At 71.4% G+C, this 55,776-nt stretch carries 54 protein-coding genes, 1 pseudogene and 2 riboswitches (1 of these 57 only partly in view); of the genes and pseudogenes, 25 read left to right on the top strand and 30 right to left on the bottom strand.

Annotated features, from left to right (window positions below):
- The 3 genes from ACFWB8_RS09570 to ACFWB8_RS09560 all read right to left on the bottom strand — a co-directional run.
- On the bottom strand, positions 1-364 hold the 5' portion of the coding sequence (locus ACFWB8_RS09570) for a hypothetical protein (RefSeq protein WP_385223924.1). The gene continues 218 nt to the left of window position 1, outside the view; 364 of the gene's 582 nt are visible here — the first part of the coding sequence; it begins with the start codon at positions 362-364; the stop codon falls past the left edge of the window.
- Between the two features lie 23 nt (positions 365-387).
- Entirely contained in the window at positions 388-732 is a 345-nt protein-coding gene (locus ACFWB8_RS09565; RefSeq protein WP_385223922.1) for a DUF1330 domain-containing protein, read from the bottom strand.
- A 93-nt stretch (positions 733-825) separates the two neighbouring features.
- Positions 826-1,803, bottom strand: coding sequence for a GlxA family transcriptional regulator (locus tag ACFWB8_RS09560; RefSeq protein WP_385223920.1), 978 nt, complete (start codon positions 1,801-1,803; stop codon positions 826-828).
- A 103-nt stretch (positions 1,804-1,906) separates the two neighbouring features.
- On the opposite strand from ACFWB8_RS09560, the gene ACFWB8_RS09555 reads away from it, so the two are divergent.
- The gene (locus ACFWB8_RS09555) at positions 1,907-2,848 is read left to right on the top strand and encodes an NADP-dependent oxidoreductase (RefSeq protein WP_385223918.1); all 942 of its coding nucleotides are present in this window, start codon (positions 1,907-1,909) and stop codon (positions 2,846-2,848) included.
- On the opposite strand, the gene mnmA is transcribed toward ACFWB8_RS09555, so the two are convergent.
- The gene (mnmA, locus tag ACFWB8_RS09550) at positions 2,845-3,981 is read right to left on the bottom strand and encodes a tRNA 2-thiouridine(34) synthase MnmA (protein ID WP_385223916.1); all 1,137 of its coding nucleotides are present in this window, start codon (positions 3,979-3,981) and stop codon (positions 2,845-2,847) included. The genes ACFWB8_RS09555 and mnmA overlap by 4 nt on opposite strands.
- Before the next feature lie 68 nt (positions 3,982-4,049).
- Here mnmA and ACFWB8_RS09545 point away from each other — a divergent pair, with 68 nt between their 5' ends.
- Positions 4,050-4,703, top strand: a complete 654-nt coding sequence (locus tag ACFWB8_RS09545) for an N-acetylmuramoyl-L-alanine amidase (RefSeq protein ID WP_385223915.1) — start codon at positions 4,050-4,052, stop codon at positions 4,701-4,703.
- Here ACFWB8_RS09545 and ACFWB8_RS09540 read toward each other — a convergent pair.
- The 12 genes from ACFWB8_RS09540 to ACFWB8_RS09485 all read right to left on the bottom strand — a co-directional run bounded on the left by ACFWB8_RS09540 (position 4,700) and on the right by ACFWB8_RS09485 (position 18,187).
- Positions 4,700-6,157 carry a hypothetical protein gene (locus ACFWB8_RS09540; protein WP_385223914.1) on the bottom strand — a complete coding sequence of 486 codons (1,458 nt, stop codon included), beginning with the start codon at positions 6,155-6,157 and terminating at the stop codon, positions 4,700-4,702. The genes ACFWB8_RS09545 and ACFWB8_RS09540 overlap by 4 nt on opposite strands.
- A gap of 64 nt (positions 6,158-6,221) precedes the next feature.
- Entirely contained in the window at positions 6,222-7,385 is a 1,164-nt protein-coding gene (locus ACFWB8_RS09535) for a cysteine desulfurase family protein (protein WP_385223913.1), read from the bottom strand.
- A 121-nt stretch (positions 7,386-7,506) separates the two neighbouring features.
- Positions 7,507-8,367 carry a thioesterase family protein gene (locus ACFWB8_RS09530; protein WP_385223912.1) on the bottom strand — a complete coding sequence of 287 codons (861 nt, stop codon included), beginning with the start codon at positions 8,365-8,367 and terminating at the stop codon, positions 7,507-7,509.
- A 58-nt stretch (positions 8,368-8,425) separates the two neighbouring features.
- Positions 8,426-9,082 carry a trimeric intracellular cation channel family protein gene (locus tag ACFWB8_RS09525; RefSeq protein WP_385223911.1) on the bottom strand — a complete coding sequence of 219 codons (657 nt, stop codon included), beginning with the start codon at positions 9,080-9,082 and terminating at the stop codon, positions 8,426-8,428.
- Positions 9,083-9,305: 223 nt separating this feature from the next.
- Positions 9,306-10,400: an ABC transporter ATP-binding protein gene (locus ACFWB8_RS09520; protein WP_385223910.1), complete on the bottom strand. Its 1,095-nt coding sequence runs from the start codon at positions 10,398-10,400 to the stop codon at positions 9,306-9,308.
- A complete protein-coding gene (locus ACFWB8_RS09515) occupies positions 10,397-11,506 on the bottom strand; it encodes an ABC transporter ATP-binding protein (protein ID WP_385223909.1) in 1,110 nt (369 codons plus the stop codon). The genes ACFWB8_RS09520 and ACFWB8_RS09515 overlap by 4 nt, the downstream gene beginning before the upstream one ends.
- A complete protein-coding gene (locus ACFWB8_RS09510) occupies positions 11,503-12,501 on the bottom strand; it encodes an ABC transporter permease (RefSeq protein WP_385223908.1) in 999 nt (332 codons plus the stop codon). Before ACFWB8_RS09510 ends, ACFWB8_RS09515 begins: the two co-directional genes overlap by 4 nt.
- A gap of 131 nt (positions 12,502-12,632) precedes the next feature.
- On the bottom strand, positions 12,633-14,408 hold the full coding sequence (locus ACFWB8_RS09505; protein ID WP_385223907.1) for an ABC transporter substrate-binding protein: 1,776 nt from the start codon (positions 14,406-14,408) through the stop codon (positions 12,633-12,635).
- 74 nt (positions 14,409-14,482) lie between these two features.
- A complete protein-coding gene (locus ACFWB8_RS09500) occupies positions 14,483-15,478 on the bottom strand; it encodes an ABC transporter permease (protein ID WP_385223906.1) in 996 nt (331 codons plus the stop codon).
- Between the two features lie 413 nt (positions 15,479-15,891).
- Positions 15,892-16,632 carry an enhanced serine sensitivity protein SseB C-terminal domain-containing protein gene (locus ACFWB8_RS09495; RefSeq protein WP_385223905.1) on the bottom strand — a complete coding sequence of 247 codons (741 nt, stop codon included), beginning with the start codon at positions 16,630-16,632 and terminating at the stop codon, positions 15,892-15,894.
- A gap of 83 nt (positions 16,633-16,715) precedes the next feature.
- Positions 16,716-17,453, bottom strand: a complete 738-nt coding sequence (locus tag ACFWB8_RS09490) for an enhanced serine sensitivity protein SseB (protein WP_385223904.1) — start codon at positions 17,451-17,453, stop codon at positions 16,716-16,718.
- A gap of 107 nt (positions 17,454-17,560) precedes the next feature.
- Positions 17,561-18,187 carry an AAA family ATPase gene (locus tag ACFWB8_RS09485; RefSeq protein ID WP_385224020.1) on the bottom strand — a complete coding sequence of 209 codons (627 nt, stop codon included), beginning with the start codon at positions 18,185-18,187 and terminating at the stop codon, positions 17,561-17,563.
- 220 nt (positions 18,188-18,407) lie between these two features.
- Positions 18,408-18,511: riboswitch (glycine riboswitch) on the top strand.
- A 179-nt stretch (positions 18,512-18,690) separates the two neighbouring features.
- On the opposite strand from ACFWB8_RS09485, the gene gcvT reads away from it, so the two are divergent.
- The 5 genes from gcvT to ACFWB8_RS09460 all read left to right on the top strand — a co-directional run bounded on the left by gcvT (position 18,691) and on the right by ACFWB8_RS09460 (position 24,888).
- Positions 18,691-19,806: a glycine cleavage system aminomethyltransferase GcvT gene (gcvT, locus tag ACFWB8_RS09480; RefSeq protein WP_189972983.1), complete on the top strand. Its 1,116-nt coding sequence runs from the start codon at positions 18,691-18,693 to the stop codon at positions 19,804-19,806.
- A 100-nt stretch (positions 19,807-19,906) separates the two neighbouring features.
- Entirely contained in the window at positions 19,907-20,287 is a 381-nt protein-coding gene (gene gcvH / locus ACFWB8_RS09475) for a glycine cleavage system protein GcvH (RefSeq protein WP_385223903.1), read from the top strand.
- Between the two features lie 15 nt (positions 20,288-20,302).
- On the top strand, positions 20,303-21,559 hold the full coding sequence (gene glyA / locus ACFWB8_RS09470; protein WP_385223902.1) for a serine hydroxymethyltransferase: 1,257 nt from the start codon (positions 20,303-20,305) through the stop codon (positions 21,557-21,559).
- A gap of 165 nt (positions 21,560-21,724) precedes the next feature.
- Positions 21,725-23,371: an APC family permease gene (locus ACFWB8_RS09465; protein ID WP_385223901.1), complete on the top strand. Its 1,647-nt coding sequence runs from the start codon at positions 21,725-21,727 to the stop codon at positions 23,369-23,371.
- Positions 23,372-23,505: 134 nt separating this feature from the next.
- Positions 23,506-24,888, top strand: coding sequence for an L-serine ammonia-lyase (locus ACFWB8_RS09460; protein ID WP_385223900.1), 1,383 nt, complete (start codon positions 23,506-23,508; stop codon positions 24,886-24,888).
- 54 nt (positions 24,889-24,942) lie between these two features.
- Here the strand turns inward: ACFWB8_RS09460 and ACFWB8_RS09455 are convergent, their stop codons facing one another.
- Positions 24,943-25,566: a hypothetical protein gene (locus ACFWB8_RS09455; protein ID WP_385223899.1), complete on the bottom strand. Its 624-nt coding sequence runs from the start codon at positions 25,564-25,566 to the stop codon at positions 24,943-24,945.
- 251 nt (positions 25,567-25,817) lie between these two features.
- On the opposite strand from ACFWB8_RS09455, the gene ACFWB8_RS09450 reads away from it, so the two are divergent.
- Positions 25,818-26,225, top strand: a complete 408-nt coding sequence (locus ACFWB8_RS09450) for an SsgA family sporulation/cell division regulator (RefSeq protein WP_385223898.1) — start codon at positions 25,818-25,820, stop codon at positions 26,223-26,225.
- 396 nt (positions 26,226-26,621) lie between these two features.
- On the opposite strand, the gene ACFWB8_RS09445 is transcribed toward ACFWB8_RS09450, so the two are convergent.
- Positions 26,622-27,335 carry a flavodoxin family protein gene (locus ACFWB8_RS09445; RefSeq protein WP_385223897.1) on the bottom strand — a complete coding sequence of 238 codons (714 nt, stop codon included), beginning with the start codon at positions 27,333-27,335 and terminating at the stop codon, positions 26,622-26,624.
- Positions 27,336-27,400: 65 nt separating this feature from the next.
- Positions 27,401-27,647: riboswitch (cobalamin riboswitch) on the top strand.
- Between the two features lie 28 nt (positions 27,648-27,675).
- Between ACFWB8_RS09445 and ACFWB8_RS09440 the strand changes: the two genes are divergently transcribed.
- The 7 genes from ACFWB8_RS09440 (at position 27,676) to ACFWB8_RS09410 (ending at position 31,881) form a co-directional block, all read left to right on the top strand.
- Entirely contained in the window at positions 27,676-28,377 is a 702-nt protein-coding gene (locus tag ACFWB8_RS09440) for an energy-coupling factor ABC transporter permease (protein ID WP_385223896.1), read from the top strand.
- Positions 28,377-28,736: an energy-coupling factor ABC transporter substrate-binding protein gene (locus ACFWB8_RS09435; RefSeq protein ID WP_385223895.1), complete on the top strand. Its 360-nt coding sequence runs from the start codon at positions 28,377-28,379 to the stop codon at positions 28,734-28,736. Before ACFWB8_RS09440 ends, ACFWB8_RS09435 begins: the two co-directional genes overlap by 1 nt.
- 4 nt (positions 28,737-28,740) lie before the next feature.
- On the top strand, positions 28,741-29,490 hold the full coding sequence (gene cbiQ, locus ACFWB8_RS09430; RefSeq protein ID WP_385223894.1) for a cobalt ECF transporter T component CbiQ: 750 nt from the start codon (positions 28,741-28,743) through the stop codon (positions 29,488-29,490).
- Entirely contained in the window at positions 29,487-30,308 is an 822-nt protein-coding gene (locus ACFWB8_RS09425; RefSeq protein ID WP_385223893.1) for an ATP-binding cassette domain-containing protein, read from the top strand. Before cbiQ ends, ACFWB8_RS09425 begins: the two co-directional genes overlap by 4 nt.
- Positions 30,309-30,354: 46 nt before the next feature.
- Positions 30,355-30,915 carry a PadR family transcriptional regulator gene (locus ACFWB8_RS09420; protein ID WP_385223892.1) on the top strand — a complete coding sequence of 187 codons (561 nt, stop codon included), beginning with the start codon at positions 30,355-30,357 and terminating at the stop codon, positions 30,913-30,915.
- Positions 30,916-30,982: 67 nt separating this feature from the next.
- A complete protein-coding gene (locus tag ACFWB8_RS09415; protein ID WP_385223891.1) occupies positions 30,983-31,417 on the top strand; it encodes a MarR family winged helix-turn-helix transcriptional regulator in 435 nt (144 codons plus the stop codon).
- Complete coding sequence (locus ACFWB8_RS09410; protein WP_385223890.1) at positions 31,414-31,881, top strand: hypothetical protein; 468 nt, start codon at positions 31,414-31,416, stop codon at positions 31,879-31,881. The genes ACFWB8_RS09415 and ACFWB8_RS09410 overlap by 4 nt, the downstream gene beginning before the upstream one ends.
- Positions 31,882-31,922: 41 nt before the next feature.
- Here the strand turns inward: ACFWB8_RS09410 and ACFWB8_RS09405 are convergent, their stop codons facing one another.
- The gene (locus ACFWB8_RS09405) at positions 31,923-32,135 is read right to left on the bottom strand and encodes an EF-hand domain-containing protein (RefSeq protein WP_385223889.1); all 213 of its coding nucleotides are present in this window, start codon (positions 32,133-32,135) and stop codon (positions 31,923-31,925) included.
- A 253-nt stretch (positions 32,136-32,388) separates the two neighbouring features.
- On the opposite strand from ACFWB8_RS09405, the gene ACFWB8_RS09400 reads away from it, so the two are divergent.
- Together ACFWB8_RS09400 and ACFWB8_RS09395 are read left to right on the top strand one after the other, a co-directional pair.
- The gene (locus ACFWB8_RS09400) at positions 32,389-33,156 is read left to right on the top strand and encodes a tRNA-dependent cyclodipeptide synthase (protein ID WP_385223888.1); all 768 of its coding nucleotides are present in this window, start codon (positions 32,389-32,391) and stop codon (positions 33,154-33,156) included.
- Positions 33,137-34,375 carry a cytochrome P450 gene (locus ACFWB8_RS09395; protein WP_385223887.1) on the top strand — a complete coding sequence of 413 codons (1,239 nt, stop codon included), beginning with the start codon at positions 33,137-33,139 and terminating at the stop codon, positions 34,373-34,375. The genes ACFWB8_RS09400 and ACFWB8_RS09395 overlap by 20 nt, the downstream gene beginning before the upstream one ends.
- A 54-nt stretch (positions 34,376-34,429) precedes the next feature.
- Here ACFWB8_RS09395 and ACFWB8_RS09390 read toward each other — a convergent pair whose 3' ends face one another.
- From ACFWB8_RS09390 to ACFWB8_RS09360, 7 genes and pseudogenes are all read right to left on the bottom strand, one after another.
- Entirely contained in the window at positions 34,430-35,620 is a 1,191-nt protein-coding gene (locus ACFWB8_RS09390) for a YncE family protein (protein ID WP_385223886.1), read from the bottom strand.
- Positions 35,617-36,408: a polysaccharide deacetylase family protein gene (locus ACFWB8_RS09385; RefSeq protein ID WP_385224018.1), complete on the bottom strand. Its 792-nt coding sequence runs from the start codon at positions 36,406-36,408 to the stop codon at positions 35,617-35,619. The genes ACFWB8_RS09390 and ACFWB8_RS09385 overlap by 4 nt, the downstream gene beginning before the upstream one ends.
- Before the next feature lie 604 nt (positions 36,409-37,012).
- Positions 37,013-37,519, bottom strand: a complete 507-nt coding sequence (locus ACFWB8_RS09380; RefSeq protein ID WP_385223885.1) for an ATP-binding protein — start codon at positions 37,517-37,519, stop codon at positions 37,013-37,015.
- Positions 37,520-37,813: 294 nt separating this feature from the next.
- The gene (locus ACFWB8_RS09375; RefSeq protein ID WP_385223884.1) at positions 37,814-38,581 is read right to left on the bottom strand and encodes an enoyl-CoA hydratase/isomerase family protein; all 768 of its coding nucleotides are present in this window, start codon (positions 38,579-38,581) and stop codon (positions 37,814-37,816) included.
- Positions 38,582-38,679: 98 nt separating this feature from the next.
- Positions 38,680-39,921, bottom strand: a complete 1,242-nt coding sequence (locus tag ACFWB8_RS09370) for an Ig-like domain-containing protein (RefSeq protein WP_385223883.1) — start codon at positions 39,919-39,921, stop codon at positions 38,680-38,682.
- Positions 39,922-40,033: 112 nt separating this feature from the next.
- Positions 40,034-40,345, bottom strand: a pseudogene (locus ACFWB8_RS09365) (L,D-transpeptidase); the annotation flags it as partial.
- A 157-nt stretch (positions 40,346-40,502) separates the two neighbouring features.
- Positions 40,503-41,738 (bottom strand): Ig-like domain-containing protein, encoded by a 1,236-nt coding sequence (locus ACFWB8_RS09360; RefSeq protein ID WP_385224016.1) that lies wholly within the window; start codon positions 41,736-41,738, stop codon positions 40,503-40,505.
- Positions 41,739-41,917: 179 nt separating this feature from the next.
- Between ACFWB8_RS09360 and glgX the strand changes: the two genes are divergently transcribed.
- Positions 41,918-44,203 (top strand): glycogen debranching protein GlgX, encoded by a 2,286-nt coding sequence (gene glgX / locus ACFWB8_RS09355; protein ID WP_385223882.1) that lies wholly within the window; start codon positions 41,918-41,920, stop codon positions 44,201-44,203.
- 189 nt (positions 44,204-44,392) lie between these two features.
- Entirely contained in the window at positions 44,393-45,121 is a 729-nt protein-coding gene (locus ACFWB8_RS09350; protein ID WP_385223881.1) for a CDP-alcohol phosphatidyltransferase family protein, read from the top strand.
- Here ACFWB8_RS09350 and ACFWB8_RS09345 read toward each other — a convergent pair.
- Positions 45,102-45,584: an adenylyltransferase/cytidyltransferase family protein gene (locus ACFWB8_RS09345; protein ID WP_385223880.1), complete on the bottom strand. Its 483-nt coding sequence runs from the start codon at positions 45,582-45,584 to the stop codon at positions 45,102-45,104. The two genes, ACFWB8_RS09350 and ACFWB8_RS09345, sit on opposite strands and share 20 nt — an antisense overlap.
- Before the next feature lie 172 nt (positions 45,585-45,756).
- Here ACFWB8_RS09345 and ACFWB8_RS09340 point away from each other — a divergent pair, with 172 nt between their 5' ends.
- Genes ACFWB8_RS09340 through ACFWB8_RS09330 form a run of 3 tightly spaced genes read left to right on the top strand, consistent with a single transcriptional unit; the run spans position 45,757 to position 49,945 of the window.
- A complete protein-coding gene (locus tag ACFWB8_RS09340) occupies positions 45,757-46,962 on the top strand; it encodes a glycosyltransferase family 4 protein (protein ID WP_385224014.1) in 1,206 nt (401 codons plus the stop codon).
- A complete protein-coding gene (locus ACFWB8_RS09335; RefSeq protein ID WP_385223879.1) occupies positions 46,959-48,722 on the top strand; it encodes a lipopolysaccharide biosynthesis protein in 1,764 nt (587 codons plus the stop codon). Before ACFWB8_RS09340 ends, ACFWB8_RS09335 begins: the two co-directional genes overlap by 4 nt.
- Positions 48,719-49,945 carry a hypothetical protein gene (locus tag ACFWB8_RS09330; RefSeq protein ID WP_385223878.1) on the top strand — a complete coding sequence of 409 codons (1,227 nt, stop codon included), beginning with the start codon at positions 48,719-48,721 and terminating at the stop codon, positions 49,943-49,945. The genes ACFWB8_RS09335 and ACFWB8_RS09330 overlap by 4 nt, the downstream gene beginning before the upstream one ends.
- On the opposite strand, the gene ACFWB8_RS09325 is transcribed toward ACFWB8_RS09330, so the two are convergent.
- Entirely contained in the window at positions 49,931-50,575 is a 645-nt protein-coding gene (locus tag ACFWB8_RS09325) for a TetR/AcrR family transcriptional regulator (RefSeq protein ID WP_385223877.1), read from the bottom strand. The genes ACFWB8_RS09330 and ACFWB8_RS09325 overlap by 15 nt on opposite strands.
- Before the next feature lie 81 nt (positions 50,576-50,656).
- Here ACFWB8_RS09325 and ACFWB8_RS09320 point away from each other — a divergent pair, with 81 nt between their 5' ends.
- Complete coding sequence (locus ACFWB8_RS09320; protein ID WP_385223876.1) at positions 50,657-52,150, top strand: MDR family MFS transporter; 1,494 nt, start codon at positions 50,657-50,659, stop codon at positions 52,148-52,150.
- Here the strand turns inward: ACFWB8_RS09320 and ACFWB8_RS09315 are convergent.
- Positions 52,147-53,658 carry a hypothetical protein gene (locus ACFWB8_RS09315; RefSeq protein ID WP_385223875.1) on the bottom strand — a complete coding sequence of 504 codons (1,512 nt, stop codon included), beginning with the start codon at positions 53,656-53,658 and terminating at the stop codon, positions 52,147-52,149. The two genes, ACFWB8_RS09320 and ACFWB8_RS09315, sit on opposite strands and share 4 nt — an antisense overlap.
- A 108-nt stretch (positions 53,659-53,766) precedes the next feature.
- On the opposite strand from ACFWB8_RS09315, the gene ACFWB8_RS09310 reads away from it, so the two are divergent.
- Positions 53,767-54,306 carry a WcaF family extracellular polysaccharide biosynthesis acetyltransferase gene (locus ACFWB8_RS09310; protein WP_385223874.1) on the top strand — a complete coding sequence of 180 codons (540 nt, stop codon included), beginning with the start codon at positions 53,767-53,769 and terminating at the stop codon, positions 54,304-54,306.
- Complete coding sequence (locus tag ACFWB8_RS09305; RefSeq protein ID WP_385223873.1) at positions 54,303-55,430, top strand: glycosyltransferase; 1,128 nt, start codon at positions 54,303-54,305, stop codon at positions 55,428-55,430. The genes ACFWB8_RS09310 and ACFWB8_RS09305 overlap by 4 nt, the downstream gene beginning before the upstream one ends.
- 22 nt (positions 55,431-55,452) lie before the next feature.
- Here ACFWB8_RS09305 and ACFWB8_RS09300 read toward each other — a convergent pair whose 3' ends face one another.
- A complete protein-coding gene (locus ACFWB8_RS09300) occupies positions 55,453-55,668 on the bottom strand; it encodes a DUF6458 family protein (RefSeq protein WP_385223872.1) in 216 nt (71 codons plus the stop codon).
- Positions 55,669-55,776 lie beyond the last annotated feature (108 nt).

The following is a 55,776-nucleotide window of genomic DNA, read 5'->3' as shown; positions in this document are numbered from 1 at the left end:
CCTCCTCGACCGGATGGTCCGCGATGTCGGCGAGCACGAGGCAGCGGTCGGGCCCGACGGTGACCACGGCCACCATCGGGTCCGGGCCGTCGAACTCCTCGTCCCCCGGTTCCAGCGCCGGGCTGGGGTACACGGCGCCGCTCGCCTCCTCCGTGTCGAGGCCGAGGTGGCCGCGCAGGCCGCGCTGTCCGTCGTAGAGCCAGCGCACCTCCCAGCCGGCCCAGGCGTGCCCCAGAAGCTCCGGGGCGGCGGCCCTGGTCCGCGTCGAGGCGGTGAACCCTTCCCACGCGAAGACCAGCAGGAGCCGGTGCGCCGGGTCGACGAGGACACCCGCCTCGACCATGTCGTCGGGGCCGACGATCACGAAGGCGGCCCGGTTGCCCCCGGTCAGAGCCCCGTGGACTCGCGGAGGCGGGCGGCCGTCTTCGAGGCGTCGTAGTCCGGCGGGACCCCGTCGACGAGGATGACCTCGCCCGCGATGTGGTCCGTGCGCAGCGGGAGGATGGCCTGGTAGGCGGGCGAGTCGTACCAGGCGCGGGCCCGCTCGATGTCCGGGAAGCCGATCATGACGACCGTGCCGGGCCAGGGCCCCTCCTTGACCTCCACCTCGCGGCCGTGGACGAGGAAGCGGCCCTCGAAGGGGTCCATGGTGTCCTGGATCTCCTCGATGTAGCGGAGGATGTCCTCGTTCATCGTCTCGGGCCGGATGTGGGCGATGGCGTACGCGGTCATGGCCTGCTCCCTTGTCCTGTCAACCCGCCGGGTGGCTCCGGCTGTTGAATGGATACTCGCAACCGGCGGCCGGCAAGGCGATTACCCCCGGGGTCATGCCGGGTCGGGCGTGGTGTGCGGCTGGAAGGTGCGCCGGTAGGCGATCGGGGAGACGCCGAGGGCCGTCCGCATGTGCTGGCGCAGGGAGTTGGCGGAGCCGAAGCCCGCCCGGTGGGCGACCAGGTCGACGGGGAGGTCACTGGACTCCAGCAAGTGGCGCGCGATCTCCAGGCGTTGGACGGTGAGCCACTGCACCGGGGTCATGCCGACCTCGTCGCGGAAGCGCCGGGTGAAGGTGCGCAGGCTCATCCGGGCGTGGGCGGCCAGCTCGGCGAGCGTGACCGGCTCGGCGAGGCGCTCCAGGGCCCAGGCGCGGGTCGCGGTGGTGGTGGCGACGGTGGGTTCGGGGACGGGCCGGTCGATGTACTGGGCCTGCCCGCCGTCCCGCCACGGCGGTACGACGCACAGCCGCGCGGCGCGGTTGGCGACGGCGCTGCCGTGGTCCTGGCGGATCAGGTAGAGGCAGAGGTCGACGCCGGCCGCCACTCCCGCCGAGGTGAGGACGTCGCCGTCGTCGACGAAGAGCACCTCCTCGTCGAGGCGCACGAGCGGGAAGGCGCGCTGGAACTCCGGCGCGTGCAGCCAGTGCGTGGTCGCGGGCCGGCCGTCGAGCAGCCCGGCCGCGGCCAGGACGTAGGAACCGGTGCAGAGGGAGACCAGCCGGGTGCCGGGCCTGATCGCGGCGAGGGCGTCGGTCAGCTCCCGCGACAGGGGCGCGCCGTGCGCGAGCTCATCCATGGCGTGGGTGGGCGTGATGATCACGGTGTCGGCGGCGGCGAGCGCCTCCGGACCGGCGCCGACCCCGACGGTGAAGCCCGCGTCACTGGCCACGGGCTGCCCGTCGGCGGTGCAGACGGTCAGCTCGTAGAGCGGCGCGCCGTCGTCGTCGAAGGCGTTGCCGAAGACCCGGGAGGGGATTCCGAGCTCGAACGGGGGGACGCCTTCGAGGGCGAGTACGGCGATGCGATGCATGGCCAGATCCTGACACATGGTGGCCGTTCGGCCAACACCATGGCCGGGTGCCGGCGCCGAAGCTGGTGTCACAGCAGCAGCGGACACACCTGAGGAGAAACACATGCGCGCCGTCGTCGTCAGCCAGTGGGGCGGGCCCGAGGTACTGACCGAGACCGAGCTGGAGCGCCCGGAGCCCGGCATGGGCGAGATCCTGGTCCGGGTCCACGCAGCCGGGGTCAACCCCGTCGACTGGAAGACCCGGGCCTCCGGCGCCCTCATCCCCTGGGGCCCGGTCCCGGCCGTCGGCTGGGACGTGTCCGGCACGGTCGAGGCCGTCGGCCCCGGCGTGACGCTGTTCCAGCCGGGCGACGAGGTCTTCGGCATGCCGCGCTTCCCGGCCCAGGCCGGCGGCTACGCCCAGTACGTCACGGCCACCGCCCGGCACTTCGCCCGCAAGCCCGCCGGCCTCGACCACGTCCAGGCGGCCGCGCTCCCGCTCGCCGCGCTCACCGCGTGGCAGGCCCTGACCGACACCGCGGGCCTGCGGGCCGGGCAGCGCGTGCTCGTGCACGCGGCCGCCGGCGGCGTGGGCCACTTCGCCGTCCAGATCGCCAAGGCGCTCGGCGCGTACGTGATCGGGACCGCCAGCGCCGCCAAGCACGACGGGCTGCGCGCGCTCGGGGCGGACGAGCTGGTCGACTACCGGACCACGGAGTTCGAGGACGTGGTGTCCGAGGTCGACGTCGTGATCGACGCGATCGGCGGCGACTACGGGGCCCGCTCCCTGAAGGTGCTGCGTCCCGGCGGACACCTGATCACCCTGAACGGTCCCGACGACGTGCCGGCCGACGCCGACGGCTTCCGTACCGGCTGGACCCTCGTCGAGCCGGACTACGCGGGCCTGAAGGCCATCGCCGCCCTGGTGGCGGACGGGAAGCTCCGGCCGGTCATCGACACGGTGCTGCCGCTGGAACAGGCCGCGAAGGCCCACGAGCTCGGCGAGCAGGGCCGGACCACCGGCAAGATCGTCCTGACGGTCGCCCAGGCCCCGGCCCAGGCCTAGGCGGAGGCCGTGGCGGCGCGGGTGGTCGTGGCGATGGTGGCCGAGCCGACCACGCGCGTGCCGTCGTACAGCACGATCGCCTGGCCGGGGGCCACGCCGCGGACCGGCTCGGTGAAGGAGACGCGCAGCTCGCCGTCCACCATCTCGGCGAAGACCTCGCCCTCGCCGCCGTGGGCGCGCAGCTGCGCGGTGTACGTGCCCGGGGCGGCGGGCGTGGAGCCGCACCAGCGGGGGCGGATCGCGGTGAGGGCGGTGACGTCGAGGGCCTCGACGGGGCCGACGGTGACGGTGTTGTTCACCGGGGAGATGTCGAGGACGTAGCGCGGCTTGCCGTCGGCGGCCGGGTGGCCGATCCGCAGGCCCTTGCGCTGCCCGATGGTGAAGCCGAAGGCGCCCTCGTGGGTACCGACCTTCTCGCCCGTCGCCCCGTCGACGATGTCGCCCTCGGCCTTGCCCAGGCGGTTCGCGAGGAAGCCCTGGGTGTCGCCGTCGGCGATGAAGCAGATGTCGTGGCTGTCGGGCTTCTTCGCGACGGCCAGGCCCCGCTCCTCGGCCTCGGCGCGGATCTCGTCCTTGGTGGTGAGGGTGTCGCCGAGCGGGAAGAGCGCGTGCGCGAGCTGCTTCTCGTCGAGGACGCCGAGGACGTACGACTGGTCCTTGGCCATGTCGGAGGCGCGGTGCAGCTCGCGGGTGCCGTCCTCGTTCAGGACGACGGTGGCGTAGTGGCCGGTGCAGACGGCGTCGAAGCCGAGGGCGAGGGCCTTGTCGAGCAGCGCCGCGAACTTGATCTTCTCGTTGCAGCGCAGGCAGGGGTTCGGGGTGCGGCCGGCCTCGTACTCGGAGATGAAGTCCTCCACGACGTCCTCGCGGAAGCGCTCGGCGAGGTCCCAGACGTAGAAGGGGATGCCGATGACGTCCGCGGCGCGGCGGGCGTCGCGGGAGTCCTCGATGGTGCAGCAGCCGCGGGCGCCGGTCCGGAAGGACTGCGGGTTCGCGGAGAGCGCCAGGTGGACGCCGGTGACGTCGTGCCCGGCTTCGACCGCGCGGGCGGCGGCGACGGCGGAGTCCACACCGCCGGACATGGCGGCCAGGACGCGAAGGGGGCGGGCGGTGCGCGGCAGGTTCTCAGTCATAGCACCGTCCAGGGTACGGGGAACCGCGCGGTGTCACAGCGCGTTATCGCGTGCAGGGGGTGGTTCGCGTGGGGGACACGGGGAAAAAGGGCGCGTCGCACAGGACGCGCAGGGCGGTGCTGTTCGGGGGGCTCGGGGTCTTCGCGGCCGCGGCCGTCGCCGGGCGGGACGAGGTGGCGCGCGCCTGGTGGCTCGTGCCGGGGGTGTCCAAGCGGCGCGAGGACGGGGCGCTGGACCATGCGGGCGCGAGCTGGACGGCGGCCTCGCCGGCGAACTGGCGGCTGGCGGACCGGCCCGACGACTACCGGGTGGACCGGATAGTCGTCCATGTCACACAGGGCAGCTTCGCCACGTCGGTGGACGCGTTCAGGAATCCGTGGCACAAGGCCTCGGCGCACTACATAGTCCGCCAGGACGGCCACATCGAGCAGATGGTGCGCGAGCTGGACGTCGCCTTCCACTCGGGCAGCCGCTCCATGAACGAGCGCAGCGTCGGCATCGAGCACGAGGGGTTCGTCGACCGGCCGCAGGACTTCACGGACGCGCTGTACGAGGCTTCGGCGCGGCTGGCGGCCGACATCTGCCGGCGGTACGGCATACCGGCGGACCGAAAACACATCCTGGGCCACTCGGAGGTCCCGGGCGCCGACCACACGGACCCGGGCCGCCACTGGGACTGGGACCGGTACATCCGCCTGATCGGCGAGGCCTTGCCGTCCTAGTCTCCCGAGGCCGGTCGGTCCTGCGCGTTCAGCAACGTCGCGAAGGGCACGGTCACCGTCCCGGACGGGTAGCTCATGACCCCGTACCTCTCGCTGGGTTCCTCGTCGCCCGACAGTTCTCCCCGGGAATTGAGAGGCCCGATGTGTGCGCCGAAGTAGGAACCGTCTGCGTTCACCGCCCGATACGAGGTCACGTAGCGCGGCTTTCGCGTCACATTGATGAGGTTGTTGTTGTGGCGCAGTCTGGCGCGGTAAAAGATGTGGTCGTCACAGATTTCGGCGGCACAACCGAAATATTTCCGCTCCTCCTTGCTCCACGAGTAGTGGGGGGAGGAAAATGCGACCTCGTCGATCTTCCCGCGGTCCTTCCTCATGATCTGCAGTTCCGCCGCGGCTTGGATCACGTCGTACGGGGCGTCCTTGGGCAGCTCGACGATCCTTTCCTCCGTGATGACGTCGCCTTGGTCCAGCCAGGATCCCGGTGCGACGATGGAGCCCGTGTGAAGGACGGTGAAGCCTGTCGACCCCACGTGGAGTTCGGTGTCCTCGTCCCACTCCAGGTCTTCTTTCCAGTCCTTCAGCTTGGTGTCCCGCGCGGTGAACGTCGCCGACCGCCCATGCGTCCAGTGGGCGCTGGCGAGAACGTAGACGGGAACGGTCCCGGGGTTCTCGACGCGGATCGTCAGCGGCAGGTAGACGACGGGACGCTTGGGATCCGACCGCGGTTTCCCGAAGGTTGCCTTCACGATGAGGAGCGGCTGCTCGGCATAGGGCTGGTACACGGCCGAGTAGGCCAGATTGGATGCGGCCAGCAGAGCGCTCACCGTCACTCCGACGGCAAAGCCCTTGGGGTGGGGGATCTTCTCCCAGGCGTGGTGCCGGTAGAGGAGCCAGAGCGCCGCCATGGACCAGCACCAGAGCGGAACGAAAGCCTGCAGATAGTGCGTGGACTCCTGCTCCTGGAACCAGACCAGCAGGAACAGGCTGTTGGTGGCCAGCGCGACGAGGGCGCCCAGCACGACCAGTGAACCCGAGTACTTCACATGCCGCTTGCCCCAGAAGTCGATCGCCGCGGCCGCCGCCGCCACCTCCACCACGCCGGCCAGGATGAACAGGAACCCGCTGACGCGGCCCGCGAAGGTGAGCGCTCCGAAGGCGTCCGGCATGCCGACGACGGCGAGCAGGGCCGCGCAGCCGAGCAGCCCGGCCGTCATGAAGGCGACGGTCCCGTACCTGCGCCCCTTACGGTCGGGCCAGACCGAGCTGTCGCCCTCGCGCCAGCGGATGGCGGCCCGGTCCTCGATGTCCATGTCCTCCGGGAATCCGGCGCGGGACAGGATCCTTCGCAGCCCGCGCGGGGACCACGCGCGCCCCGCCGCCTCGCCGCCGATGTCGACCTGGCGCAGGCCCCGGCTGTCGGGCGGCTGTACCACCACCATCGGCCGTTTCGTCATGGGACCAGGCTCAGCCCCGGGCACGGGCCGCGCACCCGGGGTTACTCCACGGCCCGGCCCCCGACTAGCTGAGGCCTGCCGTGCGGGCGCGCTCGACGGCCGGGCCGATGGCGGCCGCCACGGCGGCGACGTCCTCCTTGGTGGACGTGTGGCCGAGCGAGAAGCGCAGGGTGCCGCGGGCCAGCTGCGGGTCGGTGCCGGTGGCGAGCAGGACGTGGCTGGGCTGGGCGACACCGGCCGTGCAGGCGGAGCCGGTGGAGCACTCGATGCCCTGGGCGTCGAGCAGGAGCAGCAGGGAGTCGCCCTCGCAGCCGGGGAAGCTGAAGTGGGCGTTGGCGGGGAGCCGGTCGACCGGGTCGCCGCCGAGGACCGCGTCCGGCACCTCGCGCAGGACGGCGGCGATCAGCTCGTCGCGCAGTGCGCCGACCTCCGCGGCGAAGCGCTCGCGGCGCTCGGCGGCGAGGACGGCGGCCACCGCGAAGGCGGCGATGGCCGGGACGTCGAGGGTCCCGGAGCGGACGTGCCGCTCCTGGCCGCCGCCGTGCAGGACGGGTACGGGGGTCTGGTCGCGGCCCAGGAGCAGCGCCCCGATGCCGTACGGGCCGCCGATCTTGTGGCCGCTGACGGCCATGGCGGCGAGGCCGCTGTCGCCGAAGCGGACGTCGAGCTGACCGAAGGCCTGGACGGCGTCGGAGTGCAGCGGGATCGCGAACTCGCGGGTGACTGCAGCGAGTTCGGCGACCGGCATGACGGTGCCGATCTCGTTGTTGGCCCACATGACGGTGGCCAGGGCCACGTCGTCGGGGTTGCGGGCGATGGCTTCGCGCAGGGCGTCGGGGTGCACGCGCCCGTGGCGGTCCACCGGCAGGTATTCGACCTGGGCGCCCTCGTGCTCGGCGAGCCAGTGCACCGCGTCGAGGACCGCGTGGTGCTCGACGGGGCTGGACAGGACGCGGGTCCGGGCGGGGTCCTGGTCGCGGCGGGCCCAGTAGAGGCCCTTGACGGCGAGGTTGTCGGCCTCCGTGCCGCCGGCGGTGAAGACCACCTCGCTGGGGCGGGCGCCGATCGCCTCGGCGAGGGCCTCGCGGGCCTCCTCCACGGTACGGCGGGCGCGGCGGCCGGCGGCGTGCAGGGAGGACGCGTTGCCCGTTGCGGCGAACTGCGCGGTCATCGCCGCAGCGGCCTCCGGAAGCATCGGAGTGGTGGCGGCGTGGTCGAGGTAGGCCATGATCCCCCGATTCTACGAGCCCTTGGCCGCGGCCCTTCCCCCGGCGCCGGTCACCACCGCCGAACCTGTGCGCCTCACTCGCCGGCGAGGCCGGATCTGGCCGGTGCCCACCGCTTCATTTTCAGGAAGCGGCGCGCGGGGCGCGGGCCAACTGGCGGGACTGGGCCACCAGGCGGTCCGTGGAGTCCCAGACCTCCGCGTCCTCCTCCAGGAAGCCGCCGGCCAGGTTGCGGGTCGTGATCGAGACCCGCAGCGGGCCCGGCGCCGGACGGTGGCGGATGTGCGTGGTGAGCTCCACCGTCGGGGTCCAGCCCAGCAGACCCAGGTCGAAGGCGGTCGGCGGCAGCGCGTCCACCGCGAGCAGCAGCGACAGCGGGTCCGCGTCGCGCCCGTCGGCGAGTTCGAACCAGGCCCGCATCTCGCCCTTGCCCGACGGCGCGCCCAGCGCCCAGCCCGCAGTCGCCGGGTCCAGCCGCAGCCGGAGCCGGTCCACGATCGCGGAGCTGCCGGGGATCGGGGCCGGGCCGGCCTCGGGGCCGAGGCAGTCCTCGTACGGGGGGATGGCCGGGGGCAGCGCCGTCGTGCGGACGTCGTCCGGCAGGGAGGCCAGGTCGCCGTAGGAGGCGAGGACGCGGATGCGCTCGACCTCGGCGCCGTTCTCGTCGTACTGGAACAGCGAGGCCTGGCCGGTGGAGAGGGTGCGGCCGACCCGTACGACCTGCGTGCGGATGACCGCGGGGCCGGGCGCGGAGGAGGTCAGGTAGTGCGCCGAGACCGTGAAGGGGTCCGGGTGCGGCAGGGCCGCGGACAGGGCGCGGCCGACCAGGGCCAGCAGGTAGCCGCCGTTGACGGCGGCGATGATCGTCCAGCCGGCGGAGAGTTCGGCGTCGTAGACCCCGGGCTCGCCCGCACGGGCGGTGACCGTGGTGTCGCGGTCGAACTCGCTGTCGCCGATGGATGACTGGGTCGCTGCGTGTGACATGGAACGAACGTACACCGAGGTAGTTACTAAGCGGTAGCTTTTCTTTGCTACGTCCTCGTTACGGCTCTTCGGCCACCGACGAACGGCGGTTCCAGGCCAGCGGCGCCCGCAAGTGGTAGCGCATGGCGAGGAGCCGCAGGACGAAGGTGGTCACGATCGCGAGGGTGGTCGTGACGGCGTTGAGGACGTCGAAGCCGATGAAGACGGCGACCAGCGAGGCCCCCACGATGGCGGGGACGGCGTACATCTCGCGGTCGCGCAGCAGCGAGGGGACCTCGTTGACGAGCACGTCGCGCAGTACGCCCCCGCCGACGGCCGTGGCCAGGCCCAGCGCGGCGGACGCGGTGAGGCCGAGGCCGTACTCGTACGCCTTGGTCGTGCCCGTCACGCAGAACAGGCCGAGGCCGGCGGCGTCGAAGACGTTGATGGCACGGTTGATCCGCTGGACCTCGGGGTGCAGGAAGAAGACGAGCGCGGCGGCGATCAGCGGGGTGACGAAGAAGCTGAGGTCGCCGAAGGCGGCCGGCGGCACCGCTCCGATGACGAGGTCGCGGAAGAGGCCGCCGCCGAGGGCGGTGACGAGGGCGAGAACGGCGATGCCGAAGACGTCGAAGTTCTTGCGGACGGCCAGCAGTGCGCCGGCGGTTGCGAAGACGAAGATGCCCGCGAGGTCCAGGGCGTGCTGGATGCCGGGCGGGAAGAGATCGTGGAGCACGGGGCCCATTGTGCCGGGTGCCTCGCGGCGGGCTGGTCCGGGACGCCGCTCGGCTCCGCCGGGGTTGGCCGTCAGCCGGCGCGGCTCCGTGACCTGGGGCTCCGCCCCAGACCCCGCGCCTCAAACGCCGGCGGGGCTGGGCTGTGGCCCGGCGGAGCCGGAGCAGCACGGGCTGGATTGCGGCCCGGCGGGGCTGGAGGTCCAGGCCCGCCGGGTTGCGTTGCTACTCCGCGATCGCGCTCGCCGCGCCCGGGAGGGGCGCGTCGCCCGGGGCCTGGTCCGGGGCGTTCTCCGGGTGGTGGCAGGCCACCTGGTGGCCGGTCTTCAGGGCGACCAGCGGCGGCTCCTGCGTGGTGCAGAGCTGCGTCGCCTTCCAGCACCGCGTGTGGAAGCGGCACCCGCTCGGCGGCGAGATCGGCGAGGGCACGTCGCCCTTGAGGAGGATGCGGCCGCTCTTCACGCCGCGCCTGCGCGGGTCCGGCACCGGCACGGCCGACATGAGGGCCGTCGTGTACGGGTGCATCGGCGCCTGGTACAGCGACTTGTTGTCGGCCAGCTCGACGATCTTGCCGAGGTACATCACCGCGATGCGGTCCGAGACGTGACGGATGACCGACAGGTCGTGCGCGATGATCACGTACGTGAGGCCGAGCTCCTCCTGTAGGTCGTCCAGCAGGTTGACCACCTGGGCCTGGATGGACACGTCCAGCGCCGACACCGGCTCGTCCGCGACGACCAGCTTCGGCTTGAGGGCCAGTGCCCGGGCGATGCCGATGCGCTGCCGCTGGCCGCCCGAGAACTCGTGCGGGTAGCGGTTGTAGTGCTCGGGGTTGAGGCCCACCAGCGACAGCAGCCGCTGGACCTCCGCCTTGATGCCGCCCTCGGGGGTGACCTTCTGGAGCTTGAACGGCGCGCCGACGATCGTGCCGACCGTGTGCCGCGGGTTCAGCGAGCCGTACGGGTCCTGGAAGATCATCTGCACGTCGCGGCGCAGCGGGCGCATGCCGGCCACACCCAGGTGCGTGATGTCCTTGCCCTCGAACTCGACCGTGCCGCCGGACGGTTCGAGGAGCCGGGTGATCAGCCGGCCCATGGTCGACTTGCCGCAGCCGGACTCGCCGACGATGCCGAGGGTCTCACCCCGCCGGACGTCGAAGTCGATGCCGTCGACGGCCTTGACCGCGCCCGCCTGGCGGCGCAGCAGCCCCTTGGTGATGGGGAAGTGCTTGGTCAGACCAGTGACCTTGAGCAGGGGCTCGGGAGAGTCCGAGGCCTGCTGGGGAAGGGTGACCGTCTCGGTCTTCTTGATCTCGGTCACAGCTTCGGCGCAATCTCTTCGGTCCAGATCCGGGTCCGCTCCTCCTGTGACATGTGACAGGCGGACCAGTGGCGGCTTTCGTCCTCCGTGAGTTCCGGCCGCACCGTGCGGGTGACGTTGCCCTTGGGTACGTCGGCGTACGGGCACCGGGGGTGGAAGGCGCAGCCGCTGGGGATGTTGATGAGGCTGGGCGGCGAGCCCTTGACCGGGATGAGGCGCTCGGTCTGGTCGCGGTCGATGCGCGGCATCGAGCCCAGCAGGCCCCAGGTGTAGGGGTGGCGGGGCTCGTAGAAGACCTTCTCGGCCGTGCCCCGCTCGACGCACCGGCCGCCGTACATGACCAGCAGTTCGTCGGCCATCTCGGCGACCACGCCGAGGTCGTGCGTGATCATGATGACCGCGGAGCCGAACTCCTGCTGGAGGTCCCGGATGAGGTCGAGGATCTGCGCCTGGACGGTGACGTCCAGTGCGGTCGTCGGCTCGTCCGCGATGAGCAGCTCGGGGTTGTTGACCAGGGCCATCGCGATCATCGCGCGCTGGCGCATACCGCCGGAGAACTCGTGCGGGTAGCTGTCGACGCGCTTGTGGGGCTCGGGGATGCCGACGCGGTCGAGGAGTTCGACGGCCCGCTTGAGGGCGGTCTTCTTGTCGACCTTGTTGTGGACCCGGTAGGCCTCGGAGATCTGCTTGCCGATGGTGAAGTACGGGTGCATCGCGGACAGCGGGTCCTGGAAGATCATCGCGATCTCCCGGCCGCGCAGCTTGCGCACCTCGTCCTCGGGCGAGGAGAGCAGTTCCTTGCCGTTCAGCCAGATCTCGCCGGAGATACGGGCCCGCTGGCGGCCGTACTGGCCGACCCGGTGCAGGCCCATGATGCCCAGCGAGGTGACCGACTTGCCGGAGCCGGACTCGCCGACGATGCCGAGCGTCTTGCCCTTCTCCAGGGTGAAGGAGAGTCCGTCGACGGACTTGACCAGGCCGTCCTCGGTCGGGAAGTGCACCTTGAGGTCGCGGACCTCCAGGAAGGAGGTGGCGGGGACGGAGCCGGTGACGGGCGCGTTGGGTGCCTGCGCCCCCGTCGTACCGCTCTTGGTCAGGTCGGTCATGACAGCCTCACTCGGGGGTCGATCACCGCGTACAGGAGGTCGACGACGAGGTTCGCGACGACGACGAAGAAGGCGGAGATCAGGGTGATGCCAAGGATGACCGGCAGGTCGTGCTCGCTGATGGCGCGGACAGCGCTGTAGCCGAGGCCGTGCAGCGAGAACGTGTACTCGGTCAGGACCGCACCGCCCATGAGGGCGCCGAGGTCCAGGCCCAGGACGGTCAGGATCGGCGTCATCGTGGAGCGCATGGCGTGCTTGCCGATGACGACGGGTTCCGTCAGACCCTTGGCGCGCGCGGTGCGGATGTAGTCCTCGTTGAGGACTTCGAGCATCGTCGCGCGGGTGAGCCGGGCGTACATCGCCGCGTACAGGAAGGCGAGCGAGACCCACGGCAGGATCATCCCGTTGAACCAGGTGCCCGGGTCGTCGGCGAAGGCCGCCTCCGGGCGTCCGAACCAGCCGAGCTGGTCCGAGAAGAGGGCGATGGCGAGCATGCCCGTGAAGTAGATGGGGAGGGAGACGCCGGCGAGGGCGACGCCCATGGCCGAGCGGTCCAGGACCGTACCGCGCTTGAGGGCGGAGATGACGCCGGTGGCGACACCGCCGATGACCCAGAGCACGACGGCGCCCGCGGCGAGCGAGAGGGTGACCGGCAGCCAGTCGAGCAGCAGCGGCCAGACCTCCTGCTCGGTCTTGAAGGAGTAGCCGAAGCAGGGCGCGGCGCATTGCGTGACGTCGGAGCCGTTGGCGTACGTGCGACCCGCCACCAGCCCGACGATGAACTTGCCGAACTGGACGAGGATCGGGTCGTCGAGACCCATCTTCTGCCGGATGCCCTCGATGGCGGCGGGGTCGGACTGCTTGCCGACGAAGTACAGCGCCGGATCCGTCCCGATCATCTTCGGGAAGAGGAAGAAGATTCCGAAGGTCACCAAGCAGATGACCAACAGCATGACGATGACGGCGAAGAACCGCCGGATGAGATATGCAAGCACTGCGCTCGGCCTGGCCGAGACCCGGGGGCGCCCTCTTCTGGAGAGCGCCCCCCGGCCGCGACCGCGGCCATCACCTGCCCTTCGTGCCTAGCGGGTGTGGCACTGGAACTCTGAACTGGACTGGCGGACGGTTACTTCGTGACGCCGAGGGAGGCGTAGTCGTACCGGCCGTTGTAGGCGTCGGAGGTGTAGGCGTTGGTCAGCCGGGTGCTGCGCCAGGTGATCGTCTTGTCGTAGACGAAGGGCAGGTAGACCGCGGCCTCGGAGACCTTCTGGTTCATCTGCTTGTAGATCTCGCCGGCCTTGGCCGGGTCCGTCTCCGCGATGGCCTTGTCGAACAGGCCGTTGATGACCGGGTCGTTCAGCTCGGAGAAGTTGTTGTTGCCGCTCTGGAGGATGAAGCGACCGTCGACCAGCGGCTGGGAGAAGCCCTGCCCGGTCGGGAAGTCGGCGCCCCAGCCCATGATGATGATGCCGTAGCCCTTGTCCTTGACGACCTTCGGCGAACCGATGATCCCGGAGGTCTGGGCGCCGTCGAACTGCTCGACCTGCGCGTCGATGCCGACCTGCTTCAGGGCGTTCTGCAGCGAGACGGCCGTGGCGACCTCGACCGGCTTGTTGTTGCGGACGGCGATGGTGGTCTTGAAGCCGCCCTCCTTGCCGCAGGCCTTCAGGGCGGCCTTGGCCTTCTCGACGTTCGGCTTGCCGTCGTTCGTCAGGACCTCGTACGGGTCGTACTTGCCGTCCGAGCCCTTGATGCCCAGCGGGAGCATGTTGGGGGCGATGTCGCCACCGGCCTGCGGGCCGCCGCGGGCGGTCTGCAGGGACTTGTGGTCGGCCGCGTAGATGACGGCCTTGCGGCACTCGATGTTGTCGAACGGCGCGACGGTCTGCGGGAAGACGGCGTACCGGATGAAGCCGGTCTGGCCGTTGTCCAGGTTGCTCTTGTGGTCCTTCAGCGCGGTGGCGCGGGCCGCCTGGCCGATGCCGGTCGCGTTGATGTCGACGTCGAACTCGCCGTTCATCAGGCGCTTGTCCATGTCGTCCGCGTTCGCCATGAACGTGACCGAGATGGTGTCCGGGAGCGCCTTGCGGATGGTGTCCGACTCGGGCTTCCAGTTCGCGTTGCGCGAGAGCTTCATGCTCTTGTTGGACTCGTACGAGTCGATCTTGTACGGGCCGTTGGAGAAGGGCTTCAGGCCGTACTTGGACGCCGTGTCCTTCTCCTGCTTGACCGGGCTCGCCGCCGGCATGGCCAGCATCTGCTCGAAGTCACCGTTGGGCGCCGGGAGCTTGAAGATGATGGTCTTCGCGTCCGGGGTCTCGATCGCCTTGAGGCCGAGCTTGTCCGGGGCGGTGTCCTTGTACGGACCCGGGTACTCGGTCTTCGGGTCGAGGACCTGCATCAGGTAGACCGGGCCACCGGAGATGACGTCCTGGGCCCAGGTGCGCTCGATGCCGTACTTCACGTCCTGGGCGGTGACGGGGGTGCCGTCCTCCCAGCTCACATTGTCCTTGAGGGTGTACTTGTACGTCTTGCCGCCGTCGCTGATCTCGGCCTTGGCGGTGGCGAGGTCGGGCTCCAGGTCGGCGCTCTGCTCACCCGGGGCAGCCTTGTAGCTGACCAGCTGACGCGTGTAGTAGCGGGCGAAGTCCCACATGAAGCCGTAGTAGCCGCGCTGCGGGTCCCACGAGTCGGCTTCCTGGGTACCGACGAACTTGAGCTCGCCGCCCTTCTTGTCCGACGCGTTGGCGATCTTGCCTATGCCGGCGTTGAAGCCACCGCCGGCGGCAGCGGGCTTGTCGTTCTTGTCGTCGCCGCCACAGGCGGTCGCGGTCAGCATGACCGCGAGCACGACGGCCGTGCCAGCGGCAAGCCTGCGCTTCGACGTGCGATGGGTAGTCACGATGCTCGCAACCCTCCGTTGTAGTTCCGGTGTACGTACGGCTCGAAGCCGGTTCCTGGTTTGCCCTGCGGTGGCTAGCGGGAGCCCTTCGGGTCGAGGGCGTCACGGACGCCGTCGCCGAAGAGGTTGAAGGCCAGCACGGTGATGAAGATCGCCACGCCGGGGAAGATCATGAAGAGCGGATCGTCCTCGTAGGTCCGCACAGCCGTTGAGAGGGTCTCTCCCCAGGACGGTGTGGGCGGCTTGACGCCGACACCGAGGAAGCTCAGCGCGGCCTCGGTGAGCACGTTGGTGGGGATCATCAGCGTCGTGTAGACGGTGATCGGGGCCACCAGGTTCGGAAGCAGTTCGCGGAAGAGGATGTACGTCCGGCCGGCGCCCAGGCTGCGCGCCGCCTCGACGTACTCGCGTTCGCGCAGCGACAGCGTCTGGCCCCGGACGATGCGGCCGATGTACGGCCAGCCGAAGAAGCCGATGACGAGCACCAGCACCGCGATGCGCAGTCCCGATCCCTCGAAGCCCCACAGCTTGCCGGGGACGACGGAGATCAGCGCGATGATGAAGAGCAACTGCGGGAAGGCGAGCAGCAGGTCCATGACGCGGCTGATCGCCGCGTCGACCCAGCCGCCGAAGTAGCCGGCGATGATGCCGAAGACGGTGCCCAGCGAGACCGCCACGAAGGCGGACAGGAAGGCCACCAGCAGCGAGATGCGGGCGCCGTAGACGATCCGGCTGAAGACGTCGCGGCCGTTGACCGGCTCGATGCCCAGCAGGAAGTCGCCGTTCATGCCGCCTCGGGGGCCTGCCGGCAGACCGAGCAGCGGGTCCAGCAGGTCCTCGTGCAGCTCCTCCGGCGGGTGGCCGAGGAGGTTGACGATCAACGGCGCGAAGATCGCGACGAGGATCAGCAGGAGCACGATGACGCCGCCGGCGAGTGCGACCTTGTCACGCTTGAGCCGGAGCCAGGCGATCTTCCACGGTGAGCGCCCCTCGATCGCCTTCTGCGGGAGGTCGGGGGCGGCCACGGCCGCGGGCTCGGCCGCGCTGGTGTCGTGCAGTGGTGCCGTCATCGTGGTGGGGACCCCTCTCGGCCGACGGTGGCCGGCCCATGCCCGCCGCTGTGGCGGCTTGGTTCTTTCGGCGTCGCTGATGGTGCGAATGGCACGAATTGCGCCTGAAGTGCACGTGAAGAGCCGGTGGTTGTGGGATTGACCGGCCTTCGGTGGGGGGAGTCTTCAACGGGCTCAGGAGCAGCCGCCAGACCTGCCGGGGATGTGATGCGCAACCGTGATCTGCGCCTGCACCTTCCGTTATCCGAACGGCCGGTTCTGGTCAGCGGTGAAAGAGGGACCGTACGGCGCGGAACGGACATCAGGCCCAAGTGCCATTTCCGGTCCGCTATTTGGGCGGAATCAACGGATAAGCCGAAGGCCGCACCGGAGGGGACCGGTACGGCCTTCGGACGTGATGTCTTGATATGCGGTCAGTACGGCGGGGCCTGGCCCTCGCGGTCGTAGAACGGCCGGGTCTGCGCGCGCAGCCACATCGCCACGGGGTCGTGCTCGTCCGCCAGCGCCACCGTGCACACCGGCACCCCCTCGGGCACCGCGCCGACCGACTGGCGCATCATCTCCCGTACGGACTCCAGCGCGGGCGCGGAGGCGTCGTACAGGTCGAGCCCCACCGCGAGGTACGGGGAGCCGAGCGCGGGCTGCACCCAGGCGCGCCGCAGCGAGCGCACGGCGGGCGTGCGGTGCGCGTGCTGGGTGAGCAGGCCGTAGAACTGCGGGAGCTCGATGGCGGGCTCGGACAGCCGCAGCGGTCCGGCCGGCATCCGGTCCAGGCCGGTCGCGATCCGGCGCAGGTCGGCCCACGGGATGCCGACGCCGCCGCCCTGGGCGTGCGGATTGAGCCACAGGCCCCAGCGGTCGGGGTAGAGGGCGCGGGCGATGTCCCGGCCGGTGACCACCTCGTAGCCGCGGTTCCAGCCGCTGGCGGCCAGCTCCTGTGGGGAGGTCACGCAGGGCGCGTAACCCAGGCCCTCGACCTCCATGCCCGCGTACTGGGCGTCCGGGGAACCCGGCTGCCCCTGCCAGAGCAGCATCCACAGCCTGCCCTCGGCGAGGGCGTGCAGCATTGACTCGTAGCTCTCATAGCGCCCGGGAGTCACCTGGCGCAGCATGTGCTCGACCTGCCCGGCCGCGGCCGTGCCTGACGCACTCACCCGGTACCCCTCTTCGTCCGCCCGTCGTCCACGCGTGCCCAGGCCACGCGTGCGGCCAGGAGATGTAACCAGCTTAATCGGGTCTACGGCAGGTAGAAGGGGCGTACGCGCGTAACGATGAAGTCGGTCACGGGGTCCTGGACCGCGTCCAGGAGGATCAACTGCACGGGCCAGGGCGCCGGAACCCGGGTCAGGGCCCGGCCCAGCGCCTCCATCGGGGCGTTTCGCATCTCGGGCTCCCATCCCACCAGCTGGACACCGATGTAGAGCTCGGGCGCGCCTCCCTCGACGCTGGCGAGGCAGCGGGACGCGGAGGCGACCACGCCGGTGGCGCGGAACTCCTCGGCGGCGGCGGCCAGGAAGTCGACCGGGTCTTCCTGCCAGTCGGGTTCGTAGAGCCGCACACGGCCGCCGGTGGCCGTGCCGTCGAGGGGGGTGCGGCCGGTGCGGCAGAGCTCCGCGACGGCGGGCGGGGGCAGGGGGACGCCGACCGCGCCCTCGGGGTTCACGGCGATGCCGAGCTGCGGGGGCAGGCCGCGGGCGAACTCGACGGCCGGGGCGACCGCGAAGGCCATGGCGGGGCCGGCGCAGGAGCGGAACTGAGCCTCGGAGCTGTAGACCGGGACGTACGCCGCGCCGGCGATCTCCATGGTGGGGAGGGTGAGGGCGGCGCGCTCGGGCCCGCCGCCGTCGGGCAGCGGGACCCATACGTGGCTGCGCCCCAGCACCTCCAGGATCCGCGCTCCGGCGTCGGCCTGCCCCAGCGCCGCGCCGAGCACGTGCTCCAGCTCATTTCCCGGCCAGCCGCCGCCGCTCTGCATGTGCGTGTGCCCTTCGGTTGGGTCCCGGTGTGTCGTCGCACCGAGGCTATCGGCCGCCGGGCCGGGCCCCACCGCGGGGCTCCGCCCCCAAGGCCCGCGGTGGGGGGTCAGGCGTCGGCGCGGGGGTGGAAGGCGATGCGGGTCACCGCGGCGGCCGAGCGGCGGTCCAGGAGGACCACCGAGGCGCAGCCGGGCGGGAGGTGGCCGGCCTCCGCGTCGCTCAGCAGCCGTGCCACCGCGCCGCGGTGGCGGGCGAAGGCGTACGCCGAGACGCCCCGGCCCCGCGCGGCCTGGCCGGACAGCGCCTCCTGCGCGGTGGTGTCCAGCAGCAGCAGGTGCAGCGCCCGGCCCCGGCGCCGCGCGGCCGCCGCGAGCAGGCCCCGTACCCAGCTCTGCGTACCGCAGTCGTGGACGACGACCGACGCACCGGAGCGCAGGGTCCGCCACAGGCCGCGGTAGTGGGCGACGCGGACCAGCGGCCGGTAGACGGCGTACGGCAGGGCCCCCGGCATCCGCCGCTCCCAGCGCTCGCGGGTGTCCTGGGAGTCGATCGCCCCGCCCTCGGCCGCCGCCCGCTTGATCAGCGTGCTCTTGCCGCCGCCCGGCAGCCCGGACACCACCACGATGTCCCCCTCGGCGAAGCCGAGCCGCTGCGGGCCGCGCACCCCCGGACCGCGCAGGTCCCGTACCGGCCCGCGGGCAGCCTCGCGCACGCGTCCCCGCTGCGCCGGCATCCCCGCCACGGACCCCGTCGCCGCCAGCGCTCCGAATCTCCGCACAGTGCTCGCCTCCCCCGAATCGGGCTCCCGGGAGCCCATGCCCACTGAGTGTAAAGAGACGGTAATCCGGCAGCCCCGGTTCCGGTCCGTACGCTCTTTCGACCCCCCACGCCCAATCCGCGCCGCACCGTGCAATGATGTGCGCCATCTGGACACCAACTGCATACCGGCCGCTTGAATCCGCGCGGGAGAGTCCCGGCACGCCGCAAGGCCGTGTCCGGGCGCCGAAGGAGCAAGTACCTCCCTTGAATCTCTCAGGCCCCGTACCGCGTGGATGAGGCAGATCTGAAAAGCGAGCCGCGCCACCCGTCTCCGTGACACCGGCGTGCGCTCCACCCAAGGTGCAAGTCGACGATCCCCCGGCATCCGGGGCCTCTCGGCGAACCTCTCAGGTTCCGATGACAGATGGGGAGGATCCTCCTCGTCATGTCATGCCCTGGGACCCGGGAGCCACACCCATGAGCACTGCCCCCCGCCTGACCGCCCTCGATGCGCTGCACCGTTCGCTCGGTGCGACCATGACCGACTTCGCGGGCTGGGACATGCCCCTTCGGTACGCGAGCGAGCGCGACGAGCACAACGCCGTCCGCACCAAGGCCGGCCTGTTCGACCTCTCCCACATGGGCGAGATCACCCTGACCGGCCCGGAGGCCGTCAAGGCCCTGGACCACGCGCTGGTCGGCAACATCTCCACCGTCGGCGTCGGCCGCGCCCGCTACACGCACATCTGCCAGGAGGACGGCGGGATCGTCGACGACCTGATCGTCTACCGCCTGGGCGAGACCGAGTACATGGTCGTCGCCAACGCCTCCAACGCCCAGGTCGTCCTCGACGCCCTCACCGAGCGCGCCGCCGGCTTCGACACCGAGGTCCGCGACGACCGCGACGCGTACGCCCTGCTCGCCGTCCAGGGCCCCGAGTCCCCCGGCATCCTGGCGTCCCTGACCGACGCCGACCTGGACGGGCTGAAGTACTACGCCGGCCTGCCCGGCACGGTGGCCGGGGTGCCCGCGCTGATCGCGCGTACGGGCTACACCGGCGAGGACGGCTTCGAGCTGTTCGTCTCCCCCGAGCACGCCGTGGAGCTGTGGCAGGCGCTGACCAAGGCCGGCGAGGGCGTCGGCCTGGTCCCGGCCGGCCTGTCCTGCCGCGACACCCTGCGCCTGGAAGCGGGCATGCCGCTGTACGGGCACGAGCTGACCACCTCCCTCACCCCGTTCGACGCGGGCCTGGGCCGGGTCGTGAAGTTCGAGAAGGAGGGCGACTTCGTGGGCCGCGCCGCCCTGGAGGCCGCCGCCGAGCGGGCCGCCACCAACCCGCCGCGCAAGCTGGTCGGTCTGATCGCCGAGGGCCGCCGCGTCCCGCGCGCCGGCTTCCCGGTCGTGGCCGACGGCCAGGTCATCGGCGAGGTCACCTCGGGCGCCCCGTCCCCGACGCTGGGCAAGCCGATCGCGATGGCGTATGTCGACGCGGCACACGCCGCGCCCGGCACCTCCGGCGTCGGCGTGGACATTCGCGGTACGCATGAGCCGTACGAGGTCGTGGCCCTGCCGTTCTACAAGCGGCAGAAGTAGCCCGTACGCGGCGCTGCCGCACGGGTACCCCGTACAGAGCCGTCTCAGTACCCAAGACCACCGTTCGTATCCACTCCCCCGCATCCAGGAGAATCAGGTCATGAGCAACCCCCAGCAGCTGCGTTACAGCAAGGAGCACGAGTGGCTGTCGGACGCCGAGGGCGGCGTCTCGACGGTCGGCATCACGGAGTTCGCGGCCAACGCGCTCGGTGACGTCGTCTACGCCCAGCTCCCCGAGGTCGGCGACACGGTGACCGCGGGCGAGACCTGCGGCGAGCTGGAGTCGACCAAGTCGGTCAGCGACCTGTACTCCCCCGTCACCGGTGAGGTCGTCGAGGCCAACCAGGACGTCGTGGACGACCCGTCGCTGGTGAACTCGGCGCCGTTCGAGGGCGGCTGGCTCTTCAAGGTGCGCGTCACGGAGGAGCCGGCCGACCTGCTCTCCGTCGACGAGTACGCCAAGCTCACCGCCGGTAACTGACCCCAGGGGACCCTGATGTCTGTACTGAACACCCCTCTCCACGAGCTCGACCCGGACGTCGCCGCCGCCGTCGACGCCGAGCTCGTGCGCCAGCAGTCGACCCTGGAAATGATCGCGTCGGAGAACTTCGCTCCGGTCGCCGTCATGGAGGCCCAGGGCTCGGTCCTGACCAACAAGTACGCCGAGGGCTACCCCGGTCGCCGCTACTACGGCGGCTGCGAGCACGTCGACGTGGTCGAGCAGATCGCGATCGACCGCATCAAGGCGCTGTTCGGCGCCGAGGCCGCGAACGTGCAGCCCCACTCGGGTGCGCAGGCGAACGCGGCCGCGATGTTCGCGCTGCTGAAGCCGGGCGACACGATCATGGGCCTGAGCCTGGCCCACGGCGGTCACCTGACCCACGGCATGAAGATCAACTTCTCCGGCAAGCTCTACAACGTGGTCCCGTACCACGTCGACGAGTCCGGCCAGGTGGACATGGCCGAGGTCGAGCGCCTCGCCAAGGAGTCCAAGCCGCAGCTGATCGTCGCCGGCTGGTCCGCCTACCCGCGCCAGCTGGACTTCGCCGCCTTCCGCCGCATCGCGGACGAGGTCGGCGCGTACCTGATGGTCGACATGGCGCACTTCGCGGGCCTGGTCGCCGCGGGCCTGCACCCGAACCCGGTGCCCCACGCCCACGTCGTGACCACCACCACGCACAAGACCCTCGGCGGTCCGCGCGGCGGTGTCATCCTGTCGACCCAGGAGCTGGCCAAGAAGATCAACTCCGCGGTCTTCCCGGGTCAGCAGGGCGGCCCGCTGGAGCACGTGATCGCCGCCAAGGCGGTCTCCTTCAAGGTCGCGGCCTCGGAGGAGTTCAAGGAGCGCCAGGTGCGCACCCTCGAAGGCGCGAAGATCATCGCCGAGCGCCTGGTGCAGCCGGACGTCACCGAGGTCGGCGTCTCCGTCCTCTCCGGCGGCACCGACGTTCACCTGGTCCTGGTCGACCTGCGCAACTCCGAGCTGGACGGCCAGCAGGCCGAGGACCGGCTCCACGAGATCGGCATCACGGTCAACCGGAACGCCATCCCGAACGACCCGCGGCCGCCGATGGTCACCTCGGGCCTGCGGATCGGTACGCCGGCCCTGGCCACGCGCGGTTTCGGCGCCGAGGACTTCACCGAGGTCGCGGAGATCATCGCGGCCGCGCTGAAGCCGGCGTACGACGGCGAGGACCTCAAGGCGCGCGTCTCCGCGCTCGCCGCGAAGTTCCCGCTGTACCCGACGCTCTAGGCGACGGCCTGGGAGGGCCCGGCCTTGTTCTGCACAGGGCCGGGCCCTTTTCATGACCAAAGCCCCGGGCGGATGCGGCCCATTGCCACTGAATTTACCAAGAAATGGCAAATAGGCTCCGCGTGAGAGCAGGACGGCATCCCCCGGCAGGACGGAAACGCACGCATGGACATGAGCGCAGCCAACAAGAAGGGCCTCGGTCTCTTCTCGTTGATGATGATCGGCGTAGGTTCGATCTTCGGGTCGGGATGGCTCTTCGGCGCCGGCACGGCCGCCCAGGTCGCCGGTCCCGCGGCGCTCGTGGCCTGGGTCATCGGCGCCGTGTTCATCGGCATGATCGCCATGTCCTACGCCGAGGTCGGCGCGGCCTACCCGATCCCCGGCGGCATGGCCCGGTACGGCAGCCTCTCGCACGGCCCGGTGCTCGGCTTCATCACCGGCTGGGCGGTGTGGATCGCGGTCGCCTCGCTGATCCCGATCGAGTCGATCGCCGCGACCCAGTACATGTCCTCGTGGAGCTTCGGCTGGGCCGAGGACCTGGTCGACGCCGGGTCCCACCAGCTGACCACCTTCGGCATGTTCGTGGCGCTGGCGCTCACCTTCCTGCTGTGGCTGTCCTGCTACTGGTCGGTCCAGCTCCTGGCGAAGATCAACGCCGCCCTGACCGTGGTCAAGTTCGCCATCCCGGTCCTCGCGGTCGTCGCGCTGATCGCCTCCGGCTTCCACACCGACAACTTCACGGCCCACGGCGGCTTCGCCCCGAACGGCTGGACCGCCGTCCTGACCGCCGTCACCACCTCGGGCGTGATCTTCGCCTTCAACGGCTTCCAGGCCGTCGTCAACCTCGGCGGCGCCGCCAAGAACCCGGGCCGGGCCATCCCGATCGCCCTGGTCGGCGCGCTCTGCCTGGGCCTGGTGATCTACCTCGCCCTGCAGACGGCCTTCCTGGGCGCCGTACCGCCGGAGCACCTGGCGCAGGCCGGCGGCTGGTCGGGCGTGAACTTCAACTCGCCCTTCGCCGAGCTCGCCAAGCTGCTGATGATCCACTGGGTGGTGGTGATGCTGCAGTTCGGCGCCTTCATCTCCCCCGCCGGCTCCAACATCGCCAACGTCGCCTCGGCCGCGTACATGGTCCGCAACATCGCCGAGACCGGCTTCTTCCCCAAGCGGCTCATGCGGACCCACCCCGTGTACGGGACCGCGCGCCCGGCGATGTGGACCAACCTCGGCTTCTCCGTCCTGCTGCTGGTCACCGTCGGCCACAGCTGGAAGACCCTGGCCCCGGTCATCTCGGCCGCCATGGTCATCTCGTACCTGATCGGCCCGATCGCGGTGGGCGTCTTCCGCCGCACCAAGCCCGGCCTGCCCCGCCCCTTCCGGCTGCCCGCCGCGAAGATCCTCTGCCCGCTGACCTTCGTCTTCGCCGCCTGCGCGCTGTACTGGTCGAAGTGGCCGAACACCGGCATCGTCACCGCGCTGACGCTGCTGGCCGCCCCGATCGCGGCGCTGGTGCTCCACCGCAAGGGGGAGCGCAACCTCGGCCGGCAGTTCGCCCCGGCCTGGTGGATCGTGTTCTTCCTCGGCGCCCTGTCCCTGCTCTCCTGGCTCGGCTCCGCCGACTTCGGCGGCCGCGGCACCATCCCGGGCGGCTACGACATCGCCCTGGTGGCCGTCATGTCCTTGGTCACGTACTTCTGGGCCGTCCGCGCCGGTGTACGGGCCCACCAGGCGGGCCTGCCGGGCCCGGATCCCGTGCTGGACGGCCCCGAGGCCGCCGGGGCCGTACCGGAGCGCGAGCTGACCCCCGCCTGAACGAAACCTTTCCACCCCGTCCGGCAGCCGAGCTGTTCACCTCACCGCGTTAAGCTCAGCTGCCGGACAAAATCCGACCAATCCGCCTCTCCTGCCCCCTCCCACCCCACGAGCAGACAAGGGAGTCCGCCACCGTGGCCATCTCCGTCTTCGACCTCTTCTCCATCGGCATCGGCCCCTCCTCCTCCCACACGGTCGGTCCGATGCGGGCGGCACGCATGTTCGTGACCCGCCTGAAGAAGGACGGTGTCCTCGCGCAGACCGCCTCGGTACGCGCGGAGCTCTTCGGCTCCCTCGGCGCGACCGGCCACGGCCACGGCACCCCCAAGGCGGTCCTGCTGGGCCTGGAGGGCCACTCCCCCCGCACCGTGAACGTGGAGACGGCCGACGCCGAGGTCGAGCGCATCCGCCAGAGCGGCCGCCTGCGGCTGCTCGGCGCCGAGATAGGCGACGTGCACGAGATCGCCTTCGACGAGCCGAACCAGCTGATCCTGCACCGCCGCCGGTCCCTGCCGTACCACGCGAACGGCATGACCCTCTTCGCGTACGACGAAACCGGCGCCCCGCTGCTGGAGAAGACGTACTACTCGGTGGGCGGCGGTTTCGTCGTGGACGAGGACGCGGTCGGCGAGGACCGGATCAAGCTCGACGACACGGTGCTGAAGTACCCCTTCCGCTCGGGCGACGAGATGCTGCGCCTGGCGAACGAGACCGGCCTGTCGATCTCCTCCCTGATGCTGGAGAACGAGAAGGCCTGGCGCACCGAGGAGGAGATCCGCGAGGGCCTCCTGGAGATCTGGCGCGTCATGCAGTCCTGCGTCTCGCGCGGCATGTCCCGCGAGGGCATCCTCCCGGGCGGCCTGCGGGTCAAGCGCCGGGCCGCCTCGACGGCGCGCCAGCTGCGCACCGAGGGCGACCCGATGATGCACCGCAGCGAGTGGACGACGATCTACGCGATGGCGGTCAACGAGGAGAACGCGGCGGGCGGCCGCGTCGTCACCGCGCCGACGAACGGCGCGGCGGGCGTCCTGCCGGCCGTCCTGCACTACTACGTGAACTTCGTGCCGGGCGCCGACGAGGACGGCGTGGTCCGCTTCCTCCTCGCGGCGGGTGCGATCGGCATGCTCTTCAAGGAGAACGCCTCGATCTCCGGCGCCGAGGTCGGCTGCCAGGGCGAGGTCGGCTCGGCCTGCTCCATGGCGGCCGGCGCCCTCGCCGAGGTCCTGGGCGGCACCCCGGAGCAGGTCGAGAACGCGGCCGAGATCGGCATGGAGCACAACCTCGGCCTGACCTGCGACCCGGTCGGCGGCCTGGTCCAGATCCCGTGCATCGAGCGCAACGGCATGGCGGCGGTCAAGGCCGTCACCGCGGCCAAGATGGCGATGCGCGGCGACGGCACCCACAAGGTCTCCCTCGACAAGGTCATCAAGACCATGAAGGAGACCGGCGCCGACATGAAGGTCAAGTACAAGGAGACCGCCCGCGGCGGCCTCGCGGTCAACGTCATCGAGTGCTGATCCGCCGCAACGACTGACGTGGGGGCCCGGCGCACGCGCCGGGCCCCCACGCGTTCAGCCGCGCGTGCGCAGGCTCTTCAGGCAGCCCTTGGCGAAGGCGTCCACCGCCGCGTCCAGGGCCTTCAGGCTCTCGGGGGTGGGAGGCGTCCGGGCGTCGGCGGTGACCGTCACGTCCAGTAGCAGGTTGCTGTCCCGGACGTGGAGCTCGCGGACCTGGTGCAGTTCGGCGGGCTTGTCGTAGCCGAAGCGGAACGCCTCCTTCCCGACTCCCTGCACGGGGACGAGGCCACTGTCCTTGACTTCCTTGGCCGTGTTCTCCCGGTCCCTGGCGTGGATGTCCCGGGCGAAGTCGACGCTCTCGGTGAAGGCGAAGTCCAGCTCGACCTTGGCGTTCCCGTAGACCGCCGGGCCCGTCTCGACGAGGGGCTGCACGCACGCGAAGCCGGGCGCGCCGCCACCGCTGCGCCCCGTGCGGTCGGCGACCTCCCGGCGGGCCCCGAGCGGGTCGGCCAGCTCGCCGTACGGCAGGGCGTTGCAGATCTCCTCCGTCGCGACCCAGGGGTAGCCCCCCTTGCCGTCCTGCGAGACCTGCCGGTCCCCGTCGCCACCGCAGCCGGCGGCCGCCGCCGCGAGTGCCAGGGCGGTCAGCGCCCGTCCTGACCATCGGTGTCGCCGCATCCGGTGCTCCCCTGTCGCGCGGTCGATTTCCACTCAACCACCTTGTCACGCAGGTCAGTTGCACGGGCCCATTCGCCGTTTCCGGGTCGGGTGCCGTGCCCCCGTCCGCCCCCGTGCGCCCCCGCCCCGCTGGCGGAAAAGGGTCCAGGGGCCCGGCCAGAGAGGACCTTCGGCACGGGGGTGGAGCCGCTGGGTGGGCTAACTTGCCCGAGTGGGTCGCAAATCCCCCACGCCGAGAGAGAGGCGGCCGCATGTCCAGCACCGAACACCGCGTCCTTGCGCTCCGGTTGGAGGCGGTGCCCGTCCCGGTCCCTCTGCGGGGCGTTTTCGTGTACCGCTCCGACCGCCCCTACGAGCTCGCCCTCGACTTCGAGGGCGCCGGGATGCACCTCGCGCGGTGGGTGTTCTCCCGGGAGCTGCTGCTCGACGGACAGGCCTGCGCCACCGGCGAGGGCGACATCCAGGTCTGGCCGCGCCGGGAGGGCACCGAGCCGCGGGTCTTCCTCGCCTTCAGCAACGGCGCGCAGAGCTGCCTGGTGTCCGCCCGGGCGAAGGACGTGCGGGAGCTGTGCCGGCGGATGACGGAGCTGGTGCCGCGCGGGCAGGAGCAGCGTCACTACGACCTCGACGCCGAGCTGAGCGCCCTGCTCCTGCGCTGAGGGGCGGCCCCGCCCACCAGGGCCCGAAGGTCCAGCAGATCCACCTGAGCAAGCTCAAGGGGATCGCCCTGACCGGCGACTACGAGGGGTAGTCACCTTCGGCGCCGCCTTCGACACCGCTCCCTCCCACACCACCTCGGTCCTGCACTCGCCCGAGCGGCTCGTCGTCGACTTCCCGCATCCCGCCAGGTGCTGACCGCCGGTGCCCGGGGCGTCGTACGCCCCGGGCGCCGGATCCGCCCTCAGCTCGCCGGGCGGCCGTGCTGGGCCGGACCGCCCTGGAGCGCTCGGCCACGGCCGCGGCGCTGCACCACCTGGGGGGGGAGGCCGACGCGCTGGGCCGCCGCTCGGGGCAGAGCCTGGTGCGGGCCCTTTTGCGGCGTCTCCGAGGGGGCTTCAGCGGTGCTCGGGGTTCGGGAAGTCGAAGCGGCAGCCCGCGTCCCACTCGGAGCGCTGGTTGCCGTGCGCGGGCATGCCGCCGGCGCGCTTGAGCAGGGCGGCGAGGTGCATCAGGTTCCAGGACATGAAGGCCGTGTTCCGGTTGGTGAAGTCGTTCTGCGGGCCGCCCGATCCGGGATCGAGGTACGAGGGTCCGGGCCCGGCCTCGCCGATCCAGCCGGCGTCGGCCTGCGGCGGGATCGCGTAGCCGAGGTGCTGGAGGCTGTAGAGGATGTTCATGGCGCAGTGCTTGACGCCGTCCTCGTTGCCGGTGATCAGCGCTCCGCCGACGCGCCCGTAGTAGGCGTACTGGCCGCGCTCGTTCAGGATCGAGGAGCAGGCGTAGAGGCGCTCGATGACCTGCTTCATCACGGAGCTGTTGTCGCCGAGCCAGATCGGGCCGCACAGCACGAGGATGTCGGCGTCCATGATCTGGCTGTAGAGCACGGGCCACTGGTCGCTCTCCCAGCCGTGCTCGGTCATGTCCGGCCAGACGCCGGTGGCGATGTCGTGGTCCACGGCGCGGATCAGCGAGGTCCGCACGCCGGCCGCGGCCATGACGGCGCGGCTCTTGTCGATGAGGCCCTCGGTGTTGCTGGTCTCGGGCGAGCGTTTGAGCGTGCAGTTCACGTAGACGGCGGTCAGGTCCGAGTAATCGAAGTCAGAAGCCACTCCCCCACCCTCCCGGCCGCCGTCCGGCCCGGCCACCGGACCGCGTCCGTCCGGATTGGGGCGGGTTGTTACTGGTCCGTCCGGGCGACTAGGGTCAGCGGGCCTTGGTGTTCGGGAAACCGGTGGGAAACCGGTGCGGCCCTCGCCACTGTGAACGGGAAGTCCGGCTCCATCTCCCCCAGATTCCGTCTGGGAGGTGCCCCCAGCGGGAAGCCACTGGGCTGCGCGGGAGGTTCCGCGCCGCCCGGGAAGGCGGAGACAGGGCATCAGCACCCGTGAGCCAGGAGACCGGCCGGGGCGCGTTGTCCATCCACGAGGTGCTGGAGAGGTCTCCCCACTCATGCATATAGCCGAGGGTTTTTTGCCCCCGTTGCACGCGGTCGCCTGGGGCGCCGCGTCCGCTCCCTTTGTCGTACACGGCGTCCGCGCCCTCACCCGCGAGGTGAAGGCCAATCCCGAGAGCACTCTGCTGCTCGGGGCGTCCGGAGCGTTTACCTTTGTCCTTTCCGCCCTGAAGATCCCTTCGGTGACGGGCAGTTGCTCGCACCCCACCGGCACCGGGCTGGGCGCGATCCTGTTCCGGCCGCCGATCATGGCGGTGCTCGGCACGATCACCCTGCTCTTCCAGGCCCTGCTGCTGGCCCACGGCGGCCTGACCACCCTCGGCGCCAACGTCTTCTCGATGGCCATCGCCGGCCCCTGGGCGGGCTACGGGGTCTACCGGCTGCTGCGCCGCTTCGACGTCCCGCTGATGGTGACCGTCTTCCTCGGCGCCTTCTTCGCCGACCTGGTCACCTACTGCGTCACTTCCGTCCAGCTGGCGCTGGCCTTCCCCGACGAGGCCACCGGATTCCTCGGCTCGCTCGAGAAGTTCAGCGAGATCTTCGCGCTCACGCAGATCCCCCTCGCGGTGAGCGAGGGGCTGCTGACCGTGCTCGTGATGCGGCTGCTGATCCAGTCGAGCGCGCCGGACCTGGTCCGGCTCGGCGTCGCGAAGCTCACCGGGACCAAGGGCGCCACGAAGCAGGAGGCGGGGCTGTGATGAGCCGGAACGCGAAGATCAACACCCTGCTGCTGTTCCTGGTCGCGGCGCTCGCCGTGCTCCCGCTCGCGCTGGGGCTGGGCGACGACAAGGAAGAGCCGTTCACGGGCGCCGACGCGCAGGCGGAGTCGGCGATCACCGAGCTGAAGCCGGACTACGAGCCGTGGTTCTCGCCCCTGTACGAGCCCCCGTCCGGGGAGGTGGAGTCCGCGCTGTTCGCCCTCCAGGCGGCGCTCGGCGCGGGGGTGCTCGCGTACTACTTCGGCGTCCGCAAGGGCCGCCGCCAGGGCGCGGCGCAGGCCGCCTCGACCTCGGCCACGGCCACGGTCGGCGCCTCGGCCGCCGCGCCGGAGGCGTAGCGCGGTGCTGCCGATCGACGTCGCGGCGCACGGCAGCCGCTGGCGCCACCGCCACCCGCTGGAGAAGGCCCTGTTGGGGGTCGGGCTGACCGTCACCGCGGTGTGCCTGCCGCCGTGGCCCGGCGGGCCCCTGGTCGCAGCCGCCGCCCTCGCGCTGCTCCTCGGCCCCGCCGGGGTGTCCCGGCGGCAGTTGTGGCGGGCCTTCCGGGCTCCGCTGGGCTTCTGCCTGACCGGCGCGCTGCCGCTGCTGTTCGCCGTCGGCGGTCCGGGCGGGTTCGTCTCGCTCGCCCCGGACGGCCCGCGCCATGCGACGGAACTCCTGCTGCGCACCTCGGCGGCCTCCCTCGGCCTGCTGCTGTTCGCCTTCACCACCCCCGTCTCGGACGTGCTGCCGAGGCTGGTGCGGGCGGGGGTGCCCGCCCCGGTGGTGGACGTCGCCCTGGTCATGTACCGGATCGGCTTCCTGCTGCTGGACTCGATGGCCCAGGTCCGCCAGGCCCAGGCGGCCCGCCTCGGGCACACCGGCCGGGCCGCGGTGTGGCGTTCCCTCGCGGGTCTCGCCGCGACCTCGTTCGTACGGGCCTTCGACCGCGCGGCGCGGCTCCAGGCGGGGCTGGCCGGGCGGGGCTACGACGGCGCGCTGCGGGTGCTCGTGCCGCAGGCCGCGCTGTCGTGGCGGTTCCTCGCGGCGACCGGCGCCCTGCTGAGCGCACTGATCACCCTGACTCTCCTGCTGAAGGGGCTTTACCTGTGAGGCCGTTGGTGGAACTGGTGGACGCGGGCTACGCGTACGAGGACGGTCCGGCCGTCCTGTCCGGCGTGGACTTCGGGATCACGCAGGGCCGGGCGCTGGTGCTGCTGGGCCGCAACGGCAGCGGGAAGACCACCCTGATGCGGCTGCTGAGCGGGGGCCTGCGGCCCGGCACGGGCGCGCTGCGGCTCGACGGCGCGGAGGTGAGCCACGACCGCAAGGGCCTGACGCGCCTGCGCACGGCGGTCCAGCTGGTGGTCCAGGACCCGGACGACCAGCTCTTCGCCGCCTCGGTGGAACAGGACGTGTCCTTCGGCCCGATGAACCTGGGCCTGGCGCCCGAGGAGGTACGGACCCGCGTGGACTCGGCGCTGGCCGCGCTGGACATCACGGCCCTGCGCGACCGCCCGACGCACCTGCTCTCGTACGGGCAGCGCAAGCGCGCGGCCATCGCGGGGGCGGTGGCGATGGCGCCGCGCGTGCTGATCCTGGACGAGCCGACGGCGGGCCTCGACCCGGACGGGCAGGAGCGGCTGCTGGACGCCCTGGCGGGCCTGCGCGAGCGGGGCACCACGGTGGTCATGGCCACGCACGACGTGGACCTGGCGGTCCGCTGGGCCGACGACGCGGCGGTCCTGACCCCGTCGGGCATCCGCCTCGGACCGGCCGGCACCCTCCTGTCGGACCCCGCCCTGCTGGCCTCGGCGGGCCTGCGCCGGGCTTGGTCCCCGACGGTGACGGCCTTCCTGCGCGCCCACGGCCTGCTGGGCCCGGATGCCCCCGGCCCCCGCATCCCGGAGGCGCTGGCCGCCTGGCGGTAAGCGACAGCGCCCGGGCTCCCGCGGGCCCCGAACCTAGGATGGCCGCATGTCGCTGCCGCACGCCATCCTCACCGCCCTGCTCGAGAAGCCCTCGTCCGGGCTGGAGCTGACCCGGCGGTTCGACAAGTCGATCGGCTACTTCTGGTCGGCCACGCATCAGCAGATCTACCGCGAACTCGGCCGGCTGGAGGAGGCCGGGCTGATCCGGGCGCTGCCCAGCGAGGCGCCCGTGCGCGGGCAGAAGAAGGAGTACGAGGTCCTGCCCGACGGCAGCGCCGAGCTGGCGCGGTGGGTCGGCGAGAGCCAGGACCCGAAGCCGATGCGCGACCCGCTGCTGCTGCGGATCCGCGCGGCGGGTGTGGTGGGCCCGCAGGGGCTGGGCGCGGAGCTGCGCCGGCACCTGGAGCTGCACCGGGGCCAGCTGGCGGAGTACGAGGCCATCGAGGCGAAGGACTTCCCCCCGCAGCGGGACGCCGTCGAGGACCGGCTGCGCCGGCTCGTGCTGCACGGCGGCATCGCCCTGGAGAGCTTCTGGCTGACCTGGCTGGAAGAGGCCCTCACCGAGCTCGAGGACATGGCGGCCCGGGACGGCGGCAGCGCGGTCTGAACCCCTGCGTGGCAGGCCCGGGGACCCGGCTTGCAGCAGGTCATACGAAATCGTATAGTCCAAAATCATGAAGTCCGACATCGCACCATCGGAGTGGTCGGCCCTGCTCGCGCTCCAGCGGGCCACCCACGCCACCCTGCACGTGCTCGCCGCGGAGCTCGCCGACCTGGATCTGACACCCTCCGAGATCAACGCGCTGGCCAATCTCGCCGACGGCCGGGGCCGGACCGTGTCCGAACTCGGCGCGGCCGCCGGTACCCGCCCCACCACGCTGACCAGCGTGCTGGACCGCCTGGAACGACGCGGCCACATCACCCGCGGCAGCCGCCCGGGAGACCGCCGCGCGGTGCTCATCGAACTCACCGCTTCCGGCGAGGTGGCCGCCGCCACGATCCGCCGGGCCATCGCCGACCTGGAGCGCCGCGCACTGCACGGCCTGCCGGCCGACACCATCGCCTGCCTGCGCGCCGCCCTGCAGGCCCTGACCGAGGTGCCCTCATGACCACCCAGCCCGCCGACTTCGACGCGCTGATGGCCGAAGCGACCGCGAGCACGGGGAAGTTCGGCCATCGGGAGCACGTACATCTGACGTGGCTGGCCGTGCGACGGTTCGGCACGCCTGCGGCGGTCGGTCTGGTCAGCGACGGCATCCAGCGCACCGCCCGCTACGCGGGCGCACCCCAGAAGTACCACGCGACCGTCAGCCGCGCCTGGGTGGAACTGGTGGGCCACCACGCGGCCGAACACGGCGACGACGACTTCACCGCGTTCGCCGGCCACCACCCCGGCCTGCTCGACAAGCGCCTTCTGACCCGCTTCTACCGTCCGGCGACGCTGGCCGGCTCACAGGCGAGGACCGGTTGGGTCGAGCCGGACCTGGTTGCGTTCCCATGGCAGGACACCGGTCGACGACGGTCGCCGGACCGGTCCCGGACCGCTCCGGCCGCCGGGTCACCCGGCGCCTGACGCGCCCCCGCTGCGGCAGGCGGGCGGGGGCGGTGCGAGGCCTACTTGTTCAGGGAGGCCCAGAACTCGTCGAAGCTGAGGAGCTTGTCGCCGTTGGAGTCCTTGGCGGCGATCACGGCGTCCGCGACCGCGCCGGTGACGTACGCGTCGCCCATCGCCTTCATGGCCGCGCTGTACTCGTCGGCCGTGACGAAGCCGTCGCCGTCCGCGTCGAACTTGCCGAACGTCGTCCGTGCGCTCTCGATGTCCGCCACTGGGTCCACCCCTTCTTGGTGCTTGTTGACCGGCTCAGGGTAGCGGCCTGCGGAGCCCGTCGTCCCCGCGGGTCCCGTTCGAGCGGCAGATAGATATTCCATTACCTTTCCGTAATGCGGAAGCGATAATTCCAGCCAACAAATCCGGCCCCCACTTGTCACGCTCCGGGGCCACGGCATAACGTACCGACATTGCCGCCACACCAGGAGCGCAGGGCTCCCAGGGACAAGCGGCAACAAGGGCGACACACAGGTGACGATCACAGCCGACGCATCATTCGAAGTCCTGCCCTTCACCCGCACCTGCCGCCATATCTGGGAAGACGGCGACCATGTGCTCATCGGAGTGAGTCCGGGAAACAGCTACTTCAGTTCCGAGCGCATCACCAGCCTCGCCCGATGGGCCACGACCCGTTTCGCGCAGGTCGACTTCGTCTACGCAGACCTCCACGTCGACCGGATGTTCGCCGCCTTCGGCTACACCCGGGAACACGCCGAGAAGCGCGCGACGAAGGAAATCAAGGCAGTCCGGCGGCGCATTCTCAAAGGCGTGGAGGAATCAGGGCCTCCGCCCGCCGAGATCCGAGTGAGGGCACTTTCGGAGTTCCAGACGAATCCCGTCTACCAACTACTGCACCGGCGCGTACTGCATTTCCTGGAGACCGACGACGAATTCCGCAAGGGCTGCGAGAAAATGGCCCTGCATTTTGTCGGCTCCAAGGTGCCGGAAGGTGAATCCATCACGGACAGCCAGTTGCAGGTCTGTTTCGATTACATGGCGGCCGAGCTGCCGTTCTTCGTGGACACCCCGAGCATTCTCGACGTGCCGTCCTCGGTGGTGGCCTACCACGTCAAGATGCCGATGACCGATGTCCTGTTCGCGCGAGGCGGGGGCCTGCGCGCGACCCGCAACCAGGCGTACGCCGTCGTACGGCCCGAACCGGCCGGGGCCACGGGCGCCGTACCCCACGCGAACCACGCGTCAACCGAAAGGAACGTCGATGAGCGTCGAGCAGCTTGAGGGCCGGGAGACCCGGGAGCAGCCGCTCCTCGACTTCCCGCTCTCGCGGCGCGGTGACGTCCTCCCGGAGGAGTGCACCTGGCTGCGCGAGAAGGCGCCCGTCGCGAAGGTCCGCACCCTCACCGGGGACCCGGCCTGGCTGGTGAGCAGCTACGCGCTGGCCAAGCAGGTGCTGGAGGACGAGCGCTTCAGCCTGAAGGACACGGCGAACGCCGGGGTCCCGCGCCAGTACGCGCTGACGATCCCGCCCGAGGTCGTCAACAACATGGGCAACATCAACAGCGCGGGCCTGCGCAACGCGGTGATGAAGGCGCTCAACCCGCGCCGGAAGGGGCTCCGGGACCGGCTGCGGGCCACGGCCGGCGAGCTGGTCGACCGGCTCGTCACCGAGGGAGGTCCGACTGACCTCCGGGCGGGGTTCGCCGACCCCTTCTCGGCGGCCATGCACTGTCAGGTGCTGGGGGTGCCGTTCGAGGACTGGCGGCGTCTGATGTCGGGGCTGGACGTCGCGTTCATGACCGCGCGCGAGCCGTTCGCCGACTCGGCGCTCAACTGGTACAAGGACGTCGGCTACTTCGCCGATCAGCTGAAGGCTCAGCTCGCGCTGCCTGCCGAGGAGCGTACGGGGCTCCTCGGCGAGTTCGCCGAGCTGAAGGAGGCGGATCCGGAGTCGGCGCACCTGACCGACGACATGTTCGCGACCGTCGCCGTCTCCCTCTTCGGCGCCGGCGCGGTGTCCACCTCCGCCTTCCTCACCCTGGCCGTCCTGGCGCTGCTCCAGAAGCCCGAGCTGATCGGGTATCTGCGCGAGCACCCGGAGCGCATGGGCAAGGCGGTCGACGAGCTGCTGCGCTGGAACCTGTCGGTGGGTGACGGCCTGCCGCGCATCGCGATGGCGGACGTCCAGGTCGGCGACGTGCTGGTGAAGGAGGGCGAGCTCGTCCTCGTCCTGCTGGAGGGGGCCAACTTCGACCCGGAGGCCTTCGAGCACCCGGACGAGCTGGACCTGGAGCGCGAGAGCCCCAACCCCAACCTGGCCTTCGGCGCCGGCCGGCACTTCTGCCCGGCCTCCGCACTGGGCCGGGCGCACGCCGAGATCGCCTTGGAGGTGCTGGTCGAGCGGCTGCCCGGGCTGCGGCTCGCGGTGCCCGCGGAGAACCTCGTATGGCGCACCGGCTTCATCAAGCGGCTGCCGGAGCGGCTCCCCGTCGCCTGGTGACCCCATGACGGTGCCCCGGGAGCTGTGCGAGCTCCCGGGGCACTTTCGCGTTCCCTACCGGAAGATGCCGGTGTGGCCCAGGGAGTAGCGGCCGGGCTGCGGGTACACGGCGAGGCCGTGCGGGCCGCCGCCGACCGGGATCTTGGCGATCTGCCTGCCGCTGGCCGTGTCGATCGCGTAGACCTCCGAGTTGTAGCGGCCCGACAGCCACAGCACCTTGCCGTCGGCGGAGACCCCGCCCATGTCGGGGCTGCCGCCGTCGGGCAGCTCCCACTTCTTCGTCAGCTTGTTCTGCTTGAAGTCGAAGACCGAGATGCTGCCCTCGCCGCGGTTGGATACGTACATCTCCCTGGAGTCGCGGCTGACGTACAGGCCGTGGCAGCCCTTTCCGGTGGGCAGCAGCTTGGGGGTGTCGAACTTGTCGCCGCTGAGCACCCACATGCCGTGCGCCATCATGTCCGCGACGTAGAAGGTCTTGCCGTCCGGGGAGACCTTGACGTCCTGTGGCATCGCGCCCTCGAACGGCAGTTTCTGCTGGCCGATGACCTCCATCTTCTCCGTGTCCACCTTGAGGAGTTCACCGGAGAACTCGCAGGAGACGATGAAGTACCGGCCGTCGGCGGAGAAGTCGGCGTGATTGACGCCGAAGCAGGTCACCGGGACGGTTTTCACGCGGTTCATCGTGTGCGGGTCGCGGAAAACGAGTTCCTTGTCCATCGACGCCATGACGATCGCGTACTTGCCGTTGGGGGTGAAGTAGAGGTTGTACGGGTCGTGCACCTCGACGGGATCGCCGGCCTCGCCGGTGGCGGGGTTGATCGGGGTCAGCGTGTGGCCCCGGTTGTTGTTGACCCAGAGGGTCTTCATGTCCCAGGACGGGACCACGTGCTGGGGCTGGACGCCGACGGGGATGGTGTCGATGACCTTGTACGTCGCCGGGTCGATGACGGACACCGTGTTGGAGTTGGTGTTCGGTACGTACACGCGGGACGGGAAGTCCTTGACCACCGGGGAGAGCTTGTTCGGCCGGTCGGCGGCGTACACGTCATTGGAGTCGAGGACCGGTGGCATCCCGGCGAGGCCGGGCGGCACGGCCGGAACGGCTTTGACGGGGGGCGCGACCGGCCCCTTCGTGCCCATGGCCTCGGCGGGTCCCTTGTCGGCTGCTCCGCAGCCGGCGAGGGCGGCGAAGACCAGACCGGCCAGCAGCGCGGTGGCCTTCCGGGGAAGGCGGATGGTCGTCATGGGGTCAGCAGCTCCGTGGTGGTCACCGCGCGCAGCTTGCGGCGCGCGAGTTCTTCGAGGAGGGGCGGCATCGCGTCGACCGTGTCCGCGTAGCCGAAGTGCAGGCTCACCACCGATCCGCCTTGGATCGTCCCGGTGACGTTGCGGATGACGGCCGCGGCGCCGGGCGAGGTGAAGTCGAGGGAGTCGACGTCGTACGAGAGGACGTGCGGGTAGCCCGCCCGCTGGGCGAGTTTGCGTACGAGCGGGCTCGCGTACTGGGTCTGGGAGGGGCGGAACCAGGTGCCGATGGACCCGGTGAGGCGCTTGAGGCGGTCGGCGCAGCCGGTGATCTCGGCGTACGCCCGGTCCTGCGCCATGTCGTTGATCGCGAGGTGGTGCTGGGTGTGGTTGCCGAGCTCGTGGCCGCCGTCCAGGACCCGCCGGGCCATGTCCGGGTGGGCGTCGAGCCAGGTGCCGATGGCCAGTACGGTGACCCGCGCGCCCGCCCGTTCCGCCTCGGCGAGCACGGCCTTGGCGATGGCGGGGTCGCCGTTGCCGTGGAAGGTCAGGGCGACCCGGGGGCGCTCGCGCGGCCCGTGCCCGATCTCGACGGGCTGCCCGGTGAACCTGCGCGGGCCGGCCGCCGCGGGGAGGGGCTTGGCCGGGGCGGCGGCTTTGGCGGGCGCCGTCGCGGCGGGAGCGGCCGGGGCGGTACGGCCGCCGCCCGTGCCGCAGGCGGCGGTGAGGGCACCGGCGGCGACCGCCGCGCCGGCACGGAGGGCGGTTCGGCGGTCCGGGTAGCAGATCACCTGCCCATTTAAGGGGTGGATGACCCTAGAGGTAATGATTGACCCAATTCAGGACCTCCGCCGAGGTGCACCCAGTCGGCGGTCCGTCCGCTATGTGATCAACGATTTACACAGAACAGTCCATACTTATTCATGGATTACGAGGTGCGTGGCCCAGCTCACCTTGGTTTTAGGTGGAAACTATTACTATATGCACACTTATGTCCAACTTAGGACTTTTGGCGTTTGGTCCCTCGTCTGCCATAGTCGGAATCACGGCTTCCCATTGACCCGAGCGAAGTCGCCACGCCGAGGATCACACCCCCTTCGATCCTCGGCGCACCCATGAAACCCCCGCAGCGCCTCACCACGGCGGCAGGGGGTTTCTGTGTGTGCGGGGCCCGGCTCGAAGGACTCGCGGCTCGTGGTGGACGACAAGGAGCAGGGGTGCGTCCCCGTTCTCCGTGGTGGAACTGGACGGCGGCACGCCGGTCGGCACCGCGGTCGGTTTGGGTGATGGGCGAGTTCCTCGACGAGGTGCTGCCCGGCCTCCTCGTCCAGGACTGGAAGCCGGACCCGAAGGGCTGGGCGCTGCGGCCGGAAAGGTCCGCCGGCCACGGGACTAGCGGTCGGCCACCCGCATCTCGAACCAGGTGATCTTGCCGCGCGGCAGCAGGTCGGCGCCCCAGCGGTCGGAAAGCTTGTCGACGAGGAAGAGCCCGCGGCCCGTGGTGTCCAGCTCGTGGACCGGCATCAGACAGGGCAGCCCGCGCGAGGGGTCGCGCACCTCGACGCGGATCCAGCCGCGCCGCCGGAGCATCCGTAAGCCGAAGGACCGCGCCCCGGTGTGCCGGACCGCGTTGCCGACGAGTTCCGAGACCAGCAGGACGGCGTGCTCGGCGGTCTGCGGCGAGAGGCCCCAGAGCCGGATCACCACGCCACGGGTGAGCCGCCGGGCGGTGCTCGCCGACTCGGGCATGGACGGCAGCGTCACTTCCGCCTCAACCGGATTGCCGTACAACTCCAGCGCCTTGAGGCCCTGTTCGTCCTCGATCGCCGCCGTGAGCCGTACCACGGAAGCGCTGCTGCTGCGCTGCCGCGACTGTTCCACACCCTCCAGGCCCGCCATGCACCCATCATGGACGGCCGATACGCCCACCCGGGCCGTTCCGCAGGAAAACACCCGCCGGAATGAACGATTCCGCGAGGGCGTCCTGTCATATGCAATCGGCAAGCGGAAGCCAGTGATACAACTCTGACCTGCAGTGACATTGTGCGTCACTTTAATCACGCTGAGTGGATCATCGTTTCTCCTTAAGGTGCTCTTAAGGCCTGGATAACCCACACAAAGGGGAGCGCCGCGAGTCGGCTTGCCGTGGACCCGAACACGACGGGGCCCCGAGCCGGGGCCCCGCGGGCCGCGTCAGAGGAACTTGGCCTTGCCCGGGCCCTCCTCGACGAAGCTGCGCATCCCGCGCTCCCGGTCCTCGGTGGCGAACAGACCGGCGAACCAGTTGCGTTCGATGGCGAGGCCGGTGTCGATGTCGGCCTCCAGGCCGGCGTCCACGCACTCCTTGGCCGCGCGCAGCGCGATGGCCGGGCCCTGCGCCAGCCTGGCGGCCCAGGCGTGCGCCTGCTCGTACACCTCGGCGGCGGGCACGATGCGGTCCACCAGGCCCAGGGCGAGGGCCTCTTCGGCCTTGACCATGCGGCCGGTGAAGATGAGGTCCTTGGCCTTGGACGGGCCGATCAGCCGGGACAGCCGCTGGGTGCCGCCCGCGCCCGGGATCAGGCCGAGCAGGATCTCGGGCTGGCCGAGCTTCGCGTTGTCGGCGGCGATCCGGTAGTCGGCGCACAGTGCGAGCTCGCAGCCGCCGCCCAGGGCGTAGCCGGTGACGGCGGCGACGACGGGCTTGGGGATCCGGGCGACGGCGGTGAAGGAGTCCTGCAGGGCGCGGGACCGGGCGATCATCGCCGCGTGGTCCATCGTCTGCATCTCCTTGATGTCCGCGCCGGCCGCGAACACCTTCTCGCCGCCGTAGATGACGACGGCCCGGACGTCGCCCCGGTCCGTCGCCTCCACGGCGAGCTCGCGCAACCGGTCCTGGGCCGCGATGTCCAGGGCGTTCATGGGCGGCCGGTCCAGGAGGATGGTGCCGACGCCTTCGGAGACTTCGAGAGAGATGGTCATACGGGCCAGGTTAATCGCGGTTAACGCCGAGTGGCCCGGTGCTGTGGGTCACAGCACCGGGCCACTCGGCCGGCGTAACGACTACCCGCGGGCGGGGGCTACTTGATCCACTCCGCCCAGTCCATGTTCCAGCCGTTGAGGCCGTTGTCCGGGGCGACCGTCTTGTCCTTGGAGTTCTTCACGATGACCACGTCGCCGATCAGCGAGCTGTCGAAGAACCAGGCGGCCGGCTCGTCGGGGTCGCCGGCGCCGCGCTCGTCGCGCAGGCCCACGCATCCATGGCTGACGTTCTCCGAACCGAAGGTGCCCGAGGAGGCCCAGTAGTTGCCGTGGACGAAGGTGCCCGAGTTCGTCAGCCGCATGGCGTGCGGGACGTCGGAGATGTCGTACTCGCCGCCGAAGCCGACGGTCGCGCCGTTCATCCGGGTCACCTTGTACTTCTCGCTGATGACCATCTGCCCGTTGTACGTGGTCGTCGAGGGCGCGCCCGCGGTGATCGGGACGTTCTTGACCACCTGGCCGTCGCGGACGACCTGCATCGTGTGGTCGGCCGCGTCGACCGTGGAGACCTGGGAGCGGCCGACGGTGAAGGTGACCGTACGGGTCTGCTTGCCGTAGACCCCCGGGCGGCCTTCGACTCCGTCGAGGGCGAGCTTCAGGGTGACCTTGGTGCCGGCGGCCCAGTACTTCTCCGGGCGGAAGTCGAGGCGGTCGTTGCCGAACCAGTGGCCCTCGACCGGCACGGACGGCTCGGCCGTCACCGTGATGGCCTTCTCGACGGCCTCGGGGTTGGTGATGCCGCGGGTGAAGTTGACCGAGACCGGCATGCCCACGCCGACGGTCGAGCCGTCCTCGGGCGTGTAGTGGCCGACGAAGGTGTTGGTGGGGGTCAGGGTGGTGAAGGTGGTGTCCTTGGCGGACTCGCGGCCCGCCTCGTCCTTGGCCACCGCGTGCACCTTGTACTCGGTGGCGGAGGCGAGGTTGCGGGCGGGCTCCCAGCTCGCGCCGTCGCCGGCGAGCTTGCCCTCCACCGCGTTGCCCTTGGTGTCGGCGACGGTCACCGTGGTGAGCTTGCCGCCCGTGCTGGATATCTTCAGGACGCCGTTGGTGGCGACCTCCTTGGCCCCGTCGTCCGGCTTGACGCTCACGACGGCCTTGGACGCCTCGGTACCGGTCTTGCCGCTCCCGCCGTCCCCGCCACCGCTCCCGCCCTTGCCGCCTCCATCGCCGCCGGCGCTGCACGCGCTGGTGAGCAGCAGCGCCGCACCCAGCAGGAGGGCCGGCAGGCCAACGCGGACGCGGCCGCGTATCGGCTGCAGGTTCACTCTTCTTCTCCCCATGTCCCCCGCGCGCGGGCAGTCGCGCGCTTGTCGACAGGTAATCACATGGGGGGATCACGAAGAGCCACGCTCGTGTCACCGTTCCGTCCCAAGTGCCGGGGCGGCGGACGGATCAGTCCTCGGTGCCGGGTTTGGTGCCCCAGACGTAGACGGCGTCGCCCTCGGTGAGCAGGTCCCACAGGCGCCCCGCGTCGGGGACCGAGAGGTTCACGCAGCCGGCGGAGCCGCCGTGGGCGTAGAGGTCGCCGGGGCGGCCGTGCAGGGCCTGGCCGCCGTCGAAGAACTGGGCGTACGGCATGGGGGCGTTGTCGTAGAGGGAGGACTTGTGGTCGATGCTGCGCCAGTAGACCTCGTGCCAGCCGGGGCGGGTCTCCTGGTCGTCGCGGCCGGTGCGGACGGGGACGGGCGGGAAGACCACGTTGCGGTCGCGCTGCCTGACATGACGCTCCGTCCGTTTCCCGCGCTGCTGGCCCGTACAGGCTGGGCGCGGGTCTCGGCGCGTCGGACGAAGGACACTCGCCCGGTACGGCATTGCGGTCCGACAATCACTCGATCGGTCCGCAGTCGGGGGCGGGACGCGGTCAGCCGAGGGCGGAGCCCGCGACCCAGGCCGGCCAGGACATGTTCCAGCCGCCCAGGCCGTTGTCCGGGGCCACCGTCTTGTCCTGCGAGTTCACGACCTCCACCACGTCGCCGACCAGCGTCCGGTCGAAGAACCATCCGGCGGGGGTGTCCGAGCCGCCGCCCTTGTTGTCGCGCAGGCCCACGCAGCCGTGGCTGGTGTTGGTGGAGCCGAAGGTGTCGGGGCTGGCCCAGTAGTTCCCGTGCAGGAAGGTGCCGGAGGCGGTGAGCCGCATGGCGTGCGGGACGTCGGGGATGTCGTACTCGCCCTTGCCGTCCTCGCTCGTGAAGCCGACGGTCGCCCCGTTCATCCGGGTGACGTCGAACATCTCCATCACCACCATCTTGCCGTTGTAGGTGGTGTTCTTGGGCGCCCCGGCGCTGATCGGCACGGTCGACAGCAGCTCGCCGTCGCGCCGGACCTCCATGGTGTGCGCGGCCGCGTCCACGGTGGAGACCTGCGAGCGGCCCACGGTGAAGCGGATGGTCTTGTCCTGGATGCCGTACGAGCCCGGCGCGCCCTCGATGTCGCGCAGGTTCATCTTCACCGTGATCTCGGTGCCCGCCTTCCAGTACGCCTTGGGCCGGAAGTCCAGGCGCTCGCGCCCGAACCAGTGCCCGGCCACCTCGACCGCGGGGTCGGAGGTGATGGTGATGGCCTTCTCCACGGCGGCGCGCTGCTCGATCGCCCGGTTGAACTTGAAGGAGATGATCATGCCGGTGCCGACGGTGGAGCGGTTCTCGGGCTTGAAGTAGCCGATGAACCGTTCCTCGGGCACGTAGGTGGTGAAGGTGGTGTGCCGGGCCTGGCGGCGGTCGTGCCCGTCGAGGGCGACCGCGTCCACGGTGTACTTGGCGGCGAGCGCGAGCCGGCCGTTCGCCGGGTCGGGGCTCCAGCTGAGGCCGTCGTCGGCGATGGAGCCGGCGACCTGCTCCTCCTGGGCGTCCTCCACCTTGGTGACGACGACCCGCTCCAGCCGGCCCTCGGGCACGCTGACCGTGAGCGGGCCGTCGGCGGGTACGCCTCTGGCGTTGTCGTCGGGGGTGATCCGGATGGCCTCGTCCGGCGACCGGGGTTTGCCGGGCAGCTGGATCTCCACCGGGGATCCGCCGTCCTTGGTGCATCCGGCCAGGCCGCCCAGCAGGGCCGCCCCTGCCGCCACGGCGGCCAAGCCCGCCCCTGCCCGCCTCGTCAGAAGAGTCACGACCCTCCAACGACCGGGCCCCTCCAGGGGAAACGTGAGCGCGGCCCGAGTTCCGGATAGCACAGTCCGGGCAGAACAGTGGGAAGGACCAGACGGGGGCGGGCCCAAGCCGGGACGCCGGGGCCGCACTCCCCAACCCTCGCCGGTACCGAGAGCCGTGGAGGCGGGCAGTGTCGAGCGCAGCCGAGCAAGAGGCGGTGGAAGCCGTCGCAGGTGAGGTACGGAGCGGCCGGGCCGCTCCCGTGCCGCACGTCAACGGGCAGTCGAAGGGCCAGGCGCCACGCGCGTCGGCGCGCCCGGGGCCACCGCTGTGGCCCGGGTCCTCGCATCCGCTGGGGGCCCGGTTCCATCAGGGCCCCGACGGGATCGCGGGCACCAACTTCGCGCTGTGGGCGCAGGGAGCGGAGGCGGTGGAGCTGTGCCTGTTCGATGAGGGCGGGGCCGAGACCCGCTGCGCGCTGACGGAGCTCACGCACGAGATCTGGCACGGTTTCGCGCCGGGCGTGCGCCCCGGGCAGCGCTACGGGTTCCGGGTGCACGGCCGCTGGGACCCCTGGACGGGCGCCCGGTACAACCCGGCGAAGCTGCTCCTGGACCCGTACGCGCGGGCCGTGGACGGGGACTTCACGCTGCCGCCCGAGGTCTACGGGCACGTGCGCGACTGGCCGCAGCAGTACATCGCGGACACCGTGCGCGACGACCGCGACTCGGCGCCGCACGTCCCCAAGGGGGTCGTGGTCCACGATGACGACGACTGGGCGGACGACGTCCGGCCGAAGACCCCGTGGGCCGATTCGGTCATCTACGAGTTGCACGTGCGCGGCTTCACGATGCGCCACCCGGGCGTCCCCGAGCACCTGCGCGGCACGTACGCGGGGCTGGCCCACCCGGCGGCGATCGAGCACCTGACCGGGCTGGGGGTGACGGCGGTGGAGCTGCTGCCGGTCCACCAGTTCGCCCACGAGGACCACCTGCTGCGCCGGGGGCTGCGCAACTACTGGGGGTACAACTCCGTCGGCTACTTCGCCCCGCACGCCGGGTACTCGTCGAGCGGTACGGCCGGACAGCAGGTCGGCGAGTTCAAGCGCATGGTGCGGGCCCTGCACGCGGCGGGCATCGAGGTCATCCTCGACGTGGTCTACAACCACACGGCGGAGGCCGGCGAGCTGGGTCCGACGCTGTCGCTGCGGGGGGTCGACAACCGGGCGTACTACCGCCTCCAGTCGGACCAGCGCCGGTACGCCGACTACACGGGCTGCGGGAACACCCTGCACGCCGGGCGGCCGCACGTGCTGCGGCTGATCACCGACTCGCTGCGGTACTGGGTCACGGAGATGGGGGTGGACGGCTTCCGCTTCGACCTGGCGGCGGCCCTGGCCCGCTCGATGCACGACGTGGACATGCTGTCGCCGTTCCTCGCGGTGATCGCACAGGATCCGGTGCTGCGCCGGGTGAAGCTGATCGCCGAGCCGTGGGACGTGGGCTCGGGGGGGTACCAGGTGGGCGCGTTCCCGCCCCTGTGGACGGAGTGGAACGACCGCTACCGCGATGCCGTACGGGACTTCTGGCGGGGCGCGCTGCCTGACGTACGGGACCTGGGGTACCGGCTCTCGGGGTCGAGCGACCTGTACGCGTGGGGCGGGCGCCGGCCGTACGCGTCGGTGAACTTCGTGACGGCCCACGACGGCTTCACCCTGCGCGACCTGGTGAGTTACGAGCGCAAGCACAACGAGGAGAACGGGGAGGCGGGGCGGGACGGCACCGATGACAACCGGTCGTGGAACTGTGGGGTGGAGGGCGAGCCGCCCGAGGGCACGGACCCGCGGACCGGTGCGCTGCGCCGCCGCCAGCTGCGCAACCTGCTCACCACGCTGCTGCTCTCCACCGGCGTGCCGATGCTTGTGGCGGGCGACGAGTTCGGGCGCACCCAGGGCGGGAACAACAACGCGTACTGCCAGGACAACGAGACGAGCTGGGTCGACTGGTCGCTGCTGGAGGACCCGCAGTGGCAGGGGCTGTTCGCGCTCGCCCGGCGGCTGATCTCACTGCGCCACACCCACCCGGTGCTGCGCCGGCGGGCGTTCTTCTCGGGCCGGGCCCAGGGCGCGGACGGGCTGCGGGACCTGGCCTGGTTCACCCCGGCCGGGGCGGAGATGACGGAGCGGGACTGGTACGCGCCGGCGGCCGCGCTGGGGCTGTACCTGTCGGGCCGCGACATCCCCGGGCGGGACGAGCGGGGGCGGCAGGTGACGGACGACAGCTTCCTGGCGCTGCTGCACGCCGGGGACCGGCCGGCGGCGTGGGTCCTGCCGGGGGCTCCGTGGGCGGCGTCGTACGAACTGGTCCTGGACACCTCTCTGGAGGACCAGGCCGCCGCCCCGGGCACCCGGCACCGCGGCGGCCAGACACTGACGGTCCCGGCCCGGGCGGTGCTGCTGCTGAAGGTGGTGAGCTGAGGGGGCCCGGCGCGCGGGGTTCGCCGGGTCCGCTGCTGGTCGCGGTCGTCTTGAGGGCCGCCGCGGGGCCGTCCGTACCGTTGCTTCCGGACGGCCGGGAACATCCGGCGCGGGAACCCGCGTGCGCCCTGCGATGATGTGGCCCTCGTACGCACGAACGCGTACACACATGTTCTAGGGAGCTTGTGGATGGCGAGTGTCGGGACCGCGCTGCGGGAATTGCGCGGGGCGCAGAAGTCGGCGAAGGGCGTGTCGCTCTATTCGCGCTTCGTCAACCGGCCCGCCGGGCGGTACCTGGCCGCCGGGTCTTACGCGCTCGGGCTCACCCCGAACCAGGTGACTCTGGTCAGCGCCGCCTTCAGCTTCGCCGCGGTGGCCGCGGTGGCGCTGGCCGCGCCGTCGTGGGGGCTGGGGGTGGCGGTCTGGGCCGCCCTGGCGGTCGGCTTCGCCTTCGACTCGGCCGACGGCCAGTTGGCCCGGCTGCGCGGGGGCGGCAGCGCGGCGGGCGAGTGGCTCGACCACGTCGTGGACTGCGCCAAGATCACCGCGCTGCACACCTGCGTGCTGATCGCCTTTTACCGCTTCCCCGAGGCTTACGGGATCGCAGCGGGCGGGGACGGCTGGCTGCTGGTGCCGCTGGGGTTCCAGTTCGCCTCGGTCGTCACCTTCTTCGGCGGGCTGCTGACCGAGAAGCTCAAGCCCAAGCCGGCCGCGGGGAGCCCCGCCGCCGCGCCCTCGACCCTGCGCGCGGTGGCGTTGCTGCCCGTCGACTACGGGGTGTTCTGCCTGGTGTTCCTGCTGCTCGGCGGCGGGGAGCTGTTCGCCTGGGCCTACGCCGGGCTGGGCGCGGTCGCCGCACTGTTCCTGCTGGCGTTCCTCGCGAAGTGGTTCCGGGAGCTCAGCGCCGTTCGGCGGTGAGGGGCTCCGCGACCGGCTCCGCGAGCGCGTCCAGCGCCCGGCGGAGCTGGGTGCTGGAGGTGTGCACGGTGTAGGGGAAGTAGACGACGTCGACGCCGTGCGCGGCGAAGTCCTTCTCCAGCCGGTCACCCTTGGGGGTGCCCCGCCAGTCGTCGCCCTTGAAGATGACGTCGAAGCGGACCTGCCGCCAGGTCTCCACCTTGTCCGGAACCGTCTCGACGAAGGCCGCGTCGACGTACTTGACGCTCCGGACGATCTCCAGGCGCTCCACGAGCGGGATCATCGGGCGGCGGCCCTTGGCGAGTTCCGCCATTTCGTCGGAGACGACGCCGGCGACCAGGTAGTCGCACTGACTACGGGCGTGCCGAAGGATGTTGAGATGTCCGATGTGGAAGAGGTCGTACGCGCCCGGCGCGTAGCCGACTCGGTACGGTCTGCGCGTGGGCACACCAAACTCGGACATTTCCTGCTCCGTCATCCGTTACCCCCCAGAAGCCACACCCCCCGGTGTGGCGGATTAGCAGACAATAGCGTGCACGTTCCCCATCACGCCGGTGAACGAATAGGGTGACGTGCGCATCATCCAGGGGAGAAGGGGACGTTCAGTGTCCAGATCCGGTCACCGGCGCCTGCTGCTGGTTTCCACCAATTACGCTCCCGAGCACGCGGGAATTGGGCCGTACGCCACCCAGATCGCGGAGCACTGGGCGGATCTCGGCCACGAGACACACGTCCTGACGGGCATGCCGCACTATCCGGCCTGGTCGCTCGAGCCGGAGTACAAGGGGGCGCTCCGGCGCACGGAGCAGCGCGCGGGGGTTACCGTGCACCGGCGCGCGCACACCGTGCCGCCGCGCCAGACCGCCGTCAAGCGGGCCCTGTTCGAAGGATCGATTCTGCTGCACGGCGCCGTGGCCCCGCCCCGGATGCCGAGGCCGGACGCGGTCCTGGCCCAGATGCCCAGCCTGGCCGGCGGCGTGCTCGCCGCACGGCTCGCGGCGAAGTGGAAAGTCCCGTATGTCCCGGTCGTCCAGGACCTGATGGGCGCCGCCGCCGCGCAGAGCGGCATCAGCGGCGGCGACAAGGCGGCCGCGGTCGCCGGGCGCGCGGAGGCGTACGCCCTCAAGCGGGCCACCCTCGTCGGCGTCATCCACGAGACCTTCGTGGACCGGGTCGTCGGCATGGGCGTGGACCCGCGCAAGATCCGCCTGGTGCCCAACTGGTCCCACGTGGCGGTGCCGACCAAGCCGCGCGGCGAGACCCGCCGGCACCTCGGCTGGGCGCGCGGCCAGACCGTGGTACTGCACTCCGGGAACATGGGGCTCAAGCAGGGCCTGGAGGTCCTCGTCGGGGCCGCCCGGCTGGATCCGGACGTCCGTTTCGTCCTCATGGGCGACGGCAGCCAGCGCACGGCCCTCGCCGACCTGGCGTCCGACGTACCGAACCTGGACATCATCCCCCCTGCCGCCGACGGCGAGTTCCCGGATATCCTCGCGGCGGCGGACGTGCTCGCGGTCACGCAGCACGCCGCCGTGATGGACATGAGCGTGCCGTCCAAGCTCACGTCCTACTTCCAGGCCGGCCGGCCCGTCGTCGCCTCCGTCGCGGCGCTGGGCGGCACCGCCCAGGAGGTGGAACGGTCGGGCGCCGGGGTGCTCGTCCCGCCGGAGGACCCCGAGGCGCTGCTGAAGGCCGTACGGGCCCTCGCCGAGGACCCCGCGGGCGCTGACGAACTGGGGGCGGCCGGACCGCGGCACGTCGCGGCCCACCTGAGCCGGGAAGCGGGCCTGGCCCGCATCGACGCACTGATAGACGAAGCACTTGGGGGTCCCCGGCCGTGATCGAGACGAACCGCCCAGCAGCGGCCCCGGCAGAGGACGAACCCGATCTCCTCAGGGACCAGTTCCGCCAGCTCCTGCGCTACCGCCGGCTGATCGGCGCGGGCGTCGGCATCGGCCTGCTGGGTGGCGTCTACCTCGGCGTCTCCACGGCGGACACCTACGTGGCGACCGCCGACATCGTGCTGCGCGCGCCCACCGACGACCCGTTCAACCCGAGCCTCGCCCCTGACAAGGCGATCAACATCGGCTCGGAGCGCCAGGTCGCGCTCTCCAGCTCCATAGCCAACGAGGCCGCGAAGAAGCTCGGCGTCTCGGCGAGCGGCTTCGCGGCCCTGCGCAGCGGCCTCCAGGTGACCAACCCGCCGCAGTCGATGGTCCTGCGCTTCACCTACACCTCCTCCTCCCCCAAGGAGGCCGCCCGGCGCGCCAACGCGATGACCGAGGCGTACCTGCTCAAGCGGCAGGAGGCCCTGGACCTCACCCGCGACAAGATGGTCAAGGGCTACAAGGACCAGCGCGACCCGGTCTCCAAGCAGCTCGACGAGCTCGTCAAGGAGATCGCGCGGATGCCGGCCGGCGCCCCGCGCGACGCCGCCACCTCCACCAAGACCGACCTGCAGAGCGAGGTCGGCCGCTACAACGGCAACATCACCAAGCTCGAGGCCCTGGACATGACCCCCGGCCGGGTCACCAGCGCGGCCACCCCGCCCTCCCACCCGGACGGCCCCGGCCTGCCCATGTCGCTCGCGCTCGGCGCGGCCGTGGGTCTCGCGCTCGGCCTGCTCGGGGCGTGGGTGCGGCTCGTGTTCGACCCGGCGCCGCGCTCCGAGGGCGATGTCGCGCGGGCCCTGCGCGCGCCCGTACTGGGCTCCCTGCCGCGGGACAAGACCGGTGGCGGTCCGCTGCTCGCGGCCGGGGAGGAAGACCCCCGGCTCGCCGAGGAGTTCCGCTCGGTGGCCTTCCGGCTCGCGTACGACTCCCGCTTCGCCGACCGGCGGCGGCTGCTCGTGGTGGCCCCGCGCGGCAGCAGCGAGACTGCGGCCGCGGTGGCGGTGAACCTGGCCGCCTCCTTCGCGGAGACCGGCAAGGACGTCCTGCTGATCGAGGCCGACCTGCGCACCCCGGTGCTGGCCAGCCAGCTGCCGACCGACGCGGGTGGGCGGCCGCGCTGGAGCCAGATGCCCGGCGGCCCCGCCGGCGGGCGCCCCGGGCAGCACGGGGAATCCGACTGGCCCGACGGACGCCAGCTCGTCGTGGACGCCGGCGAGTCGGGCGCCTTCGACCTGATCCCCGGCGAGCGGGTCCGCAACGTCGCCCGCGCCCTGACCTCCCCGCGCGCCACCCGGCTGATCTCCGAGGCCGACTCCCCGAACTCCACCGTGGTCGTGCTCGCGCCGCCCGTCCTCTCGTACGCCGACGCCCTCGCGCTCGTGGACCGCGTCGACGGGGTCCTGGTGGTCTGCGACCCGCGCGCGGTGCACCGCACCGACCTGTCCCGGATCCGCGAGCTGATCAGCGGCGCCGGCGGCACCGTGCTGGGCGCCGTGCTGCACACCCCGCTGCCCGGCGAGAAGCGCGGCACCGGCCTGCTGCGCAAGGGCGGCACGCCCTCCGCGCCGGCCCCGGCGCCCGCCGCGCAGACCCCGGAGCGGTCCGCGCCGCAGCCGATCCCGTACGAGGTGGCCGACACCGAGCAGCACATCCCGGGTGACGGCACCGACACCGTCGCCCTGCGCACGGTCCGCACGGGCCGGCGGTGAGCCGGCGCGGCCTCGCCGCGGTCGCGTCCGTCCTGGACCAGGCCGCCTCCAGCGCCACGAACATCCTGGTGCTGGTGCTGGCCGCGCGGCTGTCGTCGGCGTCCGGTTTCGCCGATTTCTCGATGGTGTACGTGACCTTCAGCGTGCTCCTCGGGCTGAACATGGCCTACGTCGGCCAGACCGTGGTGCTGGAGAAGGGCGAGCGCCTGCCCTCCGTGTGCCGCTCGGGCCTGGCCTTCACCGCGGCCGCCTCGGCCGCGGCCGGGGTGGCGCTGGCCGTCGTGGGCCTGGCGCTGGCGGGGGGCGCAGGGCGGGCGTTCCTCGCGCTGGGCCTCGTACTGCCCCTGGTCCTCGTACAGGACGGGCTGCGCTACTGCTTCTCCGCACTGCGGGCGCCCGAGCGGGCGCTGGCCGCCGACGCGCTGCGCCTCGTGTGCGTGGTCCCGGCGCTGCTGCTCCAGCCCGAAGGGGCCTCGGCGGGACGGCTGGTGCTGGTGTGGGGGGCCTCGGCCCTGCCCGCGCTGGCGCTCGGACTGTGGCTGCTGCGGCCGTCCGTGCGCGGGGCCCGGATGGAGCTGCGCCCGTACCTGCGGCGCGGGCACCTCGGGCAGCGGTTCGTGGTCGAGTTCGCGGTGGGCAACGGCTCCAGCCAGCTCGCGGTGCTCGGCCTCGGCGTCTTCGCGACCCCGCTGGCCGTCGGCGCGCTGCGGGGCGCGACCACCTTGTTCGGGCCGCTGAACGTGCTGTTCAACTCGGCCAACGCCTTCGGCCCGCCGGTCGTGGGCCGGGCCCGCGGCAAGCGCGGTGTGGTCCGGCTGACCGCGCTGATGGGCGGCGCGCTCGCCGTCGTCGGGGCCGGCTGGGGGGCCGTGCTGTACGCGCTGCCGGACCGGCTGGGCCGTCAGCTGCTCGGCGACACCTGGACGGCGGCGTCCGCGCTGCTGCCGGCCACGGGCGCGCAGTACGCCGTCATGGGACTCGGCACGTGTGCGCTGCTGACCCTGCGCGTGCTCAACCCGAGGGCCACCCTGTCCTTGCAGGTGGTCTTCTCGCTGCTGTCCGTGGGGCTGCTGCTCGGCGGGTACGCGCTGTGGGGCGTGGCCGGGGCCGCCTGGGGTCTGGCCCTCGGCTCGGCCGCGAAGGCGGTGGCGGGCTGGCTCCGGGTGGCCCGGATCGAGGTGCCCGCGGCCCCGGCCCCGGCCGCGGAGTCAGTGACCGCCTGAGGCTGCCGCGCCGGTGCTCCCGGCGCTCGCGTCGCCGGCGTCGCCCGTGGCGGCGGCGACGTCGCCGAAGCCCGTTTCCAGCAGGGCGAACAGGTCGCGCATGGCCTGCTGCTGGTCGTCCTGGCCGCGGATCAGGCTGGTGGTGTCCAGCGCGAAGCGGGCCAGTGCGGCGGCCCCGAGGTCGCCTTCGGGGGCGCCGGTCGCCTCGGCGATGGCGGCGGCCAGGGCGAACTCGTGGCGCCTCCACATCCGGTCCCAGTACTCCTGGAGTTCGGGGGTCTGCCGGACCAGGTTCATGTGCGCGACCACGTCCGGATCGTCGATGCGCCGCGTGGCGCGGGTCGCGAGGAGGTGGTCGCGCAGGGCGTGCAGGACGGACTGCCCGGCGGCCCGGTCCCGTACGGCCGCGACCAGTGCGGCCTCGACGTCCTCGTCCTCGTCGAAGACGAGGGCCTCTTTGCTCGGGAAGTGCTTGAACAGGGTGGTCACGGAGACGTCGGCCGCCTCCGCCACGTCCCGCACGCCCACCTTCTCGTAGCCGTGTTCCAGGAACAGCCGCCCCGCCGCATCCGCCAGGGCCTGGCGGGTCTGGGCCTTCTTGCGTTCGCGGCGCCCCACTGTCTCGTTCATAGCCACACTCTAGCGCCGTGGTGTATCCGATGCAAAAGTTGAGTGGTTGCACTTATTGAGTGGCTGTGCTTCCGTGGAGCCATGCCTCACACCACACCCTCGGCGGCCGAGGCCGCCACCCCCGGCCGGATACGCCTGACCCTGCTCGGCGTGATGCTCGCGATGCTGCTCGCCATGCTCGACAACATGGTCGTCGGCACCGCGATGCCGACGATCGTCGGTGAACTCGGCGGCCTGGAGCGCCTGTCGTGGGTGGTCACCGCCTACACGCTCGCCACCGCCGCCTCGACCCCGGTCTGGGGCAAGCTGGGCGACCTGTACGGCCGCAAGGGCACCTTCCTCACCTCGATCGTGATCTTCCTCGTCGGCTCCGGCCTGTCCGGCGCGGCCCGTTCCATGGAGCAGCTGATCGCCTTCCGGGCCCTCCAGGGCATCGGCGCCGGCGGTCTCGTGGTCGGCGCCTTCGCCCTCATCGGTGCGCTGGTCTCCCCGCGCGAGCGGGGCAGGTACCAGGGCATGTCGGCCACGATCATGGCGGTCGGCACCATCGGCGGGCCACTGCTCGGCGGCTTCCTCACCAGCCACCTGGGCTGGCGGTGGAGCTTCTACATCAACCTGCCGATCGGCGTGGTCGTGCTGGCCTGGATCCAGACGATGCTGCACCTGCCGGCGAAGCGCCCGGCGACCCGCGCCGACGCGCCGCGCATGGACTACCTCGGCGCCGCGCTGCTGACCACCACCATCAGCGCGCTGGTCCTGCTCACCACCTGGGGCGGCACCCAGTACGCGTGGGGCTCGGCGCAGGTGCTCGGCCTGGCGGCGCTGACCGTGCTCGCGCTCGGCGCCTTCCTGTGGTCCCAGACCCGCGCGGCGGAGCCGGTGCTGCCGCTCTCCGTCTTCCGCATCCGCAATCTGTCCCTGGCCTCGGTGATGGCCTTCAGCACCGGCGCGGCGATGTTCGGCGTGGTGAGTTTCCTGCCGATGTACCAGCAGTCGGTGCAGGGCGCCTCGGCCGCCAACTCCGGAATGCTGCTGCTGCCGATGGTCCTCCCGATCGTGCTGTGCTCGCAGGTCGTCGGCCGGGTGATGACCCTGACCGGCAGGTACAAGGTGTTCCCGGTCGTCGGCGGCGTCGTGGTCAGCCTCGGCCTGTACCTGCTGTCCACCATGGACGCCACCACCGGACGCGGAACGTCCGCCTTCTACATGGTGGTCCTCGGCACGGGGCTGGGCCTGGCGATGCAGATGCCGATGACGATCGCGCAGAACAGCGTCGAGGTGAAGGACATGGGCGTCGCCTCGGCCTCCTCCACCCTCTTCCGCACCATCGGCGGCTCGTTCGGCGTCGCCCTCTTCGGCTCGCTCTTCGCCCGCCGGGTCGGCGACGGGATCAGTCCGCACTCGGTGGCCGCGGGCACGCACAGCCTCTTCCTCTGTGCGGCGCTGCTGAGCCTGGCGGGCCTGGCCGCGGCCGTGTGCGTCAAGGAGGTCCCGCTGCGCGGAAAGCCGTCCGGCCCGGCGGAGCCGGCCGGACCCCGCAAGGCCGCCGCCACCGCCCCCGCCTCACAGGGCTAGCGCAGGGTGGTGTCCTTGTCCGTGCGGTACGTGGCCACCAGCGCGAGGCACAGGGCGGCGATGGCCACGCGGCCGGAGGCCTGCAGGAGCGGACCGCGCAGCAGGATGAAGGAGTAGCCCGCGACGAGCGGGACCACCACCGAGATCAGGCTCCCCGGCGGGGACCGGCGGGTGGCCCGCTTGGCGTAGCGGCGGTCGACGCGGGCGGCGGCGTACCCCAGGGCCACGAGTCCGCCGCCCATGCCCAGCGGACCGAAGTCGATCCACAGCTCCGCCCAGATAGGGGAGGAGAGGTTGGTGTTGACGGTGCCCATCCACTGGCCGACCATCACGCCGGTGTCGCGCGCCTTCCCGGGCCAGACCGAGCGCGGCACCGCGAAGAAGACGGATCCGGCGAGCTGGCGGCCGTAGAGGTGGCCGGGACCGGACTGCGAGTAGGTGATGGTGTTCGCGAACATGCCGATCTGGTCGTAGTCCTTGAGCGCCATCGGCTCCAGGAACGAGGTCGTCTCGACCGGCTTGTAGTTCTTCTCGTCGTAGCGGAAGCGGTCCGCGAAGGGGAAGACGAGCAGGGCGATCACCACGGCCATCGACAGCGCCACCCGGTACATCGCGGCGCTCACCGGGAAGACGGTGAACAGCAGCGCGAACATGACGGTCAGGAACCAGTAGCGCGGGTTCGAGATCGGGTTGTTGACCACCAGGTTCAAGGCGGCGAGCGCCGACCAGGTGACGATGACCGAGACCTTGCGGCGGGCGAACTTCGACGTGATCAGCCAGCGCGTGTACAGCAGCAGCGCGAGCAGCGCGGGCACGGTGCCGAAGCCGCGCAGCAGGGCCTGGCCGGCCTGGCCGTCGCCGTTGGAGACGCCCGCTTCCTCGATGCCGGCGATGATCTCCTGCCGGCTGGAGAAGAAGACCGCGGGGCCGCCGAGCTTCATGATGAAGGCCGCGCTGCACAGGAACGACAGGACGGTCAGCAGTTGCAGGCGCCGCCGGTGCGCCATGACCGGGCGCGGTTCCTTCTGGGAGCCCCCGGCGCGGCCGGCGGGCCGGTGCCGGGCGAGCAGCACGCCCACGTCGAAGGCCGCGCAGCCGAGCAGCACCAGGCCGATGGCCGCGGTGAGGTCGGAGCGGGGCCCCACGACCGGGGTCGGGACCTGGCCGAGGACGGCCTGGGCGAGCGGGGCCACGCCCATGGCCATGTAGACGAAGAGCCAGAAGGAGCCCTGGAGCAGCTTGCGGCGGCTGGTGAGGACCATCGCGGAGAGCCGCGCGCCCGCGTACATGGTCAGCAGGAGCTGGAGCCAGAAGGCCGCGTCGTGGGCGCCGGCGCCGGTCTGCACGGCGACGAAGAGCGGCAGGAAGACGGTGAACCCGAGGGCGAGAGGTACGGACAGCGCGCGCGAGAGCAGGGTGCGCGGGGTGGTGACCCGGCCCCACCTGGTCTCGTCCGCGGCCGCCGGAGCGGGGGGCGTGACGGAGGGCTTGCGTACGTCCGTTGCCACTGCTGCCCCCACCCCATGTGCCTGGTCCGCGCGCAGTCTAGTCTGAGCGGGCGGCGCCCGGGGAGGCGCCCGCGGGGTGGATGACGGGGCGGATGATGAGGGGCTGCTGTGCGTGATCTTCCTGCCTTCACGCTGGCCGGATACGACAAAGGGCGCGGGCTGCTGACCCAGGCGCTCTGGTTCGGCGTGATGAACACGCTGTTCATGAGCTGGTTCTGCCCGGCCCGGGTGCGCGTCGCGCTGCTGCGGGCCTTCGGGGCGAAGATCGGCGAGGGCGTGCTGATCCGCCACAAGGTGCGGGTGCTGTGGCCGTGGAAGCTGGCCGTCGGGGACCACACCTGGATCGGCGAGGGCGCCTGGCTGCTCAACCTGGAGCCGGTGGTGATCGGTTCGCACGTGTGCGTCTCCCAGGAGGCCATGCTGTGCACCGGCTCGCACGAGCACCGGGCCGCCGACTTCCGCTACCGCAACGCCCCGATCGTCGTGGAGGACGGTGCGTGGGTGGCGGTACGGGCGACCGTGCTGGCCGGGGTCACCGTGGGCCGGTGCGCCGTCGCGGGCGCGGGGGCCGTCGTGCACAAGGACCTGCCGGAACTGACCCTGCAGACCCAGGACGGGCGTCGCCGCCCGGTGGAGGAACCCAAGTGAGCGCCGCTTTCAGAGTTCTGCACGCCGTCACGCTGCACTCCCCCTCGCACGCCTTCGGCGGGCCGGTCCGGGTCGCGCTGAACCTGGCGAAGGGACTGCGGGCGCGCGGCCACGAGGCGGGGCTGCTGGCGCTGGGCGAGGGCTTCGCCGATCCCTGGCCCACCTCCGTGGAGGGTGTTCCGGCCAGTCTCTTCCCCGCCCGGCGCCTGCTCCCCCTGGGTTTCAGCGGGATGACCTCGCCGGCGCTGCTCGCCTCGGCGGGACGCCTGGTGCGGGGCGCCGACGTGGTCCACGTCCACCTGGCGCGGGACCTGGTCACCCTGCCCGTCGCCCTGGCGGCGCTGCGGGCCGGCAAGCCGCTCGTCCTGCAGACCCACGGCATGGTGGACCCGAGCGAGAAGCTGCTGGCCAAGGTGCTCGACGCGGTGGCGGTACGCCGGCTGCTGCGCGGCGCCGACGCGGTGCTGTACCTGACCCCGCACGAACGGGAAGGCCTGGACGCGGTGGTGGGCGCGCCCCTGTCCCGGGCGGTGCGGCTGGTGAACGGCACCCCGGCCCAGGAGGAGCGGCCGGCGCCCGCGGGGCCGCCGCGCATCCTGTACTCGGCGCGCCTGCAGGCCCGCAAGCGGCCGGTGGACTTCGTCTCCGCGGCCCCGGCGATCCTGGCGGCGCACCCGGACGCGGAGTTCGTGGTGGCCGGGCCCGACGAGGGCGAACTGGCGGCGGTGCGCGCGCGGATCGCCTCGCTCGGGCTGTCGGAGCGCTTCACGGTGCCGGGGGCGCTGTCGAGCACGGAGGTCCTGGCGGAGCTGCGCCGGGCGCACGTGTACGTACTGCCCTCGGTGGACGAGCCGTTCCCGATGTCGGTGCTGGAGGCCCTCGCGGTGGGGGTGCCGCCGGTGGTGACCCACTCCAACGGCCTGGCCCGCGACATCGCCGCCGCGGGCGCCGGCCTGGCGGTGGATCCCGGCCCGGAGGGCGTCGCGGCGGCGGTGCTGTCCCTGCTGGACCCCGACGCCAACCGGTCGGCCTCCCTGGCGGCCCGCGAACTGGCCGCGGCGTCCTTCTCGATGGACGCGGTCCTGGACACCCTGCTGCCCGTCTACGCGGCGGCCGGGCGCTGACCGGGCGGGGCCGGGCCGCCCCTTAGAGGACGTCCCGGCGCTCGCCCGCGACGGGCACGGCCGCCGTGATGCGGCGGCGCTTGAGGACGCTCGCGTAGACGGCGAGGCCGATGGCACCGACCGCCATCATGATCAGGCCGACCAGGTCGAGGTTGACGCTCTCCATCTCCCAGTCGGTCGCGAAGGTGAGGATGGCCCCCACCGCGATCAGGGCGATGCAGCTGCCCATGCCTCCCATAAAACTCGCCTCCGAAGCAGCGGTTCACTCGTCGTCGTGCCGTGTCCACGCGGCTACCCGGGGAACGGACGTGAAAACGCCGCCGCGGACCGGCAATCCGGTCCGCGG

The sequence above is a fragment of the Streptomyces sp. NPDC060031 genome (assembly GCF_042736805.1).
Lineage (GTDB): Bacteria > Actinomycetota > Actinomycetes > Streptomycetales > Streptomycetaceae > Streptomyces.
This window is presented reverse-complemented; position numbering and strand designations above follow the sequence as displayed.

Bases quoted from the DNA above. Each gene is read 5' to 3' on its own strand.
- ACFWB8_RS09395 (WP_385223887.1), top strand. From the start codon at position 33,137: ATGAGCGTCGAGCAGCTTGAGGGCCGGGAGACCCGGGAGCAGCCGCTC.
- ACFWB8_RS09380 (WP_385223885.1), bottom strand. From the start codon at position 37,519: ATGGCGGGCCTGGAGGGTGTGGAACAGTCGCGGCAGCGCAGCAGCAGC.
- ACFWB8_RS09490 (WP_385223904.1), bottom strand. From the start codon at position 17,453: ATGCAGAGCGGCGGCGGCTGGCCGGGAAATGAGCTGGAGCACGTGCTC.
- ACFWB8_RS09390 (WP_385223886.1), bottom strand. From the start codon at position 35,620: ATGACGACCATCCGCCTTCCCCGGAAGGCCACCGCGCTGCTGGCCGGT.
- ACFWB8_RS09450 (WP_385223898.1), top strand. From the start codon at position 25,818: ATGTCCAGCACCGAACACCGCGTCCTTGCGCTCCGGTTGGAGGCGGTG.
- ACFWB8_RS09565 (WP_385223922.1), bottom strand. From the start codon at position 732: ATGACCGCGTACGCCATCGCCCACATCCGGCCCGAGACGATGAACGAG.
- ACFWB8_RS09420 (WP_385223892.1), top strand. From the start codon at position 30,355: ATGTCGCTGCCGCACGCCATCCTCACCGCCCTGCTCGAGAAGCCCTCG.
- ACFWB8_RS09410 (WP_385223890.1), top strand. From the start codon at position 31,414: ATGACCACCCAGCCCGCCGACTTCGACGCGCTGATGGCCGAAGCGACC.
- glyA (WP_385223902.1), top strand. From the start codon at position 20,303: ATGTCTGTACTGAACACCCCTCTCCACGAGCTCGACCCGGACGTCGCC.
- ACFWB8_RS09485 (WP_385224020.1), bottom strand. From the start codon at position 18,187: ATGCCGGCGCAGCGGGGACGCGTGCGCGAGGCTGCCCGCGGGCCGGTA.
- gcvT (WP_189972983.1), top strand. From the start codon at position 18,691: ATGAGCACTGCCCCCCGCCTGACCGCCCTCGATGCGCTGCACCGTTCG.
- gcvH (WP_385223903.1), top strand. From the start codon at position 19,907: ATGAGCAACCCCCAGCAGCTGCGTTACAGCAAGGAGCACGAGTGGCTG.
- ACFWB8_RS09350 (WP_385223881.1), top strand. From the start codon at position 44,393: ATGGCGAGTGTCGGGACCGCGCTGCGGGAATTGCGCGGGGCGCAGAAG.
- ACFWB8_RS09530 (WP_385223912.1), bottom strand. From the start codon at position 8,367: ATGTCACACGCAGCGACCCAGTCATCCATCGGCGACAGCGAGTTCGAC.
- ACFWB8_RS09560 (WP_385223920.1), bottom strand. From the start codon at position 1,803: ATGCATCGCATCGCCGTACTCGCCCTCGAAGGCGTCCCCCCGTTCGAG.
- ACFWB8_RS09500 (WP_385223906.1), bottom strand. From the start codon at position 15,478: ATGACGGCACCACTGCACGACACCAGCGCGGCCGAGCCCGCGGCCGTG.
- ACFWB8_RS09535 (WP_385223913.1), bottom strand. From the start codon at position 7,385: ATGGCCTACCTCGACCACGCCGCCACCACTCCGATGCTTCCGGAGGCC.
- ACFWB8_RS09515 (WP_385223909.1), bottom strand. From the start codon at position 11,506: ATGACCGACCTGACCAAGAGCGGTACGACGGGGGCGCAGGCACCCAAC.
- ACFWB8_RS09465 (WP_385223901.1), top strand. From the start codon at position 21,725: ATGGACATGAGCGCAGCCAACAAGAAGGGCCTCGGTCTCTTCTCGTTG.
- ACFWB8_RS09300 (WP_385223872.1), bottom strand. From the start codon at position 55,668: ATGGGAGGCATGGGCAGCTGCATCGCCCTGATCGCGGTGGGGGCCATC.
- ACFWB8_RS09375 (WP_385223884.1), bottom strand. From the start codon at position 38,581: ATGACCATCTCTCTCGAAGTCTCCGAAGGCGTCGGCACCATCCTCCTG.
- ACFWB8_RS09435 (WP_385223895.1), top strand. From the start codon at position 28,377: ATGAGCCGGAACGCGAAGATCAACACCCTGCTGCTGTTCCTGGTCGCG.
- mnmA (WP_385223916.1), bottom strand. From the start codon at position 3,981: ATGACTGAGAACCTGCCGCGCACCGCCCGCCCCCTTCGCGTCCTGGCC.
- ACFWB8_RS09540 (WP_385223914.1), bottom strand. From the start codon at position 6,157: ATGACGAAACGGCCGATGGTGGTGGTACAGCCGCCCGACAGCCGGGGC.
- ACFWB8_RS09325 (WP_385223877.1), bottom strand. From the start codon at position 50,575: ATGAACGAGACAGTGGGGCGCCGCGAACGCAAGAAGGCCCAGACCCGC.
- ACFWB8_RS09320 (WP_385223876.1), top strand. From the start codon at position 50,657: ATGCCTCACACCACACCCTCGGCGGCCGAGGCCGCCACCCCCGGCCGG.
- ACFWB8_RS09370 (WP_385223883.1), bottom strand. From the start codon at position 39,921: ATGGGGAGAAGAAGAGTGAACCTGCAGCCGATACGCGGCCGCGTCCGC.
- ACFWB8_RS09455 (WP_385223899.1), bottom strand. From the start codon at position 25,566: ATGCGGCGACACCGATGGTCAGGACGGGCGCTGACCGCCCTGGCACTC.
- ACFWB8_RS09440 (WP_385223896.1), top strand. From the start codon at position 27,676: ATGCATATAGCCGAGGGTTTTTTGCCCCCGTTGCACGCGGTCGCCTGG.
- ACFWB8_RS09415 (WP_385223891.1), top strand. From the start codon at position 30,983: ATGAAGTCCGACATCGCACCATCGGAGTGGTCGGCCCTGCTCGCGCTC.
- ACFWB8_RS09555 (WP_385223918.1), top strand. From the start codon at position 1,907: ATGCGCGCCGTCGTCGTCAGCCAGTGGGGCGGGCCCGAGGTACTGACC.
- ACFWB8_RS09345 (WP_385223880.1), bottom strand. From the start codon at position 45,584: ATGTCCGAGTTTGGTGTGCCCACGCGCAGACCGTACCGAGTCGGCTAC.